The sequence below is a fragment of the Actinocrispum sp. NPDC049592 genome, assembly GCF_040675465.1.
Lineage (GTDB): Bacteria > Actinomycetota > Actinomycetes > Mycobacteriales > Pseudonocardiaceae > Kibdelosporangium.
The window spans coordinates 181285-237042 of sequence record NZ_JBFAPA010000018.1; the positions used below are offsets into that span (position 1 = coordinate 181285).

Here is a 55758-nt window from a genome sequence, read left to right on the forward strand (position 1 = left end):
GCCTGCCGTTGTACAGGTTCCACAGCTCCGGGCGCTGGCGGCGCGGCTCCCACTGGCCAAAGGCGTTGCGCAGGCTGAAGATCCGCTCCTTGGCGCGGGCCCGCTCCTCGTCCCGGCGGCCGCCGCCGAACACCGCGTCGAACTTGTGCTCGGTGATGGAGTCCAGCAACGGCACGGTCTGCAGCGGGTTGCGGGTGCCGTCCGGGCGCTCGGTCAGCCGGCCGTCGTCGATCCAGTCCTGCACGTTGGCCACGATCAGGCGCAGCCCGTACCGGTCGACGACCTTGTCCCGGAACTCGATGACCTCACGGAAGTTGTGCCCGGTGTCCACGTGCAGCAACGGGAACGGCACCGGCGCCGGCCAGAAGGCCTTGATCGCCAGGTGCAGCAGCAGGGTCGAGTCCTTGCCGCCGGAGAACAGGATCACCGGCCGGTCGAACTCGCCCGCCACCTCGCGGAAGATGTGGACGGCCTCGGACTCCAGCGCGCTGAGGTTGTCCGTACGCAGGGCTGTGGTCACTTCCTCCCCCTTAACCGTGGAGTCCGCACTCGATCTTGTTCTTGCCCGCCCAGCGCCCGCTGCGCGCGTCGGCGCCCGGGGCCACCTTCGCGGTGCAGGGCGCGCAGCCGATGGACAGGTATCCCTCGGCCACCAACAGGTTCTCCAGGATCCCGTTCTCGTCGATGTACCGGCGGAACTCCTCGTCGGTCCACGGCGCGATCGGGTTGACCTTGACCAGGTTGTTGCGCTCGTCCCACTGCACGATCGGGGTGTTCGCCCGGGTCGGCGCGTCCACGCGGCGCACACCGGTGACCCAGGCGTCGTAGTTCGCCAGGGTCCGGCGCAGCGGCACGACCTTGCGCATCGCGCAGCAGCGGTCCGGTTCACGCTCGTAGAGCCGCGGGCCGGATTCGGCGTCCTGCTCGGCGACGGTCTTGTCCGGTGCGGCGTTGATGATGTTGATGCCGGAGTAGGTGGCGGCCACCGCGTCCCGCAGGCCGATGGTCTCCGGGAAGTGGTAACCGGTCTCCAGGAACAACACGTCGAAGTCGGGCTTCGCTTTGACAGCGAGATCGATCAGGACCGCGTCCTGCATGTTGGACGCGAGGATCCAGTTGTCCCCGAACGTCCGCGCGGTCCACTCCAGCGCCTCGGCCGCGGTGGCGTTGGCGAGCTGTCCGGATGCGGCCTCAGCCAAGTCCTTCAGCTGGGTTGCGGTGGTCATTTCTGTACCTGCCCCACTGAGATCCCCACGAACTTCACGGTGAACACCCGTCGGCAGCCGGTGCACAGCCAGGCGGCGTGCGGCTCCTCCTCCGGCCGGAGGTCCTCGTCGCCGCAATACGGGCAATAGAAGGGAGTAGCGCGCTCGCTCACTTGAGGTCGTCCTCCCCGGCCCGCGCGACCCACTGAGCGAACCGCTCGCCCTCGTCGCGGTCCTTGACGTAGTTGCGCACCACGCGTTCGACGTAGTCGGACAGCTCCGTCGCGGTCACCTTGTGGCCACGCAGTTTCCGGCCGAACCCGGCGTCCAGGCCAAGGCCGCCACCGAGGTGAACCTGGAAGCCCTCGACCTGGTTGCCGTCCGCGTCGGTCACGATCTGGCCCTTGAGCCCGATGTCCGCGGTCTGGATGCGGGCACACGAGTTGGGGCAGCCGTTGATGTGCACGGTGACCGGGTTCTCGATGCCGTCCTGGACGTCGGCCAGGCGCTCCTCCAGCGCCGCGACCAGCTCGGCCGCGCGGGCCTTGGTCTCGACGATCGCGAGCTTGCAGAACTCGATGCCGGTGCACGCCATCACCCCGCGCCGCCACGGCGACGGGTCGACCTGCAGGCCCAGCTTGGCCAGCTCCGCCTTGAGCGCGGGCACTTCCGGCTCGGGCACGTCCAGCACGACCAGCTTCTGCTGGGGCGTGAACCGGATCCGCTGCGAACCGGCCCGTTCGGCCGCCTTGGCGACCTCCACGAGCGTGGACCCCGAGACCCGCCCGGCGATCGGGGCGCCGCCGACGTAGAACTTGCCGTCTTTCTGCGGGTACACGCCGACGTGGTCGACGGGGTTCGCCGGCACCTCGGGCGCCGGGCCGTCGATCAGCTTGCGGCCGAGGTACTTCTCCTCCATGACCTCGCGGAACTTCTCGGCTCCCCAGTCGGCGACCAGGAACTTGATCCGCGCGCGGTGCCGCAGCCGCCGGTAGCCGTAGTCACGGAACACGCTGATCACGGCGGCCCACACGTCCGGCACCTCGTCCAGCGGCACCCACGCCCCCAGCCGCTGGCCGATCATCGGGTTGGTGGACAGCCCGCCGCCGACCCACACGTCGAACCCGGGCCCGTGCTCGGGGTGGACCACCCCGACGAACGCCACGTCGTGGATCTCGTGCGCGACGTCCGGCAGCCCCGAGATGGCGGTCTTGAACTTCCGCGGCAGGTTCGAGAAGGCCTTGTCGCCGATGTAGGTCTCTTTGATCTTGTCGATCGCCGGGGTGCCGTCGATGACCTCGTCCAGGGCGATCCCGGCCACCGGCGAGCCGAGGATGACGCGCGGGCTGTCACCGCACGCCTCCATCGTGGTCATCCCCGCGTTCTCCAGCTTCTCCCAGATGACCGGCATGTCCTCGATGCGGATCCAGTGGTACTGGATGTTCTGCCGGTCGGTGATGTCCGCGGTGTCGCGCGCGTAGGTCTGCGAGATCTCCCCGATCACCGCCAGCTGCTCGGTCGTGACCGCGCCGCCGTCGATGCGGACGCGGAGCATGAAGTACTCGTCGTCGAGCTCCTCGGGCTCGAGGGTGGCCGTGCGGCCGCCGTCGATCCCGGGCTTGCGCTGGGTGTACAGGCCGTACCAGCGGAACCGGCCACGCAGGTCGGCCGGGTCGATCGAGTCGAACCCGCCGTGCGCGTAGATCGTCTCGATCCGCGCACGGACGTTCAGCGGGTTGTCGTCCTTCTTGCTGCGCTCGTTGGGGTTGAGCGGTTCGCGGTAGCCGAGTGCCCACTGTCCCTCGCCCCGGCGCTGCTTGGTCCGCTTAGGGGTGGTGGTTGGCGGTGCCATCAGATGGCGTCCTTCGGGATCTGGGCAGTCGCGCGCGCCAGCCCCTCAGGGCGAGAAAAAGCCGGCGCACCCGACGCCGGCGGAAGAAACAAGTGTCCGGCGTAAGGTCAACGCCGGCACAAGTCGCTGTTGACGCGCAGGAAGTCCACGTGGCGGCGGGCCACGAGGAGCAGCTCCACGACAGCAGACATGGCTTCAGCGTGCCACGCGTCCATCCAGTGGTCCACACCCATCCGAATGCTGGGACGGACGTCACGGGACTTGACGCCGCCAGTTGTGCCAGGTCCGGCGGGCGGCGGCTGCTGGGATGTCAGACTTGACGTGTGCCTTCCACGCTTCCCCCTGGTGATCCCGCGCCCGCCGACGGCTCGCTGCCGCCGGAGGCGCTGACCGGGCTGGGCAGCCGTCCGTTCGGTGTCTACGTCCACGTGCCGTTCTGCGCCACACGCTGCGGCTACTGCGACTTCAACACCTACACCGCGGGCGAGCTCGGCACGTCGGCGTCGCCCGAGTCCTGGCTCGAAGGGCTGCGCCGCGAGCTGGACCTGGCCGCCCACGTTCTGGGCAGCCCGCCGGTGGCGGACACCGTCTTCGTCGGCGGGGGCACCCCGTCACTGCTTGGTGCCGAAGGTCTCACCGCGGTCCTCGACGCGGTCCGCGGGTCGTTCGGGCTCTCGTCGGCCGCGGAGGTGACCACCGAGGCCAACCCGGAGTCGACCTCACCGGAGTTCTTCGCGGGCATCCTCCGGGCGGGGTACAACCGCGTCTCACTCGGCGCGCAGTCGGTGGCGCCGCATGTGCTGTCGATCCTGGACCGCAAGCACACCCCGGGCCGTCCGGTCGCCGCCGCCACCGAGGCGCGGGCGGCCGGGTTCGAGCATCTGAACCTCGACCTGATCTACGGCACGCCGGGGGAGCGGCCGGAGGACCTGCAGGCGTCGCTGGACGCGGTGCTGGACGCCGGGGTCGACCACGTGTCGGCCTACGCGCTGATCGTCGAGGAGGGCACCGCCCTGGCCCGCCGGATCCGCCGCGGCGAGCTGCCCGCGCCGGACGACGACGTGCTGGCCGAACGGTACGAGCAGGTCGACTCGGTGCTCTCGACGAGCGGGTTCCGCTGGTACGAGGTGTCCAACTGGGCGGCGTCGGCGGCCGCCCGCTGCCGGCACAACCTCGGCTACTGGCGCGGCGACGACTGGTGGGGTGCCGGACCGGGCGCACATAGTCACGTCGGTGGTGTGCGCTGGTGGAACATCAAACATCCCGCTAAGTACACGGCCGTTCTGGCCGACGGAAAATCACCGGCAGTCGCCCGCGAGATCCTGTCCGAAGAAGACATCAGGGTGGAACGGGTCCTGCTGGAGCTGCGCCTGGCCGAAGGCGTTCCGCTCGACATTCTCGACGAACCCGGTGTGGCGGAAGCGAAAGCGGCGGTGGGCGACGGCCTGCTGAGCCAGTACGCCTTCGACGCGGGCCGGGCGGTACTTACTGACGAAGGCCGCCTGTTGGCGGATGGGATCGTCCGGCGGCTCCTGCCATAATCCAGCACAAGCGCTGAATCCGGCAATTCCCGTAGCACCACAGACGATTAGACCGTGCATAGTGTTCATACTGTTCACGGCAGAAAAAAAGTCGCCCCCAAAGGGAAAAAATCGTGGGTATGCCGTGGTCAACGGGTAGATCAGTCAGTAGCATCGGCAGCCACAAATCGGGAACGGACACGGGCAGGTGATCCTTGCCGCCAAACACCCACCGTGCCCATGGACTTTCCGTGGCCGGCCGGGTGTCTGGGCACCGGCAATCGTCACGGGGGATTTTCGCTACCCAAATCAGGACAGTCGACAGGCGGTAGTTCATGGACTGGCTTCACCGTGGAGGTCGGATTCTTCGTCCTCTTGTGGCGCTGCTGGCAGTACTTCTGGCGGTCGCGTGTTCGTCCGGCCCGGACGGTGCCGCGCCCGCCCGCACACCCGAGAAGCCGCACCTCAAGCTGGGGATCCTGCCGGTGCTCGGCGCCGCTCCCGCGTTCCTCGCGCAGGAGTCGAACTTCTTCCGCGACGCGGGCCTGCAGGTCGAGTTCGTCACCATCCAGGGCGCGGGCGCGGCGATGGACTCGCTCGCCAAGGGCGACCTGGACATGGTCTTCGGCAACTACGTCTCGTTCTTCACCACGCAGGCCAAGGGCACCACGTCGATCAAGTTCGTCGCCGACGGTTACTTCGCCCAGCCGCGCACCTGGATGGTCCTGGTGCCCAAGGACTCCAAGCTGCACAAGCCGGCCGACCTGTCCGGCAAGCGGGTCGCCGTGACCACGACGAGCAGCCTCGCGGACCTCACCATCAAAGCCGTGCTCAGCACCACCGGCAGCCAGATCCAGCCGCTGAGCTTCTCCGAGATGTCCTACACGGACATGGGTACCGCGCTGACCAACCACACGGTGGACGCGGCGCTGCTGTCCGAGCCGTACATCACCGACGTGGCCAAGAAGACCGGCGCGATCCCGCTGTTCGACGCGGCCTCCGGGCCGACCGCGGACATGCCGATCTCCGGCTACTCCACGACCGAGAAGTTCGCCTCGGCCAACCCCAACACGATCGCGGCGTTCCAGCAGGCCTTGAGCCGTGGCGCGGAGATCGCGGGCACCGACCGAGGCCGGGTCGAGCAGGTCATCCACAAGTTCGCCGGCGTGGACGAGCAGACCGCGGCGCTGTGCACGCTCGTGGGCTACCCGACCCGGATGGACCCCCGGCGGTTGCAGCGGGTGCCCGACCTGATGTCGGCATACGGGCTGCTCAAGACCAGGATCGACGCCCAGTCGATGATCCTGCCGAGCGCCATGGGCGACCAGGTCAGCGCAGGCTGACCCGGTCGGAGGATGTCCACAGGCGCCATTATCGGGTGTCGCCTGTGGACATCCCGCTACGCGGGCTGGTCGGTGGGGATGCTCGCGATGTCGACGCAGTCGACCACGCCGAGCGAGCCGGTGTAGCTCAGCTTCATCTGTGCCTTGACGTCCGACCGGTTGTAGTCAGGCGGGACGTCGAAGGCGAGCCCGGCGGGCATGTTGCTCGCGTGGAACCCGCGCAGACCGGGCATGGTGGTCACCACCGTGCGGTAGCCGTCGATCATCTGCTGTTTGGTCCGCAGCGTCAGGTGCACGACCCGGGGATCGATCCGGAGCGACTCGGCGGCCGCCCGCATACCGTCGTCGTCACGGAAGTACATGAACAACGCGTTCGGGCACGAAGCCTCCGGCTCCTTGGGCTTCTGATCGTCGAACGCGACCAAGACCCCCACGAACGCGACAACAACGACACCCAGCCCAGCGAGCGTCCACCGTGTTCTCACGCGCACACAGTGACACACTCGTGCAGCGAGTAAGCGACGAGATCACCAAGTCAGCCCAAGAAGGCCGGCCATCGCCGCAAGACCCTGCACACTCAGGAACGTCGTGTGGAGGTCGGTCCCGTATCGCGGGTACGGGTGCAGCACGGCGCGGCCGCTCGGCAGGATGTAGGCGTCCGCCCAGTCTTCATCCTGATACCGCATTGATTCCTGACTCACGACGTGACTCAGGGGCGTGGTGGAGCCTTCGGGCAAATGCCAGGCGGGCTGCGGTTTTCCACGCACCAGGTCGTCGCGGCGCGTGAACAAGCCTCGGCGTACCAACGGAACCAGGTCGAGCGGTGGCGTCATGCCCGCGGCGGAAGCCCGTCGGACGAACCAAGAGCCCAGCCGCGGGGTATGCCAAGGTGGATCGCCATCATGGCCGTTGGGCCACAACTCCGGGCAAACCGCCACCAGAATCTCCTGGAGATACCGGCGGTGGCCGTCTGCATAACTGTCCACGGAGGACGCTCGCCCCCACGGGTTGTGCTGCCTCGGCTGTCTCGGGGGCGAATGGAACCGGGCCGCGCACAGCAGTCGCTCGACCGGATCGGCGACCGCTCGCACCCGCGCCAGTTCCGCCTCCCGCTGGGCGGTTTCCTCGGCGATCTGCCGTTGTTTCTCTTGCTCTGCCGCGACCTGCGCGGCTTCGGCGCACGCGAGGCAGATACGGCGTTCACCGCCTGTGGAGTGGTCGCCGCATACGAATATTCGGCACGACATACATATACCTACGGCAAATGTCCCACACGCGCAGATCCCCCTGTGTTCCTTACCGTCGCCCGCGTGATACCGCTGCCCGCACATGATCGTGCGGCCGACCATTTGCCCAGTCGCCGGATCGGGGAACATTTCGGTGCGCCATCCCAGGCATTCGTGGAAACCGGGTGCGATGACCTTGTGCGCGACGCTGCCGCAGTGCGGACAGACCATCCGGGCACCTCCTAGTCTCGACACCCGGCTATCGCGCATGCCTCGTAGTCCGCTACCGCGACTTCATCGTTATCTGTAACCGGATCGCGCCGACGCACGACCAGAGTGGAGACACTCTCCGCGGAAGAGGATGGTCGCGATGGTCCAGCCCGATCCACACGGTTTCCCGGACAAACCGGATGACCTGCTGGTGCATCTGGTGGAGAACCAGCTCGGCAGTGCCTTGCTCGCGTTCCTCATCGCCGGTGTGTTGTTCGTGATGGCGTGGATCGGATTTCTGCACACCGCACTGCGTCTCGCCACCCGCGCGGTGCGGCGCGCGGACGTCGAACTGCGTGCGAGGCCACGACTGGAGCGCGTTCTGCTGGTGAGTTCGACGATTGCCCTAGCCGTAATCGAGGTCGCGTGGGTGTACGTCGCGTTCCTGATCGGCAACCTCTTGTCGTTCGGCTTCGGAGTGCGGGACACGCCGATCATCCCGTTGCGGGCAGCCGGGGTTGCGGCACCGGTCGGACCGGTGGCGTTCGACACCGTTTCCCTGATTTACGTCCTGTTCGCGATCGGCATGCTGGTCCTCGCTGGAGGTGGCGAGACCAAGCTGGACGACCGGGTGGTGTTCTTCGGGGCGACGATCATCAGCGCCCCCACGCTTTTGTGGGGGATCCCTACCGCTGCGGTGGTTCTGTTCGACACGGCGTCCATGCTGTGGAAGGACGGCAAGCAGTTCCTGCCGCCGGACATCTACGAACCGGCCACCATCGCGGTTTTCTGCCTTGCCTACTACATCACGTGCTGCATCGCGGTGTTCGGTGTTGTCTTACTTGTGCGGCTGTGGCACCGGCAGCCGCAGCCGGGTTCCCGGATGAAGCTGTAATCCACAATGGACTCATTGGCCGGGGGCTGAACATGGCCGGAAGCCGTGCGCGGGGAGGCACGCACGGCTTCCGGGGTTTGTTACCCGAGCGATCAGGCCGAGATCTCGATGCGGCGCGGCTTGGCCGCCTCCAGCTTCGGCGCGCGCACGGTCAGCACGCCATCGACCAGCTTGGCCTCGACCTTCTCGCCATCGACCTTGCGCGGCAGCGTCACCCGGTAGGCGAACTTGCCGGTGCGGCGGGTGCTGCGGTGCAGCTTGCCCTCGCGCTCCCGGTCCTTGACCTCACCGGTGACGGCCAGGTCGGCCCCGTTCAGATCGATGCTGATGTCCTCGCGCTGCACGCCCGGGACCTCGAGCTCGAACACGTACTCCGCGTCGGTCTCGGTGACGTCCGCGAGCGGCGCCCACACGGTCGAGCGGTTGATCTGGGTGAACAGGTCGTCGAACTCCCGGAACGGGTCCCACCGGCCCAGCGAGTTCAGCGAACGAACGGCAAGCGCCATGTTTCTCAACCTCCTGAGACTCTCGGCCCCTGCTGGCCGATCTGCCCAGTCCAACGGGGTTGAGCCGAGCTTTGTTCCCAAAGTTGAGCGCAGTCGACTCAATGAACTAGCTCACACTCGGCTGAGGATCCGGTCGAGTGCTTGAGCGAGGTCGCCGTGTCCCTGAGTCCGCCAGGCGATGACGAAGTCGGGACGCACGAGCACCGCGCCCTCCGGAGTGATGCCGTACACCTTGGTCACGTCCTCGCCGACGAGGTGCGCGGTCAGACCCAGTGCCGAGGCCTCGTCGATCCACCGCTGGGATCCGGTGAGCACCACGAAGCCGCGGCCGAACAGCTCGATGGTCGACCCGGTCTCCAGCGGAACGTGCGGGGCTCGTGAACCCGGCCGGCCGGTGGGCTCCTCGGGGTTCTCCAGCAGCTCCCGCCGATCGCCGGGTTCCAGCAGGACGGCGTCGCTGAGGTTGCGGTACCCGAAGAACAGCTTGGACACCGGGTCGACCGGCGGCGCGAGGGTGTCATCGGCGAGGTCTGGGCGCATCCGGTGGATGAACTCCCGGTACTGCTGGTCGGCGATGAAGTCGGAGAACGGCCGCCGTTCGGCGTCGTGACTGTCCAGCAGGCCCGGGCCTGCCTCGCCGCGCACGACCATCGCCAGTTTCCAGGCCAGGTGGAAGCCGTCCATGATCGCGGAGTTCCCGCCGAACGCCCCGGTCGGCGGCATCACCCGCGCGGCGTCGCCGACCAGGTGCACACGGCCTTCGCTGAACCGGTCGGCGACAAGGTGTTTGGTGTCCGACCGGTCGCCGGTGTGCACGATCCGCACGTCGAGATCCGGGTTCCCCGCGGCGATCCGCGCTGTCTCGACCCAGTCGTGGTCACCATCGGCGGTGGCCACTGCGTACCGGCCGGGCTCGTCGGTGCTCACCAGCACGCCGCTGCCGCCGGGCAGGTCCGGGTTTTGCAGGTACACCAACGCATTGCGGGGCAGCAGGTCGCCGAGGTCGGCTTCGAAGATCGCGCTGACGCCGGCGCCCAGCACGCCGCGGCCGTGCTGCGTGATGCCCAGGGCGGTCCGGATCGGGCTGCGATGACCGTCCGCGGCGACCAGGTAGGGCGTGCGGAAGGTGCTCTCCTCGCCGGTGGCCAGGTCCCGGAGCACCGCGGTGACCCCGTCGTCGTCCTGCTCTAAACGCACCAGCTCGGTCGAGAACCGGATCTCCGCGCCGAGCTCCCGGGCCCGCCCGGCCAGGATCGGCTCGGCCCGCTCCTGGCTGCAGTTGGCCCACCCGGCCGAGGAGACCGCGGACAGATCCGGCCCCTGCGCGTCCACCATCACCTCGTGCAGCACCGGCCCGGCGGCCGACCTCGCGACGATGATCTTGAAGCTCGGGTCCGGCGGTGACGCGTCGACCATCTTCCGGTCGACCCCGGCCAGCCGCAACGCCTCCATGGTGTGCGGGAACTGCCCACGCGCCTTGGGGTGCATCGACATCCCCGCGTGCCGCTCGACCACCACCGTCTTCACCCCGTGCAGCCCCAAGAACATCGCGGTGGACAACCCGGCCAAGCCGGCGCCGACGACCAACATGACAACCTCCCAGTGGAACGAACACCATTCGCCGATACGAACACTGTTCTATTTACGAACGCTGTTCGTGTCAAGTACAGTGTTCCCCGTGCAGCCGCTTCCCGACCCGCCCTGGCGTTCCGGCCAGCGCAAACCCGCGCGCCGGCCACTGAGCCGAGACCTGATCGTCGACACCGCCTTGCGGCTGCTGGAGAAAGAAGGCCTCGACGCCCTCTCCATGCGCCGGGTCGCCCAGGCGCTCGACACGGGCCCGGCGTCGCTGTACGCCCACGTCCGCAACCGCGACGAGCTGCTGGAGCTGATGTTCGACCGCGTCCTGGGCACCCTGGAGATCCCCGAACCGGACCCGGAGCGCTGGCGCGAACAGCTGAAAGCCCTTTGCCTGGCCCAGATCCAGGCGATGCTGGCCTACCCTGGCCTCGCCCAGGCGGTGATCAACGCGATGATCCCCATCGGCCCCAACGCGATGCGGCAGGGCGAGGGGATGCTGGCCGTGCTACGCGCGGGCGGACTGTCCGAACGGGACGCTGCCTTCGCATTCGACGCGCTTGGCTTGTACTGCAAGGCCTACGCGGCCGAGGCGAGCATCTGGCGGTCACCCGACCTGGACCACGCCGCCATGGCCGAACGGGCCAGGCAAATGACCGACTACATGAACTCCTTGCCGCCCAACGCATTCCCCAACATGCTCGCCGTCGGCCCGTTGTTCTCAGCCGAAACCGCCACCGACCGCCTGCACTTCGCTCTCACGACCTTCATCGCGGGCCTCGCGCGCGGCTAGTGCGCGGGCGGGATTGTGGGGATATTGCAGGGATCGGAGATCATCGCCTTGGGGTAGGCCTGCTTGAGGTCGGTCTTCAACCGGTCACGGTCGATGCCCGCGGCGGGCTTGACCCGGACGATGGCCGGGTAGGTGTCCGGGTCGGCGACGCGCAGGACGTCCGGGGCGTCGGCGAACTTCTTGCGGAACCGTTCGTAGCTCTGCTGCTTGGTCTCGCCGATGGGGTCCACCACGTGCGGATCCGACTTCAGCTGCTCGGCGCCCGCGGTCATCTCGGCGTCGGTGGGGAAGCCCACCTCGATCTCCGAGCAGCGCTCGGCGACCGGTTCGGACGGCTGTGACATGAGCACAACCGTGACCACGGCCGCGAGCATGACCGCGACCGTGGCGACCCATAACAGGCTTCGCTGCACTCCCCGACGATGACACACCACGGCCGGCCGGAACGAATCCGGCCGGCCGCGAACTCACTTCGTGGGGATCATCACGGTCAGGATCTCGGCCTGGAGCAGCGAGATGACACCGACGACCGCGGTGAGCACAATGCTCCAGAGGAATGTCTGGCGCAGCAGCGTCGACTCCTCGCCGGTCTTGTTGATCGCCGTCGCGCCGATGGACAGGTTCTGCGGCGAGATCATCTTGCCCATCACGCCACCGGAGGTGTTGGTCGCGCCCGCCAGCGTCGGGTCGACGCCGAGCTGGTGCGCGGAGATGACCTGCATCGGGCCGAACAAGCTGTTCGTCGAGGCGTCCGAGCCGGTGAGGAACACGCCCAGCCAGCCGATGTACGCGGAGAACAACGGGAACAGCACGCCGGTGGTGGCCAGCGCGAGGCCGAGGGTCTGGGTCGCGCCGGAGTAGTTCATCACGAACGCGATGCCGAGGATCATCATGATCGTCGCCAGCGCCCACCGCATCTGCACGATGGTCTGCACGTAGATCCGGGCCAGTTTGCGGATGCCCGCGCCCATGGTCAGCCCGGCGATCACCGCGGAGATCAACGCCATGCTGCCGGCCGAGTACAGCCAGTCCACCGTGAACGAGGCCGCGTACGGGGTGTTCTTCGCGGTGATCGGCGGTGTCTGGATGACCTGGTTGTGCAGGCCCGGCCAGGTGAACACGATGCTCGGCTTCTGCAGCAGCTTGGTCAGATCCAGCCAGGCGGGCAGGTTCTTGAAGATGGTGCCGATCCGGGACAGCAGGATCACCAGAATCAAAATCACGTACGGCGCCCACCCGTACAGCGCGCCGCGCGGACGTGCTGTCGTACCAACGCCTTCCGCCTTCGCCTCGGCCGGCTGCTCACCTTCGAAGCCCCACACCGACCGCGGCTGCCAGACCCGCGACAGCAGCCACAGCGCCAGCATCGCGCCCAACGCGGCGAGCACGTCCACCAGGCTCGGGCTGACGTAGTTCGACACCAGGAACTGGATCACCGCGAACGACAGGCCCGCGGTCAGCACGGCGGGCCAGACCTCGGTCATCCTGCGCCAGCCGGCCAGCACCACGACCAGGAACGCCGGGATGATCAGCGACAGCAACGGAAGCTGGCGGCCGACCATCGCCGAGTACAGCGCGGTGGCGTCGTCCGGCTTGATGTTCAGGATCGGGCCGGTCAGCCGGCCCAGGATGATCAGCGGGTTGCCCAGCCCGCCGAACGCGACCGGCGCGGTGTTCGCCAGCAGTGCCAGCACGACCGCCTTCACCGGCGGGAACCCAAGCGCGGCAAGCATCGCGCCGGTGATCGCGACCGGCGCGCCGCCGCCCGCGATGCCCTCCAGCAGCGCGCCGAACGCGAACGCGATCAGCAGCGCCTGCAGCCTGCGGTCCGGGCTGAACCCGGCCAGCACCGACTTGACCGTCTCGAACCGTCCGGTCGCGACAGTCACGTTGTGGAAGTACACGGCGTGGAAGGCGATCCAGATGACGTTCCAGATGCCGAACGCGATCCCCATCGCGGCCGAGTCGAACGCCAGCCCGGCCGGCATCCGGTAGACCACGAGCGCCACCACGAGGGCGACCACCAACGCCAACGCCGCGGACAGGTGCGCCGAGCGGCGCAGCACTCCGAGCGTCACGAGCAGCACGATCACCGGCAGTGCGGCGATGATCGCCGAGAGCCATAACGGACCGGCGGGCTGATAATCCTGGATCACGGCAAAGCCCCTTCGTCAGTGAAGGTTGGTTCTCAGGCCGGTGATCCCCGGCCCGGCGGCGTCGCTGGCGGCGGCTTGTCGAGGGAAGGGTTGATCTCTGGGTGGTTACGGCAGGTGGCCCAGCCGGCGGGACAGCGTCGTGGCGGCGTCGGCCACCATCGGTCCCAGTTCGTCCATCCGCAGCAGCACCCGCCCGGCCGGGCCGGCGATGCTCATCGCGGCGACCGGCTGCCCGGTGCGGTCCCGGATCGGCGCGGCCACGCAGCCCACGTCGGGCTCGTTCTCGATGTTGTCGATCGCCCAGCCGCGCTTGGCCGTGCGCTCGAGCTCGTCCAGCAGCAGCGGCCGGTCGACGATCGTGTTGGGGGTCAAGCGGTCCAGCCGCATCCGGGACACCCGGTCGGCGCGTTCGGCCGCGGTCAGCGCGGACAGCCACGCCTTGCCGAGCGAGGACGCGTGCTGCGGGCGGCGGGTGCCGAGCTGGCAGTGCAGTGTCACCGCGTTCGCGCCGCGGTCCTTGGCCACGTAGACCATCGCGTCGCCGTCCGGCACGGCGAGGAAGATCGTCTCGCCGCTGCGGGTGGCCAGCCCGGACAGGAACTGCGGCGCGGCCTTGTGCAGGTCGGTCGACGCCATCGCCTGCACGCCGAGCTCGACCAGCCGCGCGCCCAGCCGGACGCGGCCGGTCACGTGGTCGGCCTCCAGGTACTCCAGTTCCTTGAGGGTGTGCACGATCCGGTACACCGCGCTGCGGGACAGGCCCAGCTGGGTCGCGATGGCGTTGGTGGAGATCTCCTGGCGCATCCCCACGTGCTCCAGCACTGCCAGGCCGCGTTCCAGCGTCCCGGTCTGATGCGCCTTCTTGCCGTTGGTCTCCACGTGTCCCTCCTTCACGGCCGAAGGCATCGATGTTCCGTTGACCGGGAAACTGTCCCGGTAGTCAGCGAGCGAGCCAGCCACCATCCACCGCCAAAACATGTCCGGTTACGTAGTCAGAGGCCGAACTGGCCAGGAACACCGCGGCGCCGGCGAGATCGTCCGGAGATCCCCACCGGCCCGAAGGAATGCGACCCAGTATCTCTTGGCTGCGTCGCGCGTCGTCGCGCAGCGCCGCGGTGTTGTCGGTCGCGAAATAGCCCGGGGCTATCGCGTTGACCTGAACGTTCGACGCCGCCCATTCGTTGGCCAGCGTCTTGGTCAGCCCCGCCACCGCGTGCTTGCTCGCGGTGTACGCGGCCACCCTGATCCCGCCCTGGAAGCTCAGCAGGGACGCGATCGTGATGATCTTGCCGGAGCCGCGGCGCACCATCGATGCGCCGACCGTCCGGGTGAGCTCGAAGACCGAGTCGAGGTTGACCGACAGGACCGCCCGCCAGTCCTCGAGGGAGTGGTCCACCGCGTCCGCCCGGCGGATGATCCCGGCGTTGTTGACCAGCACGTCGATCTGGTGCCCGGCCAGGATCTCCGCCGCTTTCCCGGCGACCTGCCCCGGCTCGGCGAGGTCGATCTCGGCGACGTACGCGCTGCGGCCATGCGCCTGTACCTCCTCGGTGACCTGGGAGAAGTCCCCGCCGTGGCCGACCAGCACGACGTCTGCCCCGGCGCCGGCCAGCGCGGCGGCGACCGCCCGGCCCAGGCCGGTGCGCGCGCCGGTGACCAGGGCCGTGCGGCCCTCCAGGGAGAACAGCTTCGCCAGGTAGGTCATCGCAGGTCCGCCATGGCGATGTGGTCCATGTCGTCGAACCGGTAGTTCTCCCCGGCCATGAACCAGAGGAACGAGTAGCTGCCGGTGGCCGCGCCGGAGTGGACCGACCAGCTCGGCGAGATCACCGCCTGCTCGTTGCGCACGATCAGGTGCCGGGTCTCGCCCGGCTCGCCGAGCAGGTGCACCAGCCGGGCGTCCTCGTCGAGGTCGAAGTAGAAGTAGCACTCGGTGCGGCGCACGTGGGTGTGCGCGGGCATGGTGTTCCAGACGCTGCCCGGCGCCAGCTCGGTCCAGCCCATCATCAGCTGGCAGCTCTGCACGAGGGTGCCGTCGATGTACCGGCGCAGCACGCGTTCGTTGGCCGACTCGGGCGCCCCCAGCGCGATCGGCTGCACGTCCTCACCCCGCACGAGGACGGTCGGCAGGTCGCGGTGGGCGGGCGCGGAGGCCAGGTAGAAGCGGGCCGGGTCGCGGTCGTCCTCGCTGGTGAACACCACGTCACGGGCGCCGCGGCCGACGTAGACGAGGTCTCCCCTGGAGAGCTTGAAACCGGTACCGTCGACGGTCACCGCTCCGCGTCCGCCGACGCAGAAAGCCGCCAGCTCGCGACGCTCGCAGAAGTGGTCCGTGCGCAGGGCGTCGTCCGGCTCCAGGCGTAACGGCTCGGCGCCCGGCATGGCGCCACCCAGCACGACCCGGTCCTCGTGGCTGTAGGTCAGGCGGAGCTCTCCGCTGACGAACACGTCCTCGACCAGGTAGTGCCGGCGCAGCTGCGCGGTGTCGTACCCGCGTGCCTCCGCCGGGTTGGTCGAGTACCGAACGTCCACGACGACCTCCGTGTACCGGTGATTGGAACACTGGACCAGTAGTTGGGAAGACGCTAACAGCTCTCGTCACACAGCGGAAGGTCCAGACCACTACGGCGTGACAATTGCGAAAGCAAAGATCGGTTGGCATGTAAGGATCCCCAGCCCCCGGAACATTTCCGCTGACGGCACCCGGACGGAGCGGGGGCTGGTGACGGCCCGCAACGTGCTGGCCAACCAGTCCCGGCGGCATGGCCGGGAGGTGCTCACCGACGAGATCGACCAGCTCAGCGGGCACGCCGCGGATGCCGAAGTCGTGGAGCGCCTGACGTTGCTGTCGGCACTGGCGGAATTGACCGGCAAAGAGCGCGAGGCCCTGATGCTGACCGTCTGGACGGCCTGAGTGCGCGTGACGCGGCGAAAGTCGCCGGGTGTACGGCGATCGCGTTCTCGGTGCGTCCGCATCGGGCCCGGAACAGATTCGCGGCGGCGGCCGAAGCCCGGGAGCGACAGGCCCAGCCGGACGCGGTGGCCCTCGGCCGGGGAAATGGGGAGCGATGAAGCGGAAAGTGACCGAAGCGGTCGACCGGCTGGCCCGGATCGACTTTCCCACCGGGCGATCTCACCACCGCGCAATGGTTCACCAAAGCCGACGACTGGCGCGGGATCCTCGGCCACCCGAAGGCCGTCTCGGCGTATCTGCGGGCGCTGTCCGCGAAACCCGGGATCGAGGTCGAGGGAATGACCAGCGACCGGCAGACCGGCCCGCGATCGCCCCGCGACCTACTCCTCCACGATCTGGCTGAACACGGCCTACGTCCCGGACACGCGGACCCGTCCGTCCTGATAGGCCCGCAGCACCGCCTGCACCGCGTCCTGCTGCTGCACGCCGAGATCCTGGGCGACCCGGACGAACTCGGCCGCCGCCTCCGCCAACGCGGTGGCGGCGCCGGGGTCGGGCCGGGGGACCGCCGCGACCACGGTCCCGTTGCGGCGCGCGGTGTGCAGCAGCCCAGCGGTCTCCAGTTCGCGGTAGACCCTTGCCACGGTGCCATTCGACAGGCCGAGGTCGTTCGCGAGCTGCCGGATCGACGGCAGCTGCGCCCCGACCGGCAGCTCACCGGTGCGGATCAGGTGCACGAGCTGGTCCCGTACCTGCCGCCAGGGCGCGACCCCGCTGCCGGGGTCGACGAGGATCCGGGTCACGTGGTGGCCTGGACATAGGGCATCCGCCGGGATGGCTGCGCGGTCCAGATCCAGGCCGCGACCGCACCGAGCAGCGCGGGAAGGCCGATGAAATCGGCCGCGACGGTGGCGTCGAGCCAGCCAGGCCGCGTAGGTGCGTCCGCCGGGAGGTGGATGCTGCGCAGGAAACTCAGCCGGTTCCCGGCCAACAGCACGAGCGTTGCCATCCAAACCATGCCGAGCCCGACGGCGCCTCGGGCATTCCGTGTCCGCAGCACGGCATCCACCTGTACATCGGCCACCGACGCACGCCGCACCGTCAGCCACACGACGGCGAGCACGGCGACCATGGCGACCAGCGCGCCGCCTATGACCGCCCAGGCCACCGGCGAGGCGACCTGCCGGCGGAAGTCCTCCGAAACGGTGATCACCGTCCCGTCGGCCGACCGCCAGGTCCCGGTCGCCGGCACCTCGGCGACCGCCCGGTTCGCCCAGGGCCGGACCAGCAACGCGGTCACGGCCAGTAGCACGGCGAGAGTAGCCAGGCTGGCGAGAACCGCTATCGACCACCTGGGCACCAGGTCGTACCAGTGCCTGCGCGTCAGCGTGGCGGTCCGTGGCCCGCGAACGGGCCGGATCGCGGTCATGAGCTCCGCCGCCAGCAGCGCGATCGCCAGCGGCACGATGAACCGCGCGAAACCCGTGTCATAGAACGACACCACCGGCCCCAGGGCCAACAGCGGCACGGCGAGCAGCCGCTGATCGCGCAGATGGTGGGCGGCCTGGCGGCTTTGCTGTTCGGTGGGCCCGCGCACACCCCACCGCTCCAGCAGCCGTTTCCCCGTATCGGTGGTCGGCCACAGCACGAAGACCAGGGCGACCCCGATCAGGCCATAAACCAGGCTGTACGCAAGCAGCTGCGGCATGGCGGACCCCCTTGTATCAAGTGCTTGGTACAAAGAGTCCCAGATGAAATGCGCTGTTGCCAAGTGGCGGAGCCAACCGGCCGGGCGGCTCCGTAAACTTGAGGGCAAGTGCCGATACTTTGTGGCCGGGGAGGGAGCCGTGGTGAGTGCCGACGAGCGTCGGTTCGAAGTGCTGCGCGCGATCGTCGCCGACTACGTGTCCAATCACGAGCCGGTGGCGTCCAAGGCGATCGTCGAGCGGCACAACCTCGGCGTGTCCAGCGCGACCGTGCGCAACGACATGGCGTCGCTGGAGGAGGACGGCTACATCACGCAGCCGCACACCAGCGCGGGCCGGATCCCCACCGACAAGGGCTACCGGCTGTTCGTGGACCGGCTGCACGAGGTCAAGCCGCTGTCCGGGGCGGAGCGCCGGGCGATCGGCAAGTTCCTGGACGGCGCCATCGACCTGGACGACGTGCTGCGCCGCAGCGTCCGCCTGCTGGCTCAGCTGACCAGGCAGGTCGCCGTGGTGCAGTACCCGACGCTGACCCGCTCCACGGTCAAGCACATCGAGCTGGTGCTGATCACGCCCGCGCGGATGATGCTGGTGATGATCACCGACACCGGCCGGGTCGACCAGCGCATGGTCGACCTGGGTGACGTATGCACCGAGGAGGCGCTGTCCCGGCTGCGCACGATGATCAACTCCGGGTTGTCGGGGCGCAGGCTGGTGGATGCCGCGGCGAGCGTCGCCGAGCTGGTCGAACAGGCCCCGGCCGACCTGCGGGACACAGCGATCCGGGTGGGTTCGGTGCTGGTCGAGTCGCTGGTCGAGCACCCCGAGGAGCGGCTGGTCCTCGGCGGCACGGCCAACCTGACCCGCAACGTCGCGGACTTCCCTGGCTCGCTGCGCACCGTGCTGGAGGCGTTGGAGGAGCAGGTCGTCATCCTGCGGCTGCTGGCCGGCGCGCGGGACGCCGGGACGGTCACGGTCCACATCGGCGGTGAGAACGAGGCTGAGGAAATGCGCAGTACCTCAGTGGTATCGATCGGGTATGGCGGTGGCTCGGAGCTTCTGGGCGGGATGGGTGTGGTGGGTCCCACCCGGATGGACTACCCGGGAACCATCGCGGCCGTCCGCGCGGTTGCCAACTATGTGGGGGAGATCCTGACCGCGCGATGAAGCTCAGGCACGACAGCAGGACAACCAACGGGGCAGAGCCGGGTGCGGTCGCGGACCGCGGACCGCACTGCGGCAGGAGGACATGACGAAGGTGGCCAGGGACTACTACGGGATCCTCGGTGTGCGCCGGGACGCCGACGCGGCCGAGATCAAGCGCGCCTACCGCAAGCTCGCCCGCGAGCTGCATCCGGATGTCAACCCGGACGAGGCGGCGCAGCACAAGTTCAAAGAGGTGACGGCCGCCTACGAGGTGCTGTCGGACCCGCAGAAGCGCAAGATCGTCGACATGGGCGGCGACCCGCTGGAGAACGCGGCCGCCGGTGGTGGCATGCGCGACCCGTTCGCGGGCTTCGGGCTGGGCGACATCATGGACGCGTTCTTCGGCGCCGCAGCCGGTGGTGGCACGCGCGGTCCCCGCAGCCGGGTGCAGCCCGGTTCGGACGCGCTGATCCGGTTGCGGCTGACGCTGGAGGAGTGCCTGTCCGGGGTCAGCCGTGAGCTGACCGTCGACACGGCGATCCTGTGTGAGCTGTGCCGTGGCTCCGGGTGTGCCGACGGCACGTCGCCGGAGGTCTGCGAGACCTGTGGCGGGCGCGGCGAGATCCAGGCCGTGCAGCGGTCGTTCCTGGGTCAGGTCGTGACCGCGCGGCCGTGCCCGGTGTGCCGCGGCCTCGGCGAGGTCATTCCCGACCCGTGCCGCCAGTGCGCCGGTGACGGCCGGGTGCGTTCGCGCCGGACGATCGTGGCGAAGGTCCCGCCGGGTGTGGCCGACGGGATGCGGGTGCGGCTGTCCGGCCAGGGCGAGGTCGGCCCCGGCGGCGGGCCCGCTGGTGACCTCTACGTCGAGGTCGAGGAGCTGCCGCACAGCACGTTCGAGCGGGCGGGTGCGGACCTGCACTGCACGTTGCGGGTCCCGATGACGACCGCCGCGCTGGGCGCGGTGCTGCCGTTGGAGACCCTCGACGGCGTTGAGGAACTGGAGCTGGAGCCGGGCACCCAGCACGGCACCGAGCTGGTGATGGGCGGCCGCGGGATGCCGAAGCTGCGCCAGTCCGGCCGTGTGGACGGCCGGGGTGACCTGCATGTCCACGTCGACGTGGAGGTCCCGACCCGGCTGGACGCCCGGCAGACCGAGCTGCTCAGGGAGCTGGCGAACCTGCGGGGGGAAGACGAGGGCGGCCTGGCCGTCACCAACGGTAAGGGCGGCGGCCTGTTCTCCAGGCTGCGCTCGCACCGCGGCCGGTGAGCACGCCGCCCCTGTTCCTCGTCGAGAGCCTGCCGCCGGGACCGAGCATGGTCCTGGACGGCCCGGAAGGCCGGCACGCGGCGACCGTGCGCCGGCTCCGGCCGGGGGAAGAGCTGACCGTGTCCGACGGCGAGGGCAACGTGGCCTCGTGCGTCGTCGACGCGCCTGAAGGCAAGGACGCCCTGCGCCTCACGGTCGTCTCGCGCACGTTCGTGCCCGCGCCCCGGCCGCGCGTGATCGTGGCGCAGGCTCTGGTGAAGGGTGACCGCGGCGAGCTGGCGGTGGAGCTGGCGACCGAGGCCGGGGCGGACGTGATCGTGCCGTGGAAGGCCGCGCGCTGCGTGGTGAAGTGGGAGGACGGGCCGCGCGGGGAGAAGGCGTTGGCCCGCTGGCGCAACACGGTCCGGGAGGCGGCCAAACAAGCCCGCCGCCCATGGGTGCCGACGGTGCTGGAACCGGTGACTACCAAGGGCCTCGCGGCCCTGATGGATTCGTCGCTGGGTCTGCTGCTGGAGGGTTCGGCGGGGCGGCGGCTGGCCGAGGTGTCGTTGCCTGCCGACGGGGACATTGTCCTGGTCGTCGGCCCCGAGGGCGGGATCAGCGGTGAAGAGATCACCGCGCTGTCGGCGGCGGGCGCGCAGGCCGTCCGGCTAGGGCCAAGTGTCCTGCGTGCCTCCACCGCTGCAGCTGTGGCCCTCGGGGCCATCGGCGCTCTCTCCCCCCGGTGGTAGCCATAGAGACGAGCGCGGACGACCCCCACGACGCCCGCGTTCCAGCGCCCACCGTTGGCAGAAGAACCCCTCAGCCCAAGACGCTAACGGGACAAGTGAAAGTGGCTGCCGGTCATTCGACCCACAAACCAGACACGGAGAACCGAAACCAAACCCAACCCACGACCAACCAGCCGCCACCATAACCCGCAACCCCCACGCCCCACACCCAAAACCCCCAACAAAGCCACTGCAACGCCAAAAACCGGACCCCCGCTCCCCACCCCAAGGAACAAGCAAAAGCAACAGCCAATCCCCACCCGCGCAGCGCAAAGCGCAGCGACAACCCAGCTGGAAAGCAAGGCCGCCGAAGGCGGCACGTGGGGGGTATGGGGGGCTCGGCCCCCCAAAATAATCCAGCGGAGCGTGAACGGGAGGCGTGCCCGCCGAACAAGGTTAGGACGCTCCGCTGCGGCGTGAGCCGCAGCGGAGCTCCGCCGGACCGAGGGGGGAGGTGTCCGGCGGCTCTTGTGGCGCCCGTCGCGGTGTGTCGCGCGGGGCGCCATGACCTCGGTCTTCGAGGCAGAGCGTAGACCGTCCATCGTCAGGTGCGCCACCAGGTCGGGAAAATTGATCTTTCCCGATGGCCGGTAACGACCTCTAGTCTACCGGCGTCGGACGTTGTTGATGTTCGTCTCGATTCCTACTGATGTGAAGGATTTTCTTGTGGTTCGTTTTCGTGGGGGACGTGTCGCGGTCGCGGCACTGACGGCCGTTGTGTCGTTGTGTTCTGGGGCTGGGGTGGCCGGTGCGGGTTCTGGGGCGGCTGTGCCGCGGCTGAGCTGGTCTGATTGTCAGGATGGGTTTCAGTGTTCGTCGGCCGAGGTGCCGTTGGACTATGACCGGCCGGCCGGGAAGAAGATCAGCCTCGCGTTGATCAAGCTTCCCGCTACTGACCAGGCCAAACGGATCGGGACTTTGTTCGTGAACTTCGGCGGGCCGGGGGCTTCGGGCCTGCAGCGGCTGCGGGAGCGCGGGAAGTGGTCGTGGTTGTTCTCCGAGCAGCTTCGGGCCCGGTTCGATGTGGTGTCGTGGGATCCGCGGGGGATCGCCAACAGCACTGCGGTGCGGTGCTTCGATTCGGTCGAGGAGCAGCAGGCGTTCTTCGGGTCGTTCCCGGAGATGCCGACCGATCCAAGTGGTATGCCCGCTTTCTTCGAGAAGTCGAAGGAGCTGGCTTACCAGTGTGAGACCAAGGCCGGGGACATCCTCGAGCACGTGTCCACCGCGAACACCGCCCGGGATCTGGATCTGCTGCGGCGGGCGGTCGGCGACGCCAAGCTGACCTATCACGGCATCTCGTATGGCACGCATCTCGGCGCTACTTACGCCAACCTGTTCCCGGACAAGATCCGGGCGATGGCGTTCGACGGGACCATGGACTTCGTGGGCAACGCCACCGGTCACGGTGACGACGGTCGCAAGGTGCCGTTGGACACCCGCCAGGATGTGGCCACCGGTATCGCGCAGACCTTCGAGCAGTTCCTGCGGCTGTGCACCGAGGCCGGGCCGAAGTGCGCGTTCTCGTCGGGTGACCCGAAGGCGAAGTGGGCCGCGATCACCGCGCGCGCCAAGCAGGGGCCTATCACGGTCGATGGTCAGGCGTGGACCTATTCGGCCATCGTGAACACCGCTGCGGACCTGTCGGACTCCCGTGGCTGGCCGGACATCGCCGTGCTGCTGCAGAGCCTGTACGACGCCAGGAACACCGTCGCGCGCGTTGCCGCCAAGCAGGGTGAGCAGTACACCAGCAACCGCACCGAGGCGTTCAACGCCATCCAGTGCAGTGACAGCGACGTGCCGACCGACCCGGAGGTCTATGCCCGCTATGCCGAGTCGGAGGACGCCCGCGTGCCCGACTTCGGCCGGATCGCCGTGCTGGACATGATGAGCTGCGCGTTCTGGCGGGCGAAGGACGACGACCGGTACACCGGCCCGTGGAACCGGTGGACCTCCGCGCCGATCCTGGTGCTGAACAACCGCTACGACCCGTCCACCCCGTTGCACGGCGCGCAGGACGGCGCCGCGGAACTGGCCCGGGCCAGGGTGTTCGTCACCGAGGGCTATGGCCACTCGTCGATGTACGTGCCCAGCACGTGCACCGAGCAGGTCAAGCGCGAGTACTTGATCTCGGGCACGCTGCCGGCGCCGGGCAAGACCTGCGGAATCGACGCGAGCCCGTTCAGCTGACAGTGGGATGATCCTGGCGTGGTCGAAGCCGAGCTTCTCCGGGTGGCCCGTCGGCTAGCGGGTCTGCTGCGGTCGACGGTGCTGGTCGGGGTGACGCTGATCGCGCTGGTGCGGGCGGCGCCGGGGCAGGTTCCGGCGCTGCTCGCGATCCTGGCGGCGGTGCTGGTGTGGAGCGCGGTCTTCGTGTGGGGCAAGGGCACCTGGATCGTGCTGGTGGACACCGCGCTGGTGGTCGGGCTTTGCCTGGCGCAGCAGTGGATCGTGCTGGGCCCGGACCTGGACAACAGCGCGAACTGGGTGCTGGCGGCGGTGTCGAGCGCCGCTGTCGCGCACCAGTGGTACACGAGCGCGAAGGTCGCCTTCAGCACGACGACGGCGATGGTGATCGCGTACGTCGCGGGCGTGTCCTTCGCCATGCCGGAGTGGGTCGACGCCGTGCCGATCGCGCTGTGGACCTATGCCGAGACCGGGATGTCCCGGGGCCTGTTCGTGCTGATCAGGGCGGCCGCTCGGTCCTCGGACCGGAGTACCGCCCAGCACGAGCGGGCCCAACGAGAGGTCGCGGTCGCCGCGGCGAGACGCGCGGACGAACGCGAGTACCTGGCCGCCCTGCACGACACCGCCGCGTCCACGATGCTCGCCGTGGGCCTGGGCATGGTGGACGGCAGCGAGACCTGGCTCGCCGAACAGGCCAGGCGGGACGTGCGGGTGCTGTCCGAGCAACAACGCGGCGGGCAGCTGGATCTGGCGAAGGTGCTCGCGGACGTGGTCGAACGCAGTCAGCTCGAGGTGGAGCTGACCGGTCCGGCGGCGGCCAGCCTGCCCGCGGAGGTCGCGATGGCGATCAGCCAGTCCGTGCAGGAGGCGCTGGCGAACGTGGCCCGGCACGCGGGGGTCGCCGCGGCCGCGCTGCGGTTGGACTCGGAGGCCGAGGCGGTCCGCGTCCGGATCACCGACCACGGCCAGGGTTTCGATCCCGCGCTGGTCTCCCCGCACCGCAGGGGCATCACGATGTCCATTGTGGAACGCATGGACCGGGTGGGCGGCCTGGCGACGATCGAGTCGCGGCCCGGCACCGGGACCACCGTCCAGCTGGCGTGGCCTCGTGGCTGAACCCGGAAGCGCTGTCGAGAACAGCACCGTCGCACGCCTCGAGTACGGGCTGCGCGTAGCCATCCTGTTCATCGTCGTCATCACCTTGTTCGGGCTCGCCCTGCCGACACTGCTGGCCAACAGCGAGGTCTACCGGTACTACGGCCAGGAAGTCGCGGCCTTCGTCATGCTCGTCGCGGTCACCGCGTTGTCCGCGTTCGACATCCGGCGACGGCGGATCTTCGAGTGGCTGCGGTGGCTACTTCTGGCCACGATCGTCGCGGCCGCCGTCCTCGCGGTCACCGGCGTCCGTCCCGAGGACCTGTCCGTGGGCGAGGCCGAGTGGTCGCTGGGGGTCACCGGCTGGATGGTGCTGCTCCTGCTGATCGACCGCAGCTGGGCCGCGTCGCTGGTGTTCCTGGTGGTGCTCAACGGGATCAACGTCGGCCAGATGGTCGCCACCGGCCAGGACGTGCTGCGGTTCGGCATCGGCGCGTTGCTGGTGCTGGCCTTCCAGGTGCCGGTGATCGCCACCGCGATCGTGCTGCGCCGGTTCGCGGCGAACGCGGCCGAACTGGCCCGGCGCGAAGCCGTGCTGCGCACCGCGGAGGACGTGGCCGCGCACATCCAGGAGGACCGCAAGGCCCGGTACGCCGCCCTCGCCGGGACGACGGTGCCGCTGCTGTCCGGGTTGGCCGACGGTTCCGCGGACCTCGGCGATGATCAGGTCCGCACCAGATATGCGGTCGAGGCCGCCCGGATGAGGAGGCTTTTCGCGGAGAGCGACGACGTGCCCGACCCGCTGCTGCACGAGCTGCAGGCGTGCCTGGATCTGGCTGAGCGCAAGGGAATCACGGTCCAGCTGGACACGTGGGGCGAGCGGCCGGTGCCGCCGCTGGCCGTCCGCCGGGCGCTGACCGAGCCCGTGGTACAGACCTTGGCCGGGGCGCGGTCCATGGCGCGGGTCACCTTGATCGGTGAGCCGGGACTGGTCACCGTTAGTGTCGTGTCCGACTCGCCTGGAACAACTACGACCGGAGACTCGTCTGTGACAGTGACCAACCTGTCAGAAGGGGACCGGGTGTGGGTGGAGGCGACGTGGCGGACCTGATCACGGTGGCCGTGATCGACGACCACCCGGCGATCGCCGCGGGTATCGAGATGTGGTGTTCCCAGGCGACCGACCCGCGGGTGCGGGTGATCGAGTCCGGTGTCACCCCGGCGGTCGCGTGGACCGGTGACGGCGCGGACGCCGACGTGATCGTGTTCGACCTGCAGCTGTCCGGCCAGATCCCGGCCTACCGCGAGCTGCGCCAGCTGGTCGAGGCCGGCCGCCAGGTCGTGGTCTACACCATGCGGGACGACCGGGACGCGGTGCTGACCTGCCTGGACATCGGCGCGTTCGCCTACCTGAGCAAGACCGAGGGCCCGGCCCACCTGGTGCCCGCCATCCAGGCCGCCGGCCGCCACCTGCCGTACACCCCGCCGGTGATGGCCCGCGCCTTCGGCACCGACACCCGCGCGGACCGCCCCAAGCTCACCCCGCGCGAGGTGGACGTGCTGGTGAACTGGTTCGCCTGTGAGTCCAAGGAGATGGTCAGCCGCAAGCTGGGCCTGTCGGTGCGGACCGTGAACAGCTACATCGACCGCGCCCGGATCCGCTACGCCAACGCCGGCCGCCCCGCCCCCACCAAGGCTTCGCTGGTGGCCCGTGCCATCCAGGACGGCCTGATCGGCCTCGAAGACCTCTGATTAGGGTTTGTGCATGACCCAGAGCGACTGCCTGTTCTGCAAGATCATCGCGGGCGAGATCCCGTCGACTGTCGTGCACGAGACGGACACCACGTTCGCTTTCCGCGATCTGCACCCACAGGCCGCGACCCACGTGCTGATCGTGCCCAGAGCGCACTACACCGACGCCGTGGACCTCGCCAAGAACGCACCGGCGCTGCTCGACGACATCACGCTGGCCGCTGGTGAGATCGCCGGGCAGGAGGGCATCGCCGAGTCGGGCTACCGCCTGGTGTTCAACACCGGCGCGGACGCGGGCCAGACCGTCTTCCACACCCACCTGCACCTGCTCGGTGGTGAACAGTTGGGTCACTTCGGGCGTCCCTAGCCGGGTATTCGCTGCGAGCTGCCGGCGGATCCGGCTAGCATCGATGGGCAAAGACAGATCTTCGTGACCGAGCGCACCAGCGCAGAAAGCAGGCCAGAGGCCTCGTGGCCGGTACCGCACCAGGTGGCGCAGCCCACCCATCCGAGACTCCCCTCACCGGGAAGAACGGCTCGTCTCAGGTGGAACCCTCGGAGTCCACCGCTCAGTCCAGGTTCTCCGTACCGGACGCGGCCCTGCTGACGTTGCTGGGCTCGCGGGACGAAAACCTCCGCGTGGTCGAGGAGCTCCTCGCCGCGGACGTGCACGTCCGCGGGAACGAGATCACCCTCTCCGGCAACCCGGCCGACGTGGCGTTCGGCGAACGGGTCTTCGCCGAGCTGGCCACCCTGGCCGGCCGCGGCCAGCAGCTGGGGGCCGACGCGGTGCGCCGGACGGTGGCGATGCTGTCCGCGGGCACGGCGGAGTCGCCCGCCGAGGTGCTCAGCCTGGACATCCTCTCCCGCCGGGGCCGTACGATCCGGCCGAAGACGCTGAACCAGAAGCACTACGTCGACGCGATCGACAAGCACACCGTGGTGTTCGGCATCGGCCCGGCCGGTACCGGCAAGACCTACCTGGCGATGGCCAAGGCCGTGCAGGCGTTGCAGGCCAAGCAGGTCAACCGGATCATCCTGACCCGGCCGGCGGTGGAGGCGGGGGAGCGGCTGGGCTACCTGCCCGGCACGCTGTACGAGAAGATCGACCCCTACCTGCGCCCGCTGTACGACGCGCTGCACGACATGGTCGACCCGGAGTCGATCCCGCGGCTGACCCAGGCGGGCACGATCGAGGTCGCCCCGCTGGCCTACATGCGCGGCCGGACGCTCAACGACGCGTTCATCATCCTGGACGAGGCGCAGAACACCACGCCCGAGCAGATGAAGATGTTCCTGACCCGGCTGGGGTTCTCGTCCAAGATCGTGGTCACCGGTGACATCACCCAGGTCGACCTGCCCGGCGGGCAGCGCAGCGGCCTGAAGGTGGTGCGGGAGATCCTCGACGGCGTCGATGACGTGCACTTCTCCACGCTCACCAGCGCGGATGTGGTGCGGCACAAGCTGGTCGCGGACATCGTGGACGCCTACGAGAAGTGGCAGGCGACCGAGGACGCGGGTGACCAGCGGGACGTCCGCAGGCAGCGCACCGGCAGCGACCGCCGGGGCCGGTAGACCACAGTGAGCATCGAGATAGCCAACGAGTCCGGTGTGGCCGTCGACGAGTCGTCGATCGTCGCGGCCGCCCGGTTCGCCCTGGACCGCATGCAGGTCAGCAAGCTCGCCGAGCTGTCGGTGCTGCTGGTCGAGCTGGACGTGATGGCCGACCTGCACGAGCACTGGATGGACCTGCCCGGCCCGACCGACGTGATGGCGTTCCCGATGGACGAGCTCGACTCGGCCCGCCGCCCGGACGCCTCCGAGGCGGGCCCGGCGCTGCTCGGCGACATCGTGCTGTGCCCCGCGTTCGCCAAGGACCAGGCCCGCAAGGCCGGGCACAGCCTGCTGGACGAGCTGCACCTGCTGACCGTGCACGGGGTGCTGCACCTGCTCGGCTACGACCACGCCGAGCCGGCCGAGGAACGCGAGATGTTCACGCTGCAGAACCGGATCCTCGCGGACTTCCGGACCGCGCGGGCCGAGGCCAAGCGGCCGGCCGCGCAGCGCAGCGCGGACGACAAGGTGCTCGGCGCGGTGGGCCTGGACGACACGCCCCCGCGGGAGAAACGCCCCCAGGACTGAGTGGGAGCAGCGGTGACGGACTCCGCGACATTGCTTGTGGTGGCGGTGCTGCTGGTGCTCATCGCCGGTCTGTTCGCCGCCGCGGACGCCGCGTTGAGCGCGGTGTCCCGGGCCCGGGTCGAAGGCCTGGCGCGGGCGGGGCGGGCCGGCGCGCGCCAGCTGCTCGCGGTGGTGATCGACCGGCCGCGGCACGTGAACCTGTTGCTGCTGCTGCGGTTGACCTGCGAGCTGGTGGCGACAGTGCTGTTCACTGTGGCCTGCCTGAACCTGATCCAGCCGGACGGGCTGGCCGTGCTGATCGCGGGTGTGGGCATGGTCGTCGTGTCCTACGTGCTGGTCGGTGTCGGGCCGAGGACCCTGGGCCGTCAGCACCCGTACAGCGTTGGACTCGCCGCTGCGGGACCGGTGCGCGTCCTCGGGTATGTACTCGGGCCGTTGAGCCGGCTGCTGATCGTCATCGGTAACGCGATCACGCCCGGCCGCGGCTTCCGGGAAGGCCCGTTCTCGTCCGAAGTGGAGCTTCGCGAGCTCGTCGACCTGGCGCAGGAACGCGGTGTGGTGGACGAGGACGAGCGGGAGATGATCCACTCGGTGTTCGAGCTGCGCGCGACCATCGCCCGCGAGGTGATGGTGCCGCGCACCGAGATCATCTGGATCGAGCTGGCCAAGTCGGTGCGCCAGGCGCTCGCGCTGTCGCTGCGCACGGGGTTCACCCGGCTGCCGGTGATCGGCGAGAGCGTGGACGACATCGTCGGCGTGGTGAACCTCAAGGACCTGGTGGCCGCCTCGCTGGAGGAGGGCGGGTCGGCGCGCCGGATGGACGAGCTGATGCGGCCCGCCGAGTTCGTGCCGGACACCAAGCGGCTGGACGACCTGCTCAAGGAGATGCAGCTGTCCCGCAACCACATGGCCATCGCGGTGGACGAGTACGGCGGCACCGCGGGCCTGCTGACCATCGAGGACATCATCGAGGAGATCGTCGGCGAGATCACCGACGAGTCGGACACCGACGACCGGCCGCCGGTCGAGCACCTGGACGACGGCTCGGTGCGGGTCAGCTCCCGGCTGCCGGTCGAGGACCTGGGCGAGCTGTTCGGCACCGACTTCGACGACACGGACGTGGAGACCGTCGGCGGCCTGATGGCGCAGCGCCTCGGCCGGGTCCCGCTGCCCGGCGCCGAGGCCACCATCGGCGATCTGCTGCTGCGTGCGGAGGGCGGCAAGGACAGCCGCGGCCGGATGCGGATCACCACGGTCGTCGTGTGCAACGCGGCTGCCGTCAAGGAAAGGAGTGCCGAGCGTGGCTGAGCTCGACCCGGAGGACAGCAAGATCATCACGTTGGCTCGTGCGGCCAGGGCGCGGGTCGGCGCCGCCGAGGGGGCGGCCGTGCGCGACACCATCGGCCGCACGTACTCGGCCTGCACAGTCGCGTTGCCCTCGCTGAAGCTCACCGCCCTGCAGGCCGCCGTGGCCGCCGCGGTGGCGAGTGGCGCCGACGGGCTGGAGGCGGCTGCCGTGGTCACCGAGGCGGGTGAGGTGGACCAGGACTCGCTGGCGGCCGTTCGCGACCTCGGCCCGCAGGCGCAGGTGTTCCGGGCGAACCCGGCGGGAGAAGTGGCCTGAACGGAGTAAAGTGGCTACAATGAGAACCTGAAAAGTGGCGACAAGGAGGTGGGCTGGTGGAGATAGGGATCCGTGAGTTACGCAACGGCCTCAGCCGTCATCTCGCCGAAGTGCGCCAGGGGAGGACAGTGACCGTCACCGAGCACGGCCGGGTGATCGCGCGGATCGTGCCCGCCGATCAGCCCACCCGGCTGGAGCAGCTGATCGCCGAGGGGCGGGTGCGCCCGGCCGCGCGCCGCAAGAAGCGCTCCCGTGAACCGGTCGCCGGCGACGGTGAGGTCAGCGACCTGATCGCCGACCAGCGTCGATGATCGGTTATTTCGACACGTCCGCCCTGGTCCCCCTGGTCGTCGCCGAACCGACCACCGACGCGTGCCGTGAGTTCTGGGACGCCGCCGACACCGTCGTGGCCTCCCGGCTGGCCTACGTCGAGGCGTATGCCGCCCTGGCGCAGGCCCACCGGATGCGCAGGCTCACCGACCCGCAGCTCGCCGCCGCCCGCGCGCTGTTCGAGGAGCTGTGGCAGGAGGTGTCGGTGGTCGAGGTGGACGAGCCGGTCGTGCGCACCGCCGCGGACTACGCCGGCCGCTTCGAGCTGCGCGGCTACGACGCCGTGCACTGCGCCGCCGCCGACCAGATCGAGGACGTCGACACCGTGGCCGCCACCGGCGACAAGAAGCTGCTGCACGCCTGGCGGATGCTCGGCCTGGCCACCTACGACACCAACCAGCCGGTCAGGTCGGGATAGCCGGGCAGCTGCTGCCCGCCGGCGGGGCGACTGCCGTCACCAGGTACTGCTCGATGTTCCGGACCACGCACGGCGAGGACAGGAAGGCGATGTGCGCGTCGCCTTCGTAGGTGAGCACGACGCTGCGCCGGATCTGCGCTGCCGTCGCGAGCAGTCCTTCGTAAGGCGCCCAAGGGTTTCCACGGGCGCCGACGATCAGGATCGGGGGAGCGTCCGGCGCGGGGGACGGCTTGGGCGGGTTCGTCCCGGCCGCGGGCCAGCCAATGCACCCCGTCATCATGTCCCACGCCTGCGACGCGCCGCGGGTGTGCGGGGCGAGCGCGGCCACGAGCCGCTCGCGGGCCTTGAGGTCCGCGAAGTCCTTGACCTGCGCGGGAAAGTCCTGGCAGCCGCCCGCCCGTATCGGGTTCCACAGGTCGCGGTACCCCCACGAGTACCGGTACACCGAGGCGAACGTCGGGCTGACGCCCTGCGCTGCCTGTGAGATCGCGATGGACAGGTTCGACCAGCCCAGCCCGTACGGCGCGGGCATGTCGCCGATCTCCAGCAGCTGCTCGGTGAGGAACGCCAAGTCGTTGCCGCGCACCAGGACCGTCTCGGCCGGACCGGGCCGCCCCGGCTCCGGCGGCAGGTCCAGCCGCACCGGCCGCGTGTCGCCCTGGCGTAGGACCGAGTCGTACACCGCGCCCACGTCCTGGCCGTGCAGCTGGCACCCGGGGAACGCCGGATTCGTTGGCTGCCAAGGCGAACGGTCACACCACTCGGCGAACTTGGTGAACTCACGCTCCACAGTGAGCGCATAGCCGGCCACCCGGGCCGCGCTGGGAACGGTGTGATCGGGCGGGCTGTCCACCGCGATCGCGCGGATCCGTTGCGGGAAAAGGCTTGCGTACGTCTGCGTGAGCGGGCCGCCGTAGCCGTACAGGAACATGCTCACTGTGGACTCGCCGAGTGCCGCCCGCACCGCGTCCAGGTCACGCGCGATGTTCGTCGTGTCCATGTGGTCCAGCAACGGGTTCGCGCAGCTCGCCGCGTAGGCGCGGTTGTGCCGCACCAGCTCCGCGTACTCGGTCTCGTTGCGCGGGAACGAGTTCACCGCGGGATCGTGCACCCGCTCGGTGCACTCGATCGAGTCCGACCGGAACGGCGCGGGCAGCCTGCCGTTGAAGGGGTGCAGGCCGCCGCCTCTCGGGTCGACCCCGACGATGTCGAAGTCCCGCAGCACTTCCGGCATCTGCGCGAGCAGGCCCTGCCGGATCCCGGCGATCACCATGTCGAACCCGACGCCCGGCGCCAGGAACAGCACTCCCTTACGCGTGGCCGGATCGGTCTTGTGCCGGTCCACCGCCAGGGTGATCTTCGCCCCGGACGGCCGATCCCACTCGAGCGGGACGCTGACCTTCGCGCACTGTGCGTCGACGCCGCAGTTCACCCAGTCCGGTTCGGTCGCCCGGGGTGCTGCCGTCGCGGGAGTCGTCAGCGCGGTCGCGAGAACGGCCGTGACCAGGCCAATCGTTAGCCCCTGCATTATTCCCCCATCGAAGAAGTTTGGATACTAAGAATCTTATCAGCGTGCGCACCCCGGTGTCATGGCGCTGGCCTGTCAGAATGTCCCGGTGAACATCCCCGACGACCACAAGTCCGGCTTCGCGTGTTTCGTGGGGCGCCCCAACGCGGGCAAGTCCACCCTGACCAACGCGCTGGTCGGCACCAAGGTCGCCATCACCTCGAGCAAGCCGCAGACCACGCGGCACGCGATCCGCGGCATCGTGCACCGCGAGGACGCCCAGCTGGTCATCGTGGACACCCCCGGCCTGCACCGCCCGCGCACCCTGCTCGGCCAGCGGCTCAACGACCTGGTGATGTCGACCTGGTCCGAAGTGGACGTCATCGGCTTCTGCGTGCCCGCCGACCAGCGCGTCGGCCCCGGCGACAAGTTCATCGCCCAGCAGCTGGGCAAGGTCTCCAAACGCACGCCGGTGCTCGGGATCGTCACCAAGACCGACCTGGCGACCCAGGCGCGGGTGGCCGAGCAGCTGGTCGCGATGCAGTCGCTGATGGACTTCGCCGACATCGTCCCGGTGTCCGCTGTGGACGGCTTCCAGGTCGCCACCTTGAGCGACCTGCTGGTCGCCCAGCTGCCGCCCGGCCCGCCGCTCTACCCGGAGGGTGAGCTCACCGACGAGCCCGAGGTCACCCTGGTCGCCGAGCTGGTGCGGGAGGCCGCGCTGGAGGGTGTCCGGGACGAGCTGCCGCACTCGATCGCGGTCGTGGTCGAGGAGATGGCCTTCCGCGAGGGCCGCGACGACCTGATCGACGTGTACGCCGAGCTGTTCGTGGAACGCCCCAGCCAGAAGGGGATCATCCTGGGGCACAAGGGCGAGCGGCTCAAGAAGGTCGGCTCGGCGGCCCGCACCCAGATCGAGGCGCTGCTGGGTGCCAAGGTGTACCTGGACCTGCACGTGAAGGTGGCCAAGGACTGGCAGCGCGACCCCAAGCAGCTGCGCCGGCTCGGCTTCTGATGACCGGCCTGCACCGTCCCGACCTGGAGTTCGCCCAGGTCGGGGACCGCCCCGGGGTTCTGCTCGCCACCATGGGCGGCCGGTTGGGCGCCCGGCTGATCGACCTGCTGATCGTGTTCGTGCCCAGCTACTTCCCGATCCGGGTGTTCGTCGAGGGCACGCTCACCCACGCGCTGATCCTGCTTGTCACGATCGCGCTCTACGAAGCGATAACGACCGCGAGGACCGGCACGTCACCGGGCAAGCGGCTGGTGCGGATCAAGATCGTCCGCATCCGGACCGGCGCTCCGCCCGGCTGGGGAATGGCCCTGCTCAGAGCGGTGATCATGGCCCTGTCCGGCTGGGTCATCAGCGCGGTGGTGGCGTTCTTCGACGAGAGGCGGCACCGCGGGCTGCATGACCGCGTCTCAGGGACGGTTGTCATCGCCGGTTGAAGGGGGAATGACGCATGACCGACCCGTACCGCCCGCAGGACCCGATCCCGGGCCAGCAGCAGCCGTACCCGTATCCCTACCCGCCCGCGCCCGGGTACTACGCCTACTTCCCGCCGCCCCCGCCGCCCGGCATGCTCCGCCCGTCGAACTACCTCGGCTGGGCGATCGGCTCGATCTTCCTGTTCTGGCCGATCGCCATCGCCGCGATCATCACGTCGAACAAGGTGGACCGGCTCTGGTCGGAAGGCCGCTATGGCGAGTCGCAGCAGGCGTCGGCCACCACCAGGACCCTGTGCCTGGTCGCCACCGTCATCGGCGCGGTGCTGTTCGTGCTGATGATCATCCTGTGGATCGCGGTGTTCAACACGGTGACGAGGTACGCGCCTCCTCCGATCAGGTGAGCGAACGTGGGAGAATGTCGCGGTGACCCTGTACCGCGACACCGGTGTTGTGCTGCGCGTGCAGAAGCTCGGTGAGGCCGACCGGATCATCACCCTGATCACCCGGCGCAACGGCAAGCTTCGCGCGGTGGCCAAGGGCGTGCGGCGCACGTCCTCCCGCTTCGGTGCGCGGCTCGAACCGTTCTGCCACGTCGACGTGCAGTGCTACACCGGCCGCACGCTCGACGTGATCACCCAGGTCGAGACGATCGACGCGTTCGCCCCCCGGCTGGTCGACGACTACCAGCGCTACACCGCCGGGTGCGCGGTGCTGGAGACCGCGGAACGGCTGTCCGCCGAAGAGGGCGAGCCGGTGATGCGGCTGTACATGCTCGTGGCGGGGGCGTTGCGGGCACTATCGGCCGGAGAACGCGACCCGTCGCTGCTGCTGGACGCGTTCCTGATGCGTGCCATGGCGTTCGCCGGATGGGCGCCCGCTGTGTTCGAGTGCGCGCGCTGTGGCAAGCCGGGGCCGCACAACGCGTTTAACGTGCCTGCCGGTGGTGCTGTGTGCGAAGGCTGCCGCCCGCCAGGTTCGGCCACCCCATCGCGGGAAACCTTCGCCCTCATGGACGCCTTGATGCACGGCGTCTGGGAACGGGCGGACGTGTCCTCGCCGGGCGCCCGCCGTGAGGCCAGCGGACTGGTCGCGGCGCACCTGCAATGGCACCTGGAACGCCAGCTCCGCTCGCTGCCATTGGTCGAGCGGCGTTCGCAGTGACTTCGCGCTGATGATGTAGTGCGCAGCCAGCAGCCTCAGTGGTAGAGCTGGCCGGGGTGCTTCGGGCAGCGGGTGGGCCGAAGCCGGGGTCGGCGTCGTCATTTCGGACGGTATTACCGGGCGCGGAAGCAGTGCGGACCGGCCGCCAGGACCGGATGACCACGCCTGGATCATCTTCACGTCCGGCTCGACCGGCACGCCGACGGGCGTCGCCATCACCCACCGGTCCGCGGCGGCCTTCGTCGACGGCGAGGCCAAACTGTTCTCGCTCGGACCTGCGGATCGCGTGCTGGCGGCGTTGTCTGTGGCGTTCGATGCGTCCTGCGAGGAGATGTGGCTGGCCTGGCGGCATGGTGCCTGTCTGGTCGCCGCGCCCTGGTCGCGTGTCCGGTCCGGCGCGGACTTCGGCGAGTAGATCGTCTCGCACGGCATCACCGTCGTGTCCACAGCACCGACGCTGGCGGCTATGTGGCCGTTCGCCGGAAGGCGTACGGCTGCTGATCCTCGGTCAACCGTGGATGTGTGTCGACCGGTTGATGCGGCTGGGCTCGGTGCGGGTGGGCCGCGGCGCCACGCTCGAGCCGCACACCATCGCTTTGCCGGGTTCGGCTGTGGGTGCGTTGACCACCGTGGGGCCTGTGTCGTTGGTCATGCGCGGAGAGCGGTTGCCGGGGCGGTCGCGGCGGCTGGGCAACCCGGTGCGTTCTTGGGCTCCGGCCGACTGAGTACTTTGTGGGGTGCCAGTCCCTCAGCTTTGGTAGAAGGAGTTGCGTTGCTTCGCCGACGCCGCGATCGCGAGCGACCCGAGTTCCGCCCGCCGGACCCGCACCCGTCCGGCGCCCGGCCGCCCGTGCTCGACCAGGTGCCCACCCACGTCGCCATCGTCATGGACGGCAACGGCCGCTGGGCCAACCAGCGCGGCCTGCCGCGCACCGAGGGCCACAAGCGCGGCGAGGAGGTCGTGCTGGACGTGGTCAAAGGCTGTATCGAGATCGGCGTGAAGTGGCTGTCGGTCTACGCGTTCTCGACCGAGAACTGGAAGCGCAGCCCCGACGAGGTGAAGTTCCTGATGAACTTCAACCGGGACGTCATCCACCGGCGCGTGCACGAGCTGGACGCCCTTGGCGTGCACGTGCGGTGGGCCGGCCGGCTGCCGAAGCTGTGGCGCAGCGTCGTCAACGAGCTCAAGATCGCCGACGAGCGCACCAAGGACAACGACGTGCTGAACCTGACCATGTGCGTGAACTACGGCGGCCGGGCCGAGGTGGCCGACGCCACCAAGGAGATCGCCAAGCTGGTCGCGGCCGGGAAGCTCAACCCGGACCGGATCGACGAGCGGACCATCGCCAAGTACCTGTACCAGCCGGAGATGCCGGACGTGGACCTGTTCATCCGGCCGTCCGGGGAGCAGCGGACCTCGAACTTCATGCTCTGGCAGGCCGCCTACGCGGAGATGGTGTTCCAGGACATCCTGTGGCCCGACTTCGACCGCCGGGACCTGTGGCGGGCGTGCGAGCAGTTCGCCAACCGCGACCGCCGCTTCGGCGGCGCGATCGACGCGGCGGCGACCCCAACCCCCGCGACGGAGGGCACCTGATGAACAGCGAAGCGGCCCGCACCGGTGCCCTGCTGACCAGGGCCAGGGAGGCGCTGGAGCTGTACCACGAGGTGTTCGTGGACGACGACGGCGCTCTGACGTTCCGGCACGCCGACGTCCCGTGCGCGGTGCAGGCGATGGAGCTGGCCGAGGGCCTCAACGTGCTGAGCCTGACCTGCGTGGTGGCCTGGGACCTGCCCGACGAGCCCATCGTCGTGGCCTCGGCCGCCGAGCGGGGCGGCCAGGCCCTGTTCGGCACCATCGGCATCGTCCACACCGACCAGGGCCTGGACGTCACCCTCCGCTACACCTTCCCCGCCGAAGGCCTCGACCCCTCCGCCCTCGGCACCCTCCTCATGCTCGTCGTCTCCGGCGCCTCCCAACTCCGCGCCGACCTCCTCCCCAACACCCACCCATGACACCCCCGCCGCCGACGCGGCCCGATGCGTCGGCGGCGCACATGTCCCTAGCCAACCGAGCAGCGGTGGGAGCTGTGCTGGCTGGGGGTCTGGCCCCGCCGAGAAACGCACCGACAGCGGCACAGTGCCCGAGGGCCACATGGGCTGCCTCTACCGTGCTCCGCACTGCTTGCCGCAGTCCCCGATCCCACACCCGCCGTGGGGGGTCTGTGCTCGGGAGCCCCGCTGCAGTGGCCTCCCGTGCCTAGCGCGCCAACCTGCGTCCGCGCAGCACTTGCTGTGAGTCCTATAGCGCCTCGCGAGCCGCATCGGCGGTGCCACTATCGCGCCCCGGAGTTGCGCCAGCAATGGGCCCGTGCCTGGTAGGCATCCTTACCAATCAACCCGCGCCCCACTCGTTGTGGGCTCTGGCCACGGCCCGGAGTCGCATCCCCAGGAGTCCGTCTGCGCCCGGCCGGCGGTCTCCGTGCAGGCGGCGCTGCGTCCGGTCATGTCGTGCCCTCGTCGCTACGGCACTTTTGTGTCAGTGGGGTGGGAGTTATCCACAGGCAGCACTTTCGCCGCTGGCGTTCGGCTTCCGTGATGGTGATGCTTGGTGTGGATCAGGTCCATGGGAAGGTGTCCGCGTGGTGGTCGAGTTCGGTGCTGACAGGTCGGCGGTGATGGGGTGACGGCGGCTGTCGAGGAGAAGGCGGGCGATCAGCGCCCGCGGCGGGGGATCGGGATCACGTCGCTGGAGATCCTGTGTGTCCTGCTGGTGCTCGCGGTGGTGTTCCAGGACTCGTTGGCGAGCATTTTGGACATTCCGAAGCTGCGCACCGCGTCCACTGTGTTCGTGGCGGTGTGCGTGCAGGCGTTGCCGTTCCTGGTGCTGGGCGTGGTGATCAGCGGCGCGATCGCGGCGTTCGTGCCGGCCAGTGTGTTGCGGAAGGCGTTGCCGCGCAAGGAAGTCCTGGCCGTGCCGGTGGCCGGCGTCGCGGGGGTGGCGCTGCCGGGGTGTGAGTGCGCCTCGGTTCCGGTGTCGCGGCGGCTGATCCAGCAGGGCGTTCCGTCGTCCGTGGCGTTGGCGTTCCTGCTCGCGGCACCGGCTGTGAACCCGATCGTCCTGGTCGCCACGGCGGTGGCGTTCCCCGGCAAGCCCGAGCTCGTGCTCGCGCGCTTCATCGGTTCCCTCGCCACCGCCATCGTCATGGGGTGGTTGTGGGCGCGGTTCGGCAAGCTGGAGTGGATCGCCGCCCGCGCCCTCGAGCGCCTTCCCGAGCACACTGGCGGCTCGCGCTGGAAGACCTTCGTCGAGGCGATCCGGCATGACCTGGTCGAGTCGGGTGGGTTCCTCGTGATCGGTGGCGTGACCGCGGCGGCGTTGAACGTCTACGCCAAGCCCGAGTGGCTGGACGCGATCGGGGGCAACATCGCGCTGGGCGTCATCGTGATGGCGTTCCTCGCCGTGATCCTGGCGATCTGCAGTGAGGCCGACGCTTTCGTGGCGGCGTCGCTGTCGATGCTTCCGTTGTTGCCGCGCCTGGTCTTCCTCGTAGTCGGGCCGGTCGTTGACGTGAAGCTGATCGCGTTGCAGGTCGGCACGTTCGGCAAGTCGTTCGCGTTCAGGTTCGCCCCAATCACCTTCGTCGTAGCCATCGCCTGCGCTGTGGTCACTGGCCTGCTTGTCTTCGGAGGCGTGGGATGAGGCGCGAAACGCAGAACATCCTGCTGGTGCTGCTGGGCGGGGCGCTGCTGAAGATCTCCTTGAACGGCACCTACCTGCGCTACGTGAAGCCCGCGCAGTTGCCGTGGTTGATCGCCGCGGGGGTGATCATGGTCGTGGTGGCGTTCGTGTCGATCGGTCGCGACATCATCGCCGCGCGCCGCCCACTCGAAACCGACGAACACGGACCTGGCCACGGGCACCACCACGGCTCGTACAGCACGTGGCTGCTGCTCCTGCCGGTGCTCGCCGTCTTCCTGATCGCCCCACCCGCGCTCGGCGAGGACTCGGTCAACCGCGCCGACAACCGGACCCCACCACCCACCTCGAGCGAGGAGTTCGGCTTCCCAGCGCTTCCCGCCGGCGACGTCATCGACCAGAGCATGCGCGACTTCGTCGAACGCGCGGCCTGGGACAAGTCCGGCTCGCTGAACAACCGCCCCGTCCGCCTCACCGGTTTCGTAGTCCACAAAGACGCGGACACCTACCTCGCCCGTCTCACCATCGGCTGCTGTGCCGCGGACGCCTACCCGGTGAAAGTCAAACTGGACGGCCCCACGGTCGAAACCCTCCCGAGCGACTCCTGGGTCCAAGCCACAGTGACCTACCAACCCGGCACCTCCACAAAGGAATCCCGCTACACCCCCACAGTGACGGTGAAAGACCTCAAACCCACCGCCGAACCCGAAGACCCCTACGAGTACTGACCCACCCTCAACCACCAACCCTCAACTCGCGAGGTTGCGAAACGCCGCAGGGTCTGGTGGCGGCCAAGGCATCCCAACTCCGTCCCGTCCTCGGTCTGGTGCTCTTGGCGACGCTCCACGCCGCCAGTCGACCGGCACTGACCGCCGATCTCGGCCATCGCTCGCTCCGGGTCGTCGTGCTCGTGGGTGGCCGCATCGGATTCGGCTTTGGACCGGGCTCGGCGTTGGATGGGCCGCTTTTGGATGAGACTCGGCCTTAGATCGGGCTCGGCCTTAGATCGGGCTCGGCGTTGGATGGGCTCCGCTTTTGGATGGGCTCGGCGTTGGAGGGGGCTTGGCGTTAGACGGGGCTCGGCGTTAGACCGGCTTGGCGTTGGATCGGGCTTGGCTTTGGGTGGGCTCCGCTTTTGGATGGGCTCGGCGTTAGACGGGCTCGGCGTTGGATCGGGCTTGGCGTTAGACGGGGCTTGGCTTTGGATCCGGCACGGCTTTGGATCCGGCTCGGGTGGTGGCGACCGCGGTCCGTTGCTGCCGTGCGCTGCGACAGCAACCGGCCCCGGGTAGCCGAAGCCGTCCGGGACCGGTGTGTGCAGGTGTGCAGGTGTGTGGGTTGTTCAGGGTTTGGTGCAGGCGGCGCAGGTGCCGAAGATCTCGACCGTGTGGCTGATCTCGGAGAAGCCGTTCTCCTCGGCGACGCGGTCGGCCCACTTCTCGACGGCTGGGCCTTCGACTTCGACGGTGCGGCCGCAGACGCGGCACACGAGGTGATGGTGGTGGTGCTGGGAGCAGCGGCGGTAGATCGCCTCGCCGGTGTCGGTGCGCAGGACGTCCACCTCGCCGGCGTCCGCCAGGGACTGCAATGTGCGGTAGACGGTGGTCAGTCCGATGCCCTCGCCGCGTTTGCGCAGCTCCTCGTGGAGGTCCTGGGCCGAGCGGAACTCGTCGAGATCGTCCAGCAGTCCGGCCACGGCGGCACGCTGCTTGGTCGACCGACGGGCGGTGGTGGCCTGGGTGCGATTCGGGATGGACATCAGCCCCGAGCCTCCTCCACATGCGCCACCGCGTCCACCACGATATGCGACAAGTGCTCATCGACCAGGCGGTACACGACTTCGCGGCCGTGCCGCTCGCCCTCGACCACGCCAGCCGACTTCAGCACGCGCAGGTGCTGGCTGATCAGCGGCTGGGCCACACCCAGCACGTCGACCAGTTCGTGGACGCACCGGTCCGACTCGCGCAGCTGCAGCACGATCGAGATCCGCACCGGCGCGGCCAGCGCCCTGAGCAGATCGCCGGCCGCGGTCAGTGTCGATGGCGCCCGGACCGGCACCGGCTCGACGGACGGCCGCTCCGGTGAGTGCTCCTGTTGCGCAGCCTCTGTGCTCACACTGCTGTTCGCTGCCGCCCTGTCCAGCATTGGCCGCCGCCTTACTCCTCGATGCGCCCCTGTTCACCCAAGTCTAGTCGCTAATGATTTCCGTAGTCGTGTTCAACGCAGCTGAAGGATCGCGATCGCCACCAGCAGGACGAAGACACCGATGCGCATCACCCGATCGGTGGGGCCGAGCGCCTTCCAGGTCACCGCGAGCAGCACACCCACCCCGAGCGCCAGCACGCCCAGCATCAGCGCGCCGAGCGGCCCGCTGATGCCAACCCCGGCCGCGAACAGCCCGATGACCACGATGAACACCAGGATGGGCCGCACCCTGGCCAGCGGGCCGTCGCCCGGGAGCAGCTTCACCCGCATGTTCCTTCTGCCTGGCACGGTGGGCCTCCTCGGCTCGGCGATACCGTGACGCCGATCCTAGGAAAGGGGCGCGACGCCGTGCTTTTGGTCTGCAGTTTCACGGTGCCCGGCACCGACACGCCCGAGTTCACGACGCTCGCCAACCGGGCGATCGCCCTGCTGACCGCCCAGCCCGGCTGCCGGCACGCCATCCTCGGCCACTCCGCCGACGAGCCCACCCGCTGGACCCTGACCGTCCAGTTCGCCTCCGTGGTCGCCTACCGCCGCGCCATGTCGCCCTTCGACGTGCGCGAACACGTCATCCCGTTCCTGTCCCGCGGCGACGCCTCCGCTTACGAGATCGTCACCGAGTCGGCCGACGGCCACCTCACCCACCACACCAGCCTCGTCGCCGAGGACGCCGCCACAGTCCGGCCCGGTGAGGCCAGCGGCCCCGCCACACCCCGGCCGTAACCTCCGGCCCCCGGATCGCCTGAGGCTGCCGCAGGGTTCGGCCAGACTCAGACGGGCTCAAGTGAGATCAAGCCGGTCCTGCCCAGCCGAATCTGCCGCTGGGTCGGGTGAGGCTTAGCCGAACCCGCGGTCCTCGCCGAGTCAGGCCCTGGGCGGGTGAGGTCAAGCCGAGCGGCCCCCATCGCGTCAGGCGCGCGTCGGGTGGGGGCACATCGGATCACTCCGCCCAAGTTTGACGTTGGGGCGTGAGGTCACATCGGATCAGTCCGGCCGGGTGTGGCGCTGGGTCGGGTGAGGTCAAGCACGATCAGCGCAGCCGAGTTTGGCGCGAGCCGGAGCAGGCGAGTCGGACAGCGTGCTCGCACCTCAACCGATAGCACGCTGGCACCTCAACCGGCAGCCGTGGCCGCAGCTGAGCCTGGCAACCTGTCACGAGAGAGTTCAGGCGCGTGAGTCAGGCAGCGTGCTCGCGGGTGACTCACGCCGCGTGGTTGCAGGTGGGGCAGGTGCAGTCGCCGCAGGTGCAGTTCGCGCACGAGTCCGCGCACGACGCACACGAGCAGGCAGCGTGGTTGCAGGTCGGGCATGCGCAGTCCACGCAGGAGCACACCGCGCACGAGTCGGAGCAGTGCGGGCAGACACAGCTGTCGCACTCGTCGTAGTGCACTCCGGCCTCGGTGACGTGCTCGCGGTGGACGTGACCGTCGTGCAGGTAGTCGACGTGATCGGCGTGTACGACGGCGTCGTGCCCGCAGCTTGGCCCGTGGGTGTGCCGGTGGGTCTCGGCCTGCCGGTGCGCGACTGTCGTCATGTTGTGGTCCTTTCGGCGGTATCCTTCCTGCTGAATGGTCGAATGCGAATCCGCGCATCACAACTCGGATCCGTGACGATCAAGCCAATGGGGTGATAGGGGAATCCCCTCGTGGTGGCCGGTGACAGGCGGCTACGCTGACAACTCCCCGAGCTGTTCCCCGTGTAGATGTATGGAGTGTTCGTGCCCGCCGATCGGATCGATACCGTAGTCAGCCTTTGCAAGCGCCGTGGCTTCGTCTACCCGTCGGGTGAGATCTACGGCGGAACACGTTCGGCTTGGGACTACGGGCCGCTCGGTGTGGAGCTGAAGGACAACATCAAGCGCCAGTGGTGGAAGTCCGTCGTCCAGGGCCGAGACGACGTCGTCGGGCTCGACTCGTCGGTCATCCTCCCGCGCGAGGTCTGGGTCGCCTCCGGCCACGAGAAGGTCTTCACCGACCCGCTCGTGGAGTGCCTGAGCTGCCACAAGCGCTTCCGCGCCGACCAGCTCGCCGAGGAGTACCAGGAGCGGTCCGGCAAGCCCACGGACGAGAACGACCTGTCCGACGTGCCATGCCCGAACTGCGGCACCCGCGGCCAGTACACCGAGCCGCGCGCGTTCAACATGATGCTCAAGACCTACCTCGGCCCGGTCGAGAGCGCCGAAGGCATGCACTACCTGCGGCCCGAGACCGCGCAGGGCATCTTCATCAACTACCTGAACGTGCAGACCACCTCCCGTCGCAAGCCGCCGTTCGGCATCGGCCAGATCGGCAAGTCGTTCCGCAACGAGATCACCCCTGGCAACTTCATCTTCCGGACCCGTGAGTTCGAGCAGATGGAGATGGAGTTCTTCGTCGAGCCCGGCACCGACGAGGAGTGGCACCAGAAGTGGATCGACGAGCGGCTGAGCTGGTACACCGATCTGGGCATCAACCCGGACAACCTCCGTCTGTTCGAGCACCCGCAGGAGAAGCTGTCGCACTACTCCAAGCGGACCGTGGACATCGAGTACCGCTACGGCCTGGCCAGCGGTGAGTGGGGCGAGCTGGAAGGCATCGCCAACCGCACCGACTTCGACCTGACCACCCACTCCAACCACTCGGGCGTGGACCTCTCGTACTTCGACCAGACCACGGACTCCCGGTACCGCCCCTATGTCATCGAGCCGGCTGCCGGCGTGGGCCGGTCGATGATGGCGTTCATGCTCGACGCCTACCACGAGGACGAGGCGCCGAACGCCAAGGGCGGTGTGGACAAGCGGGTGGTGCTGCGCCTGGACCGCAGGCTCGCACCGATCAAGATCGCTGTGCTTCCCCTTTCGCGGAACGCGGAGCTGTCTCCGAAGGCGCGCGATGTCGCCGCGAAGCTGCGCCGCAACTGGAACACGGACTTCGACGACGCGGGGGCCATCGGCCGCCGCTACCGCCGGCAGGACGAGATCGGTACTCCTTTCTGTGTGACCGTCGACTTCGACTCGCTCAGCGACCAGGCGGTCACCGTGCGCGAGCGGGACACGATGACCCAGGAGCGGATCTCCATCGACAAGCTCGAGGCCTACCTCGCCGGGCAGCTGCCCGGCTGCTGAAACCCGCCGAAGGGCGTCCGGCACCGAGATCGTGCGTCGCGATCGCCTGAACAGTGCCGGGAGCCCGAGGCGGCCCAAGGGCATCCTGTGATCGACATTCGCCGGGTCGGCATGAATCCGGCGAGTGTCGAACACGAACGCGGCTGGCACGGGCACGTCTGGTGTTGTCAGCAACCCGACGTGGATGTCGACCGACCGCATGGGACATCCGGGTGGACGACCGGCTGCCGCGGCAGGTCGGACACGGTCCGAATCACGTTCTCGGCGACGTGGGCCGGAGCCTGAGGCAGGTGCCTCAGCGCAAGGCCAAAGGACAAACATTCTGTCGGTGCCGCTGGAACGATGCCCACTCGGCCAAGGTGGGTTTCACCGACAAACACCCCCTAGGCATGGGAAACGCATTCGGCAGGCCGCGAATGCGCGTGGGCGGCACGCAGTTCGGCGATGACGGCATCGGGCTTCGTCCGGATGAACGTGGCGGGTGTGTGCAGGACGACTACTCCGTTGGCGGCCAGGCGGGATCCTCTTTTCAGTGCGATCGGATAACTGGCGGGCGCGGGATCGAAGTCGAAGGCGTGCACGTCCCACGCCAGGCCGACGTCGTCCCAGGTACCGGTGACGTTGCCGAGGGGATTGCCGTTGGCATCGTCAACAGGGACATTCCATCGCGGCGGTGGCAGTCCCGCTCGATGGACCAGTGAGCGCGCGGATGCCGCAAGTTCGTTGCGGATCCGCGTGCCGAGGTCGTGCAGCGCTCGTCTGACCGGCGTGACTCCCCGGAAGCCGCCGACGATCAGCTGCGTGTTGAGCTCGTCGAGCCGGACGCCGTGCTTGAACACCACCTCCGAGAACATCGCGAGCATCTCATCCTCCGTCCGCATGTGCCGGGCCGCGTCCACCGCGGCTCTGGCCAGTGGCGCTATGAGCAAACGGTTGCGCAGAACGGGTTTCGGTGGCGTGGACGTCCGCTCCACGCGCAACTTTCCCCGTCCGCGCACGAATCTGGCCTCCGGCACAAGCAGATGGATCTGCCCGTCCGGGGAGACTGTCTGGATTCCGTGCAGCGCGAGGGCGTCGTGTCCCGTCACGATCGCTCCCCGCGCGTAACACAGTGCTCCTTGCAGGAGTTGCGTGCGTGTCGGCGGTTGGCTGGACAGCAGGACGACTCCGGGGAAGAGCCGTTGCCACGGGCCGTTCGCCGAGCATCTTCGTTGCACGGTAAGGGCGGGCATGCCTAGAGCGACCAGGTCGCCCGCGTTGGCGACGCGATGCGGGAACAAAGTGGACAGTGCTTCGAGGTCGATCAGGCTGCGGTTCGTCATGTGTCCACTTTCCATCGCGGGCTGTGCGGAGGCGAGGGGTGCCGTCGGCGCCTGTGGATAACTGCCACTTGTGGACAACTCGGCGTTGTCGATCTTGATTCGGCCGATGCGGCCGGATGGTCGTGTATAAGGCCACGACAGATGTCATGGGTACAGTCGTGACTTGCGGCCTGAGTGCCGAATGCCCAGGTCAAGCACAGTATGAGACGTGAAGCAACTGGGAGCCGCGGTCAGCATCGCGGGACTGCGCAAGCACTATGGGGACGTCCGGGCGGTCGACGGGATCGATTTGCTGATCGCACCGGGCGAGGTCGTCGCGCTGCTCGGCCCGAACGGCGCGGGCAAGTCCACGACGGTCGACATGATCATCGGGTTGACCAGGCCCGACGCCGGTGAGGTCACCGTGTTCGGCAAGCAGCCCGCGGACGCCGTCGCCGAGGGGTCGATCGGCGCGATGCTGCAGAACGGCACCTTGCTGGACGACGCGACAGTGGGGGAGACCGTCGCGATGATCGCGTCCTTGCACCGCAGGCCGATGCCGGTCGCCGAGGCGCTGCGCCGTGCGGGCATCGAGGACCTGGTGAACCGCCGGTGCACCAAGCTGTCCGGCGGGCAGAAACAGCGCGTCCGGTTCGCCGTAGCGCTGGTGTCCAATCCGGACCTGCTGGTGCTCGACGAGCCGACCGCGGCGATGGATGTCGGTACCCGGCGGGAGTTCTGGGCCTCGATGCGTGAATTCACCGATGCGGGCCGGACGGTCCTGTTCGCCACGCACTACCTCGACGAGGCCGAGGAGTTCGCCGACCGGGTGGTCCTCATGCGGTCCGGTCGGATCGTCGCCGACGGCAGTGTCGCGAAGGTCCGGGAGATGGCCTCGGGCCGGACGATCAACGCCGTGCTTCCGTACGTCGCCGCCGACGAGCTGGTCCGGCTGCCTGGTGTGCTGGATGCGACCCGTCGCGCCGAACGCGTCCAGCTGGACTGCACCGACTCGGACACCGCCTTGCGCGCCCTGTTGAACACCTATCCCGACGTGCACGACATCGAGATCAGCGCCGCCGGCCTGGAAGAGGCCTTCCTCGCGCTGACCGCGAAGGAGAACGCCTGATGAGCACCGGATACCTGGTCCTCGAGATCAAACGCGCGCTGCGGGCCGGGCGGTTCCTGGTCTTCACCGTCGCGCTTCCGATCCTGATGTTCGTCTTCCTGGCCAATGTCCATGGGAGCGATCCGGATGCCCGGACCGTGCTGATGATCAACATGTCCACTTGGGGCGCCTTCGCGGCGGCGCTGTTCGCGGGCGCCCGGGTGGCGATCGAGCGGGACGCCGGCTGGCAACGGCAGCTGCGCCTGACGCCACTCACCGGTGGCGGCTACCTCGCTGGGAAGGGCGTCGTCGGCATGGTCGTCGCCTTGCCTGCGGTCGTTTTGGTGCCCTTGGTCGGCGTGGTGGTCGAAGGCGTCCGGCTCGACCCCGGTCAATGGCTGCAGGTCACCCTCGGCGTGTGGCTCGCGGCGATTCCGTTCGCACTGCTGGGTTTGCTCCTCGGCCAGTACGGCACGGCGGACAGCATGCAGTCGATCACCGGTGTGCTGATGATGGTCTTAGCCATGTTCGGCGGGCTTTGGCTGCCGCTCGACGTGCTGCCGGGTTTCTTCAGCGGCCTGGCCAAGGTGCTGCCGACCTACTGGATGAACAAGGTGGGCGTTTCGGCGGTGGACACCCGGCAGGACCTGCTTCCGGCGGTGCTCGTGCTCGCTGCCTGGACCGCCGTGCTGGGAGTCCTGACGGCCCGTCGCTACCGGCTTGACAGCGCGAGGAAATGACCGGGACGTACGGTAGGGCTGTGAACGCGGCTTGTACCTGGCCAGAGCCCCTGGGACGGCGCCCGCCGTTCGCGGCGACGCTGTTTCCCGCGATCTTCCTGTTCTACCTGGTCGAGGCGATCATCAAGGGCTTCGAACCACAACGGCCGGCATGGGTCGGCATTGCGGTTCTGCTGCTCGCGGTGGCCTATGGGGCGGCCTACACGTTCGCCTTGTGGCGTGGTCTCGGGCTGTCCCACCAGGCTCGGATCTGGCTGGTGGTGGCGTGCACGCTGCCGCCGGTCGCGTTCGCGCTGATGATGGACTCGAATGACCTGACCTACCTCACGTATGCGGTCGTCGCGGCCATGATGTTGCTGCCGTCTGCGGTCGGCCTCGCCTATGGGGTCACGGCTACCTCGGCCGTGCTGGCGGTGACCGGGATCCAGCACGGTTCACCGAACTTCCAGGGCGGGGTCATCCTGGCGATTCTCACTGGCCTGATGTTCACCGTCCGCGGGTTCGCGCGGAAGTCCGGTGAGCTGCAGCTGGCGAGAGACGAGATCAGGACACTCGCGGTGGCTGAGGAACGGGCCAGAGTCGCCCGCGACCTGCACGACGTGCTGGGCCACAGCCTGACCACGATCACCCTGAAGGCCGGTCTGGCCAGGCGGATCCTGGAGAGCTCGGCGGATGTCGACCGGGCGCTGACCGAGGTGCACGACGTGGAAAGGCTGTCCCGGCAGGCGCTCACCGAGATCAGGGCGACCGTGTCGGGCTATCGCCAGGTGTCATTGCCGGCCGAGATCGCGGGTGCCAAGGCCGCGTTGCTGGCTGCGGGCATCGACGCGGACCTGCCACAGGCGGTGGACGATGTGCCCGGCGAGCTGCAGGAGCCGTTCGGATACGTTCTACGCGAAGGCGTGACCAACGTGATCCGCCACAGTGGTGCCAGCCGGTGTCAGATCCGGCTGGGACAGTCGTGGATCGAGGTCGAGGACAACGGTTCCGGTATGTCTACTGTGGACAGCAACGGCGGCAACGGGCTGGCAGGGTTGCGGGAACGGCTGGCCAAGGTCGACGGACGGCTCACGGCCGCGCCCCGAGACGAAGGTGGGTTCCTGTTGCGGGCGGATGTGTAGACATGATCAGGATTCTGCTGGCCGACGACCAGACGCTGGTCCGTGGCGCGCTGGCGGCGATGCTGGGCCTCGAGTCCGACATGGAGGTGGTCGCCGAGGTCGGTACCGGCGATGACGTCCTGGCGGCGGCCCAGCAGACCAGCCCCGACGTGGCCCTGCTCGACGTGCAGATGCCCGGCAAGGATGGGCTGACCGCTGCGGCGGAGCTGCGGGCAGCGATGCCTGCTTGCAAGGTCGTGATGTGCACGACCTTCGGCCGTCCGGGGTACCTCAGCAGGGCGCTGGCCGCTGGCGCCGCGGGGTTCGTGGTGAAGGACGCGCCACCCGAGCAGCTCGTGGACGCGGTCCGGCGAGTACACGCCGGGCTGCGCGTGGTCGACCCGTCGCTGGCAGCGGAATCGCTCGCGACCGGGCACAGCCCGCTGACCTTGCGGGAGCGTGAGGTGCTGGCCGAGTCCAGCGACGGCGGGACGATCGCCGACATCGCGCGTTCGCTGCATCTTTCCGAGGGCACCGTCCGCAACCACCTGTCCTCCGCGATCGGCAAGACCGGGGCACGGACCAGGGCCGAGGCGGCCCGGCTGGCGGAGGACCGCGGCTGGCTCTGACCCCGGCCGTCCAAAACTGTCGGTGCGGTCTGCCATGATGCGATCGTGACCAACCCAACCAGGGCCATCGTGGCCAAACGCTGGATCAGAAGGGGCCTGATCGGCCTCGTGCTGATGCTCGCGCTGGTCGTGGGCGGCACAGGGTTCCGGGTGTGGCAGGAGGCCAGGCAGGACGATCGGACCAGGGCGGACGCGGTGGTCGTGCTGGGCGCCGCGCAGTACGCGGGCAAGCCGTCGCCGATCCTGGAGAACCGCCTGCAGCATGCGAAGAACCTGTTCGACGCCGGGGTCGCCGGTTACATCGTGACCGGGGGCGGCCGGCGCGCGGGTGACCGGTACACCGAGGCCGACGCCGGCGTGAGATGGCTGACCTCGCACGGCGTGCCGCGCGACCGGGTGGTCGCCGTCGGCGAGGGCAACGACACATTGGGCACCATCCAGGCGGTGGCCAGAATGGCGGGGCAGCGCGGCTGGTCGTCGGCGGTGATCGTCAGCGACCCGTGGCATTCCTTACGTGCCAGGACGATGGCCCGGGACGCGGGGTTGTCCGCATGGACGTCACCGACCCACACGGGGCCGGTCGTGCAGACGCGCGAGATCCAGGCGAAGTACATCCTCCGGGAGACCGCGGCGCTGCTGTACTACCGCGTGTTCAACGCCCCGGCGGATGACATCGGTGTGGACCTCGAGTGACGTACACACCGCACGACACCGCCCGGCTGTTCGACGAGCCGGCGAAAGGCGGCGTGCTGCCAGGGGCCTCAGCGCAGCGGCGCAGCCCGTTCTCGCGGGACCGGGCGCGGGTGCTGCACTCGGCGGCGTTGCGGCGGCTGGCGGGCAAGACCCAGGTCGTGGGTCCTGGCGAGGGCACCGAGGTGTACGGGGTGCCGCGGACGCGGCTCACCCACTCGCTGGAGGTCGCGCAGATCGGCCGGGAGATCGCCGAGGAGCTGGGCTGCGACCCGGACGTGGTGGACACGGCCGGCCTCGCGCACGACATCGGCCACCCGCCGTTCGGGCACAACGGTGAGACCGCGCTCGACATGGCGGCCAGGGACCATGGCGGGTTCGAGGGCAACGCGCAGACCTTGCGGATCCTGACGAGGCTGGAACCCAAGGAGCCGTCGGCCGGGCTGAACCTGACCAGGGCGGTGCTCGACGCGACGGTCAAGTACCCGTGGCCGCGCATCGAGGGCAAGCGGAAGTTCGGCGTGTACGAGGACGACCGCGCGGTCTTCGACTGGATCAGGCAGGGAGCGCCGGAGCGGCGGTGCTGCCTGGAGGCTCAGGTGATGGACTGGTCCGACGACGTGGCCTACTCGGTGCACGACGTGGAGGACGGGGTGCGGGCCGGCCGGATCGCGCTGGGTGTGCTGGCGGACGCCGAGGAGCGGTCGGCGATCGCCGAGCTGGCCGCACGGCACTTCTCGGCGGAGCCGTTGCCGGAGCTGGAGGCCGCGGCGGCGCACTTACTGGACCTGTCGGCGGTCGCGGCGGCGGTCGGCTACGACGGGTCGCTCGGCGCGCAGGTCGCGTTGAAGCGGCTGACCAGTGAGCTGGTCGGCCGGTTCGCGTCAGCCGCCGTGGGCGAGACGCGGCGGGTGTACGGCGACGGCGACCTGACCCGGTATGACGCGGATCTGGTGATCCCGCGGCAGGCCGCGGTCGAAGTGGCTTTGCTGAAGTCGTTGGCGCTCAAGTACGTCATGAGCGACCCGACCCGGCTGGCCCTGCAGGAACAGCAGCGCGAGCTGCTGACGGAACTACTGAAGGCATTGGAGGACTACGCACCTGACGCTCTGGAACCGGCGTTCCAGTCCGCGTGGCACGATGCGCACAACGATGGCGAACGCCATCGGGTGCTGATCGACCAGGTCGCTTCGCTGACCGACGCGCAGGCCGTCGCCTGGCATGAGGCTTTCGTCCGCGCCCGCTGACACCCCGCCAGTTCCGTACAACTGAACAAACCCGCACGGCCAGTGGGACAGGCAAGCGACTGTTGGTCGAAGGGTTGCTGGTTCGAGTCCAGGTGGGCGAGTCCGTGGGCACGGCGTGTACGAGGTGCGCCCGTGGTCCGGGCGACCAGCCGCAAGGGCTGGGATGGCTTCCAGCTGGTTGTTGGGGCGACGAGTGACCGAATTCCGGGATGACTCACGCGGTTGTCGATCAGGTGGATCCGGAATGGCTTCGGCAACTGGCCTGACTTGTTGATCGGGGACGGATCTGCAGGACCGGCGGCAGGGCAGCCGAGGATGGCGATCTCTATGCCGCGGATCTTGAAAGGTTCGCGCCTTCGCGGACTCCAGCCCGCTCGATGCATCCCTCTGCACCACGACTTGCTGCCCTGCAGGTGGAAGGAAGCGTTGGCGCGGACTGGATCCTGACCGGCATCGCGTACGCACCGGTACCCGCGGATGATCCCGGCCTGCTCCAGCCGCCTGACCCGCTCGGTCACCGCACTGGGCGACATCGACACGGCCTTGGTCAGTCCGGCGTACGTATTGCGGGCTGGGGACCATCGATGTGCGGCGAGGGTCAGCGTGGCCTTCCGTTGCTGTACTCGGGCTCCTGGGCAGGCATGTGCGGACCGCGGTACAGGTCGCCTCCCGCGCGGTCGCCCGAGCCGGGCTGAGCGGGGCCGGGTTCGGACGGTCATGAGTGATCTCGCCGGTGGTGCCTGGTGGCGCGGGTGGTGCCTCGTGGCGCCCGATGGCGTGGATGGCGTTGTCGATCATGCTCGTCGGACCTGGTCGGGCCGGGGGTGCTTCGGCTGAAGCCCATCTTGGGACTACCGACGAACAGTTCGTCGCACTGCTCGACGATCTGCACGCCGACGCGTCTTGGTGGCGCGCGGTGGTGGTTGGGGTTGTGGAACCCGGTGCGGGGATGGGGGAGTTCGCTGCGGGTGAACTGCTCGATGGCGTGACCGGTGGCACACTCGGGGTATGGCCAATCCGATTTCGCGCTTGCTCCGGAAGCTGTTCCGCCGCCGTGTGCCCGCAGGTGTGGGTCGGGGTGGCCGTCCTGGTGAGGCGGGTGGTTCGGCGGGGGTGCGGGAGCCGCGCCGTCCCAAGCCGACCGGGCCGCAGTCGATGGGTGCCAAGCCCATTCCGAGTGATGCCCAGACCGTGGCGTTGCGGGACCCTCGCCAGTGACGGACCGGGCGCACCTGGAGTTCACTGTCGCGGTGCAGGACGCGTTGCCGGGCAACGTTGTCTGGTCGCCGTTCTCGGTCGCCAGCGCGTTGGCGCTGGTAGCGCGCGGTGCTGAGGGCGCGACCAGGGACGAGCTGGTCGCGTTGCTCACCGGCGACAAGGCGGGCCAGGTCGAGCAGCTGATCCGGCTGCTTGGCGAGGCCGAGGACGTCGTGGTGCCGCACAGTGACGACGAGCGGCCGGAGATCGCGGTGTCCAACACCCTGTGGGCCGACGAGCGGGTGCGAATCAACTCCGGCTTCGCCGACGCGCTGACCAGCATGCCCAGCGGGTCGGTGCGGACCGCGCCGTTCGGCAAGGACCCCGATCGCGCGCGGACCGAGATCAACGAGGACGTGGCCCGGACGACCCATGACCTGATCCAGGACCTGCTGCCGGACGGCGTGATCAAGCACGACACGGTTGCCGCACTGGTCAACGCGCTGTACCTGAAGGTCGGTTGGCGGCACGCGTTCACCGAGTCGGCGACCACGCCTCGGCCGTTCCACACGCCCGGGGGACGCGTGCAGGTGCCGATGATGTTCGTCAGCGAGACCTTGGGGTACGCAAGGACTTCCGGGTGGCAGGTCGTGCAGCTGCCAACCGTCGGTCAGGTGGAGGCCGTGGTTCTGCTGCCCGACGGTGACCTGCCCGAAGTGGACGCGGGCTCGCTGGAGACACTGCTCGCCGCGCCGAAGCGGCAGGCGGTGAGCTTGCGGCTGCCCAAGCTGAGCCTGAAGCTGCAGGCCGAGCTGACCCCCGTGCTGAACACCCTGGGTGTGCGGACGGTGTTCACCGACGACGCCAACCTGTCCGGGATCAGTGCGGATCCGCTTGCGGTACAGGCTGTTCTGCATGAGACAGTGCTCAAACTGGACGAGCAGGGCCTGGAGGGCGCGGCGGCGACGGCCGTGATGATGCGTGTGCTGTCGTTCAACCCGCAGCAGCCGGTGGAGGTCGTCGTGGACCGGCCGTTCCTGTTGCTGGTGCGGCACACCAGGACCGGGGCGGTGTACTTCTCGGCGAGAGTGACCGACCCGTCCTAGGCTGACCGTATGCCAACCGTACGAGTCGACCGTGATGGTCCAGTGTGGACAGTTGTGCTGTCGCGGCCGGAAGCGCGCAACGCCGTGGACGGCCCGACCGCGCAAGCACTTGCCGACGCCTTCCGTGAGTTCGACGCGGACGACGAGGCGAAGGTCGCGGTGCTGTGGGGCGACGGCGGCACGTTCTGTGCGGGCGCGGACCTCAAGGCGATCGGCACCGAGCGCGGGAACCAGGTGACCACCGACGGCGACGGCCCGATGGGACCGACCCGGATGCGCCTGGGCAAACCGGTGATCGCCGCCGTGTCCGGCTATGCGGTGGCAGGTGGCCTCGAGCTGGCCATCTGGTGTGACCTGCGAGTGGCCGCCGAGGACGCGGTCTTCGGGGTGTTCTGCCGCCGATGGGGCGTGCCGTTGATCGACGGCGGGACCATCCGGCTGCCCCGGCTGATCGGCCAGAGCCGCGCGATGGACATGATCCTCACCGGCCGTGCGGTCGACGCCCAGGAGGCACTGGCCATCGGGCTCGCCAATCGCGTTGTGCCACAAGGACAGGAGCGTGCGGCCGCCGAAGCCCTCGCCCGCGACCTCGCCCAGCTCCCACAGATTTGCATGCGCCAGGATCGCTTGTCCGCCCTCGAACAGTGGAGTCTCGACGAGCAGACCGCCCTGGCCGGCGAACTCCAGCACGGCTTGACGTCCCTTGCTGATGGTGCGCTGGAAGGTGCGGCACGGTTCACGGCCGGAGCAGGACGACACGGCACCACCGCCACTCCGGGCACACCGAACTAAGCGCCGAACGTCCGGCAGTCACGCGAGCAGGCTTGTGGTGGATCAAACAAAGCAGGGGTGAGGCATAGCCCTGGGGACCCCGGACGCTGGCGACGGCATGAGTAGGGCTGGGGAGGGCCAAAACAGAGCGGCAGTCCTGAGGAGTGCCAAAACAGGGGCGGTAGCGCTGGGGAGGGCCAAGCAGGGAGGTAGCGCTTGGCCAAAACAGGGCGGCAGCGCTGGGGCATGGGTTTTGGGAACCGGGCGCTCGACAGCGGCGCGAGGTTCTGGTGTCACGTTTGGCGGAGGTCTCTCGTCTGGATGAGGACGGGTTGGGCGAGAGGAGATTTCCGATGACACGGGTTGTGGGTGTGTCGGCTGGGCGCGCCGGTGTGGTGGGGCGGTTGGTGTATCGGTTCGCTGCCAAGCGGTTCGGGGTTGTTCCCGAGCCGCTGGCCGTGATGATGCATCACCGCGGCTTGGCGGTGACTGGTGGCGTTCACGAACTGATGGCCGAACGGGCCAGCAAGACCTTGCCGAAGTCGGTTCGTGAGCTGGCTGTTTACCGGACCGCCGTGCGGCTCGGTTGCGAGTGGTGCATTGATTTCGGCACCATGCTTCAGCGGTTGAGCGGGCTGGATGTCGACCGGTTGCGTGAGATCGACGACTATGCGACGTCGCCGAAGTACACCGATAAGGAGCGGCTGGCGATCGCGTACGCCGATGCGATGACCGCCACACCCGTTCAGGTGACCGACGAGCAGGTCGCCGAGCTGGTGGCCGTGTTCGGGGAGCGGGGCATGGTCGAGCTCACCTACCAGATCGCGCTGGAGAACATGCGCGCCCGCACCAACAGTGCCCTGGGCATCGCCGAGCAGGGGTTCTCCTCCGGTGACGCCTGCCGGGTGCCGCTCACTCCGGGACGCGAGTGAGCTTGTCCGGATTCACGACGTCGTACACCCCGGCGATCTTGCCGTCCCGCACGGCGAACCCGTCCACCCGGCGGGCGATCTCCGGGTGGGCCTCGTCCGCCGGGGTGTACGGCAGGTAGAGGCCGAGGTCGCCGTTCACCAGCACCGGTTCGCCGGGCACCCGGCCCAGCTTGTACTTGGCCATCAGGCCGATCAGGAAGCGGGCCACCTTCTCACGCCCGGTGATGACGTTGACCGTGGTGCGGGCCTTGCCGTTGGAGTCGCCGACCAGCGCCACGTCAGGGTGCAGCAGTTCGACGACGGACCGCAGGTCACCGCTCGACACGGCGGCCACGAAACGTTCCACAAGGGAGCGCTGCTCCTCCATCGAGGCTCGTGGCGGCGGATCGGCGTCCGCGACGGCTTTGCGCCCGCGGGAGGCGTACTGCCGGGCCGTCGCGGTGGCGCAGCCCAGGGTCTCCGCGATCTCCTCGAACGGCACACTGAACGCGTCGTGCAGCACGAACGCCACCCGCTGCTCGGGGGACAGCTTGTCCAGCACGACCAGCGCGGCCATCCGCATACCGTCGTCGCGAACGACGACCTCCAGCGGGTCCTCGGTCGGCTGCGGGGTCAGCGGCGTCACCACCGGCTCCGGCAGCCAGGACCCGACGTAGCGCTCCCGCTGCACGGCGGCCGACCGCAGCCGGTCCAGGCAGAGCCGGCCGGTCACGGTGGTCAGCCAGGCGCGCAGGTCCCTGATCCCATTGCGGTCCACAGTGGACAGTCGAAGCCAGGCCTCCTGCACCGCGTCCTCGGCGTCGGAGAGCGTCCCGGTCAGCCGGTAGGCGACCCCGAGCAGATGCGCCCGGTGCTCGCGGAACTCCTCGGCGAGGGTGTCCTGGCTGACGGTCACAGAACTCATGTTAGGCGTAGGCATAAGCTTGGCGGCGTGGCAGGACGGATCCGGGACAGCGATATCGCCCTCGTGCGTGAGCGCAACCAGATCGACGAGGTGATCGGCGAGTACGTCGCGTTGCGCCGGGTCGGTGGGGGAGCGGTCAAGGGCCTGTGCCCGTTCCACGACGAGAAGACCCCGTCGTTCAACGTGCGCCCCACGCACGGGACGTTCCACTGCTTCGGCTGTGGTGAGGGCGGCGACGTCATCGCCTTCCTGTGCAAGATCGACCATCTGAGC

At 68.8% G+C, this 55758-nt stretch carries 63 protein-coding genes and 2 pseudogenes (2 of these 65 cut by a window edge); 43 read left to right on the forward strand and 22 right to left on the reverse strand.

Going from position 1 to position 55758, the window contains the following annotated elements; all coding sequences use genetic code 11:
* The 4 genes in view from cysD to AB0J95_RS37320 are tightly spaced (at most 10 nt apart) and all read right to left on the reverse strand, a layout consistent with a single transcriptional unit that may run on beyond the window.
* Positions 1-520: the 5' portion of a sulfate adenylyltransferase subunit CysD gene (gene cysD, locus AB0J95_RS37305; protein WP_364769064.1), read on the reverse strand. Its footprint begins 386 nt before the window's first position; the window shows 520 of its 906 coding nt (coding positions 1-520); its start codon is at positions 518-520; the stop codon falls past the left edge of the window.
* Between the two features lie 10 nt (positions 521-530).
* Positions 531-1226, reverse strand: a complete 696-nt coding sequence (locus AB0J95_RS37310) for a phosphoadenylyl-sulfate reductase (RefSeq protein ID WP_364769067.1) — start codon at positions 1224-1226, stop codon at positions 531-533.
* Positions 1223-1378, reverse strand: coding sequence for an Insertion element protein (locus AB0J95_RS37315; RefSeq protein ID WP_364769070.1), 156 nt, complete (start codon positions 1376-1378; stop codon positions 1223-1225). The genes AB0J95_RS37310 and AB0J95_RS37315 overlap by 4 nt, the downstream gene beginning before the upstream one ends.
* Complete coding sequence (locus AB0J95_RS37320; protein ID WP_364769073.1) at positions 1375-3057, reverse strand: nitrite/sulfite reductase; 1683 nt, start codon at positions 3055-3057, stop codon at positions 1375-1377. The genes AB0J95_RS37315 and AB0J95_RS37320 overlap by 4 nt, the downstream gene beginning before the upstream one ends.
* Before the next feature lie 323 nt (positions 3058-3380).
* Here AB0J95_RS37320 and hemW point away from each other — a divergent pair, with 323 nt between their 5' ends.
* Together hemW and AB0J95_RS37330 are read left to right on the forward strand one after the other, a co-directional pair.
* Complete coding sequence (gene hemW, locus AB0J95_RS37325) at positions 3381-4598, forward strand: radical SAM family heme chaperone HemW (protein ID WP_364769076.1); 1218 nt, start codon at positions 3381-3383, stop codon at positions 4596-4598.
* A gap of 356 nt (positions 4599-4954) precedes the next feature.
* Positions 4955-5920, forward strand: coding sequence for an ABC transporter substrate-binding protein (locus AB0J95_RS37330; RefSeq protein WP_364769079.1), 966 nt, complete (start codon positions 4955-4957; stop codon positions 5918-5920).
* Positions 5921-5976: 56 nt separating this feature from the next.
* On the opposite strand, the gene AB0J95_RS37335 is transcribed toward AB0J95_RS37330, so the two are convergent.
* Both AB0J95_RS37335 and AB0J95_RS37340 read right to left on the reverse strand, forming a co-directional pair.
* On the reverse strand, positions 5977-6405 hold the full coding sequence (locus tag AB0J95_RS37335) for a hypothetical protein (protein WP_364769082.1): 429 nt from the start codon (positions 6403-6405) through the stop codon (positions 5977-5979).
* 42 nt (positions 6406-6447) lie between these two features.
* Positions 6448-7377 carry a hypothetical protein gene (locus AB0J95_RS37340; protein ID WP_364769085.1) on the reverse strand — a complete coding sequence of 310 codons (930 nt, stop codon included), beginning with the start codon at positions 7375-7377 and terminating at the stop codon, positions 6448-6450.
* A gap of 139 nt (positions 7378-7516) precedes the next feature.
* Between AB0J95_RS37340 and AB0J95_RS37345 the strand changes: the two genes are divergently transcribed.
* The gene (locus AB0J95_RS37345) at positions 7517-8251 is read left to right on the forward strand and encodes a hypothetical protein (protein WP_364769088.1); all 735 of its coding nucleotides are present in this window, start codon (positions 7517-7519) and stop codon (positions 8249-8251) included.
* Between the two features lie 92 nt (positions 8252-8343).
* Here AB0J95_RS37345 and AB0J95_RS37350 read toward each other — a convergent pair whose 3' ends face one another.
* Positions 8344-8757 (reverse strand): Hsp20/alpha crystallin family protein, encoded by a 414-nt coding sequence (locus tag AB0J95_RS37350; protein ID WP_364769091.1) that lies wholly within the window; start codon positions 8755-8757, stop codon positions 8344-8346.
* 111 nt (positions 8758-8868) lie between these two features.
* Positions 8869-10347: an FAD-dependent monooxygenase gene (locus AB0J95_RS37355; protein WP_364769094.1), complete on the reverse strand. Its 1479-nt coding sequence runs from the start codon at positions 10345-10347 to the stop codon at positions 8869-8871.
* Positions 10348-10435: 88 nt separating this feature from the next.
* Here AB0J95_RS37355 and AB0J95_RS37360 point away from each other — a divergent pair, with 88 nt between their 5' ends.
* Positions 10436-11128 (forward strand): TetR/AcrR family transcriptional regulator, encoded by a 693-nt coding sequence (locus tag AB0J95_RS37360; RefSeq protein ID WP_364769097.1) that lies wholly within the window; start codon positions 10436-10438, stop codon positions 11126-11128.
* Here AB0J95_RS37360 and AB0J95_RS37365 read toward each other — a convergent pair.
* From AB0J95_RS37365 to kduI, 5 genes are all read right to left on the reverse strand, one after another.
* Complete coding sequence (locus AB0J95_RS37365) at positions 11125-11541, reverse strand: permease-like cell division protein FtsX (protein ID WP_364769100.1); 417 nt, start codon at positions 11539-11541, stop codon at positions 11125-11127. The genes AB0J95_RS37360 and AB0J95_RS37365 overlap by 4 nt on opposite strands.
* Positions 11542-11595: 54 nt before the next feature.
* On the reverse strand, positions 11596-13284 hold the full coding sequence (locus AB0J95_RS37370; protein ID WP_364769102.1) for an L-lactate permease: 1689 nt from the start codon (positions 13282-13284) through the stop codon (positions 11596-11598).
* 105 nt (positions 13285-13389) lie between these two features.
* The gene (locus AB0J95_RS37375) at positions 13390-14190 is read right to left on the reverse strand and encodes an IclR family transcriptional regulator (protein WP_364769105.1); all 801 of its coding nucleotides are present in this window, start codon (positions 14188-14190) and stop codon (positions 13390-13392) included.
* A gap of 34 nt (positions 14191-14224) precedes the next feature.
* The gene (gene kduD / locus AB0J95_RS37380; protein WP_364769108.1) at positions 14225-14989 is read right to left on the reverse strand and encodes a 2-dehydro-3-deoxy-D-gluconate 5-dehydrogenase KduD; all 765 of its coding nucleotides are present in this window, start codon (positions 14987-14989) and stop codon (positions 14225-14227) included.
* Entirely contained in the window at positions 14986-15816 is an 831-nt protein-coding gene (kduI, locus tag AB0J95_RS37385; RefSeq protein ID WP_364769111.1) for a 5-dehydro-4-deoxy-D-glucuronate isomerase, read from the reverse strand. The genes kduD and kduI overlap by 4 nt, the downstream gene beginning before the upstream one ends.
* Positions 15817-16006: 190 nt before the next feature.
* Between kduI and AB0J95_RS37390 the strand changes: the two genes are divergently transcribed.
* A complete protein-coding gene (locus AB0J95_RS37390) occupies positions 16007-16198 on the forward strand; it encodes a hypothetical protein (protein WP_364769114.1) in 192 nt (63 codons plus the stop codon).
* A gap of 410 nt (positions 16199-16608) precedes the next feature.
* Here the strand turns inward: AB0J95_RS37390 and AB0J95_RS37395 are convergent, their stop codons facing one another.
* Entirely contained in the window at positions 16609-17001 is a 393-nt protein-coding gene (locus tag AB0J95_RS37395; protein ID WP_364769117.1) for a GntR family transcriptional regulator, read from the reverse strand.
* Positions 16998-17906, reverse strand: a complete 909-nt coding sequence (locus tag AB0J95_RS37400) for a hypothetical protein (protein ID WP_364769120.1) — start codon at positions 17904-17906, stop codon at positions 16998-17000. The genes AB0J95_RS37395 and AB0J95_RS37400 overlap by 4 nt, the downstream gene beginning before the upstream one ends.
* A 139-nt stretch (positions 17907-18045) precedes the next feature.
* On the opposite strand from AB0J95_RS37400, the gene hrcA reads away from it, so the two are divergent.
* The 14 genes from hrcA (at position 18046) to AB0J95_RS37470 (ending at position 30635) form a co-directional block, all read left to right on the forward strand.
* On the forward strand, positions 18046-19071 hold the full coding sequence (gene hrcA, locus AB0J95_RS37405) for a heat-inducible transcriptional repressor HrcA (RefSeq protein ID WP_364769123.1): 1026 nt from the start codon (positions 18046-18048) through the stop codon (positions 19069-19071).
* 91 nt (positions 19072-19162) lie between these two features.
* Positions 19163-20317, forward strand: a complete 1155-nt coding sequence (dnaJ, locus tag AB0J95_RS37410; protein ID WP_364769307.1) for a molecular chaperone DnaJ — start codon at positions 19163-19165, stop codon at positions 20315-20317.
* Positions 20314-21048 (forward strand): 16S rRNA (uracil(1498)-N(3))-methyltransferase, encoded by a 735-nt coding sequence (locus AB0J95_RS37415; RefSeq protein WP_364769126.1) that lies wholly within the window; start codon positions 20314-20316, stop codon positions 21046-21048. The genes dnaJ and AB0J95_RS37415 overlap by 4 nt, the downstream gene beginning before the upstream one ends.
* Before the next feature lie 864 nt (positions 21049-21912).
* The gene (locus AB0J95_RS37420; protein ID WP_364769129.1) at positions 21913-23277 is read left to right on the forward strand and encodes an alpha/beta hydrolase; all 1365 of its coding nucleotides are present in this window, start codon (positions 21913-21915) and stop codon (positions 23275-23277) included.
* A gap of 18 nt (positions 23278-23295) precedes the next feature.
* Positions 23296-24390, forward strand: coding sequence for an ATP-binding protein (locus AB0J95_RS37425; RefSeq protein WP_364769132.1), 1095 nt, complete (start codon positions 23296-23298; stop codon positions 24388-24390).
* Complete coding sequence (locus AB0J95_RS37430; protein ID WP_364769135.1) at positions 24383-25480, forward strand: hypothetical protein; 1098 nt, start codon at positions 24383-24385, stop codon at positions 25478-25480. Before AB0J95_RS37425 ends, AB0J95_RS37430 begins: the two co-directional genes overlap by 8 nt.
* Entirely contained in the window at positions 25468-26121 is a 654-nt protein-coding gene (locus AB0J95_RS37435; protein ID WP_364769138.1) for a response regulator transcription factor, read from the forward strand. Before AB0J95_RS37430 ends, AB0J95_RS37435 begins: the two co-directional genes overlap by 13 nt.
* 13 nt (positions 26122-26134) lie before the next feature.
* Entirely contained in the window at positions 26135-26488 is a 354-nt protein-coding gene (locus tag AB0J95_RS37440; protein ID WP_364769141.1) for a histidine triad nucleotide-binding protein, read from the forward strand.
* Positions 26489-26667: 179 nt separating this feature from the next.
* Positions 26668-27696 (forward strand): PhoH family protein, encoded by a 1029-nt coding sequence (locus AB0J95_RS37445; RefSeq protein ID WP_364769144.1) that lies wholly within the window; start codon positions 26668-26670, stop codon positions 27694-27696.
* Positions 27697-27702: 6 nt separating this feature from the next.
* The gene (gene ybeY, locus AB0J95_RS37450) at positions 27703-28263 is read left to right on the forward strand and encodes an rRNA maturation RNase YbeY (RefSeq protein WP_364769147.1); all 561 of its coding nucleotides are present in this window, start codon (positions 27703-27705) and stop codon (positions 28261-28263) included.
* Positions 28264-28275: 12 nt separating this feature from the next.
* A complete protein-coding gene (locus tag AB0J95_RS37455; RefSeq protein WP_364769149.1) occupies positions 28276-29571 on the forward strand; it encodes a hemolysin family protein in 1296 nt (431 codons plus the stop codon).
* Entirely contained in the window at positions 29564-29887 is a 324-nt protein-coding gene (locus AB0J95_RS37460; RefSeq protein ID WP_364769151.1) for a cytidine deaminase, read from the forward strand. The genes AB0J95_RS37455 and AB0J95_RS37460 overlap by 8 nt, the downstream gene beginning before the upstream one ends.
* Before the next feature lie 56 nt (positions 29888-29943).
* The gene (locus AB0J95_RS37465) at positions 29944-30198 is read left to right on the forward strand and encodes a type II toxin-antitoxin system prevent-host-death family antitoxin (protein ID WP_364769153.1); all 255 of its coding nucleotides are present in this window, start codon (positions 29944-29946) and stop codon (positions 30196-30198) included.
* Entirely contained in the window at positions 30195-30635 is a 441-nt protein-coding gene (locus AB0J95_RS37470) for a type II toxin-antitoxin system VapC family toxin (RefSeq protein ID WP_364769155.1), read from the forward strand. Before AB0J95_RS37465 ends, AB0J95_RS37470 begins: the two co-directional genes overlap by 4 nt.
* Here AB0J95_RS37470 and AB0J95_RS37475 read toward each other — a convergent pair.
* The gene (locus AB0J95_RS37475; protein WP_364769157.1) at positions 30622-32163 is read right to left on the reverse strand and encodes an alpha/beta hydrolase; all 1542 of its coding nucleotides are present in this window, start codon (positions 32161-32163) and stop codon (positions 30622-30624) included. The genes AB0J95_RS37470 and AB0J95_RS37475 overlap by 14 nt on opposite strands.
* Positions 32164-32257: 94 nt before the next feature.
* Between AB0J95_RS37475 and era the strand changes: the two genes are divergently transcribed.
* From era to AB0J95_RS37525, 10 genes and pseudogenes are all read left to right on the forward strand, one after another.
* The gene (gene era, locus AB0J95_RS37480; protein ID WP_364769309.1) at positions 32258-33157 is read left to right on the forward strand and encodes a GTPase Era; all 900 of its coding nucleotides are present in this window, start codon (positions 32258-32260) and stop codon (positions 33155-33157) included.
* Positions 33157-33591 (forward strand): RDD family protein, encoded by a 435-nt coding sequence (locus tag AB0J95_RS37485; RefSeq protein ID WP_364769159.1) that lies wholly within the window; start codon positions 33157-33159, stop codon positions 33589-33591. Before era ends, AB0J95_RS37485 begins: the two co-directional genes overlap by 1 nt.
* 14 nt (positions 33592-33605) lie before the next feature.
* On the forward strand, positions 33606-33992 hold the full coding sequence (locus AB0J95_RS37490; RefSeq protein WP_364769161.1) for a CD225/dispanin family protein: 387 nt from the start codon (positions 33606-33608) through the stop codon (positions 33990-33992).
* Positions 33993-34014: 22 nt separating this feature from the next.
* Positions 34015-34752 carry a DNA repair protein RecO gene (recO, locus tag AB0J95_RS37495; RefSeq protein WP_364769163.1) on the forward strand — a complete coding sequence of 246 codons (738 nt, stop codon included), beginning with the start codon at positions 34015-34017 and terminating at the stop codon, positions 34750-34752.
* A 145-nt stretch (positions 34753-34897) separates the two neighbouring features.
* Positions 34898-35227 (forward strand): annotated as a pseudogene (locus AB0J95_RS37500) (AMP-binding protein); the annotation flags it as partial.
* Between the two features lie 43 nt (positions 35228-35270).
* A complete protein-coding gene (locus tag AB0J95_RS37505; protein ID WP_364769165.1) occupies positions 35271-35477 on the forward strand; it encodes a hypothetical protein in 207 nt (68 codons plus the stop codon).
* Between the two features lie 47 nt (positions 35478-35524).
* Positions 35525-36349: an isoprenyl transferase gene (locus AB0J95_RS37510; protein WP_364769167.1), complete on the forward strand. Its 825-nt coding sequence runs from the start codon at positions 35525-35527 to the stop codon at positions 36347-36349.
* Positions 36349-36768: a hypothetical protein gene (locus tag AB0J95_RS37515; RefSeq protein ID WP_364769169.1), complete on the forward strand. Its 420-nt coding sequence runs from the start codon at positions 36349-36351 to the stop codon at positions 36766-36768. Before AB0J95_RS37510 ends, AB0J95_RS37515 begins: the two co-directional genes overlap by 1 nt.
* Before the next feature lie 667 nt (positions 36769-37435).
* Complete coding sequence (locus AB0J95_RS37520) at positions 37436-38455, forward strand: permease (RefSeq protein WP_364769171.1); 1020 nt, start codon at positions 37436-37438, stop codon at positions 38453-38455.
* Complete coding sequence (locus tag AB0J95_RS37525; protein ID WP_364769173.1) at positions 38452-39180, forward strand: TIGR03943 family protein; 729 nt, start codon at positions 38452-38454, stop codon at positions 39178-39180. Before AB0J95_RS37520 ends, AB0J95_RS37525 begins: the two co-directional genes overlap by 4 nt.
* Before the next feature lie 614 nt (positions 39181-39794).
* On the opposite strand, the gene AB0J95_RS37530 is transcribed toward AB0J95_RS37525, so the two are convergent.
* The 3 genes from AB0J95_RS37530 to AB0J95_RS37540 form a co-directional block, all read right to left on the reverse strand.
* A complete protein-coding gene (locus AB0J95_RS37530) occupies positions 39795-40211 on the reverse strand; it encodes a Fur family transcriptional regulator (RefSeq protein ID WP_364769175.1) in 417 nt (138 codons plus the stop codon).
* A complete protein-coding gene (locus AB0J95_RS37535; protein WP_364769177.1) occupies positions 40211-40597 on the reverse strand; it encodes a metalloregulator ArsR/SmtB family transcription factor in 387 nt (128 codons plus the stop codon). Before AB0J95_RS37535 ends, AB0J95_RS37530 begins: the two co-directional genes overlap by 1 nt.
* Before the next feature lie 72 nt (positions 40598-40669).
* On the reverse strand, positions 40670-40945 hold the full coding sequence (locus AB0J95_RS37540) for a hypothetical protein (RefSeq protein WP_364769179.1): 276 nt from the start codon (positions 40943-40945) through the stop codon (positions 40670-40672).
* Between the two features lie 60 nt (positions 40946-41005).
* On the opposite strand from AB0J95_RS37540, the gene AB0J95_RS37545 reads away from it, so the two are divergent.
* From AB0J95_RS37545 to AB0J95_RS37560, 4 genes are all read left to right on the forward strand, one after another.
* Positions 41006-41380 (forward strand): antibiotic biosynthesis monooxygenase, encoded by a 375-nt coding sequence (locus tag AB0J95_RS37545; protein WP_364769181.1) that lies wholly within the window; start codon positions 41006-41008, stop codon positions 41378-41380.
* A gap of 473 nt (positions 41381-41853) precedes the next feature.
* Complete coding sequence (locus tag AB0J95_RS37550; RefSeq protein ID WP_364769183.1) at positions 41854-42042, forward strand: hypothetical protein; 189 nt, start codon at positions 41854-41856, stop codon at positions 42040-42042.
* Between the two features lie 29 nt (positions 42043-42071).
* Positions 42072-42287 (forward strand): hypothetical protein, encoded by a 216-nt coding sequence (locus AB0J95_RS37555; RefSeq protein ID WP_364769185.1) that lies wholly within the window; start codon positions 42072-42074, stop codon positions 42285-42287.
* A gap of 87 nt (positions 42288-42374) precedes the next feature.
* A complete protein-coding gene (locus AB0J95_RS37560; protein ID WP_364769187.1) occupies positions 42375-43760 on the forward strand; it encodes a glycine--tRNA ligase in 1386 nt (461 codons plus the stop codon).
* A 383-nt stretch (positions 43761-44143) separates the two neighbouring features.
* On the opposite strand, the gene AB0J95_RS37565 is transcribed toward AB0J95_RS37560, so the two are convergent.
* Positions 44144-45082 carry a hypothetical protein gene (locus AB0J95_RS37565; protein WP_364769189.1) on the reverse strand — a complete coding sequence of 313 codons (939 nt, stop codon included), beginning with the start codon at positions 45080-45082 and terminating at the stop codon, positions 44144-44146.
* Positions 45083-45290: 208 nt separating this feature from the next.
* Here AB0J95_RS37565 and AB0J95_RS37570 point away from each other — a divergent pair, with 208 nt between their 5' ends.
* The 6 genes from AB0J95_RS37570 to AB0J95_RS37595 all read left to right on the forward strand — a co-directional run bounded on the left by AB0J95_RS37570 (position 45291) and on the right by AB0J95_RS37595 (position 50575).
* Positions 45291-46190: an ABC transporter ATP-binding protein gene (locus tag AB0J95_RS37570; RefSeq protein ID WP_364769191.1), complete on the forward strand. Its 900-nt coding sequence runs from the start codon at positions 45291-45293 to the stop codon at positions 46188-46190.
* Positions 46190-46909 carry an ABC transporter permease gene (locus tag AB0J95_RS37575; protein WP_364769193.1) on the forward strand — a complete coding sequence of 240 codons (720 nt, stop codon included), beginning with the start codon at positions 46190-46192 and terminating at the stop codon, positions 46907-46909. The genes AB0J95_RS37570 and AB0J95_RS37575 overlap by 1 nt, the downstream gene beginning before the upstream one ends.
* A gap of 20 nt (positions 46910-46929) precedes the next feature.
* A complete protein-coding gene (locus AB0J95_RS37580) occupies positions 46930-48030 on the forward strand; it encodes a histidine kinase (RefSeq protein ID WP_364769195.1) in 1101 nt (366 codons plus the stop codon).
* Between the two features lie 2 nt (positions 48031-48032).
* Positions 48033-48638 carry a response regulator transcription factor gene (locus AB0J95_RS37585; RefSeq protein WP_364769197.1) on the forward strand — a complete coding sequence of 202 codons (606 nt, stop codon included), beginning with the start codon at positions 48033-48035 and terminating at the stop codon, positions 48636-48638.
* A 114-nt stretch (positions 48639-48752) separates the two neighbouring features.
* Positions 48753-49331: a YdcF family protein gene (locus AB0J95_RS37590; RefSeq protein WP_364769311.1), complete on the forward strand. Its 579-nt coding sequence runs from the start codon at positions 48753-48755 to the stop codon at positions 49329-49331.
* Complete coding sequence (locus AB0J95_RS37595; RefSeq protein WP_364769199.1) at positions 49328-50575, forward strand: deoxyguanosinetriphosphate triphosphohydrolase; 1248 nt, start codon at positions 49328-49330, stop codon at positions 50573-50575. The genes AB0J95_RS37590 and AB0J95_RS37595 overlap by 4 nt, the downstream gene beginning before the upstream one ends.
* 467 nt (positions 50576-51042) lie before the next feature.
* Here the strand turns inward: AB0J95_RS37595 and AB0J95_RS37600 are convergent.
* Positions 51043-51177: pseudogene (locus AB0J95_RS37600) on the reverse strand (winged helix-turn-helix transcriptional regulator); the annotation flags it as partial.
* 612 nt (positions 51178-51789) lie between these two features.
* On the opposite strand from AB0J95_RS37600, the gene AB0J95_RS37605 reads away from it, so the two are divergent.
* From AB0J95_RS37605 to AB0J95_RS37615, 3 genes are all read left to right on the forward strand, one after another.
* Positions 51790-52878 (forward strand): serpin family protein, encoded by a 1089-nt coding sequence (locus AB0J95_RS37605; protein WP_364769201.1) that lies wholly within the window; start codon positions 51790-51792, stop codon positions 52876-52878.
* 9 nt (positions 52879-52887) lie between these two features.
* Positions 52888-53670 carry a crotonase/enoyl-CoA hydratase family protein gene (locus AB0J95_RS37610; RefSeq protein WP_364769203.1) on the forward strand — a complete coding sequence of 261 codons (783 nt, stop codon included), beginning with the start codon at positions 52888-52890 and terminating at the stop codon, positions 53668-53670.
* Between the two features lie 332 nt (positions 53671-54002).
* Positions 54003-54581: a carboxymuconolactone decarboxylase family protein gene (locus AB0J95_RS37615; RefSeq protein WP_364769205.1), complete on the forward strand. Its 579-nt coding sequence runs from the start codon at positions 54003-54005 to the stop codon at positions 54579-54581.
* On the opposite strand, the gene AB0J95_RS37620 is transcribed toward AB0J95_RS37615, so the two are convergent.
* Complete coding sequence (locus tag AB0J95_RS37620; protein WP_364769207.1) at positions 54562-55485, reverse strand: sigma-70 family RNA polymerase sigma factor; 924 nt, start codon at positions 55483-55485, stop codon at positions 54562-54564. The genes AB0J95_RS37615 and AB0J95_RS37620 overlap by 20 nt on opposite strands.
* Positions 55486-55512: 27 nt before the next feature.
* Between AB0J95_RS37620 and dnaG the strand changes: the two genes are divergently transcribed.
* Positions 55513-55758 carry the 5' portion of a DNA primase gene (dnaG, locus tag AB0J95_RS37625; protein WP_364769209.1) on the forward strand. It continues 1650 nt past the right edge of the window, so 246 of the gene's 1896 nt are visible here — the first part of the coding sequence; its start codon is at positions 55513-55515; the stop codon falls past the right edge of the window.

Excerpts from the sequence above, each read along its gene's own strand:
- AB0J95_RS37310 (WP_364769067.1), bottom strand. The coding sequence starts at position 1,226 with ATGACCACCGCAACCCAGCTGAAGGACTTGGCTGAGGCCGCATCCGGA.
- AB0J95_RS37320 (WP_364769073.1), bottom strand. The coding sequence starts at position 3,057 with ATGGCACCGCCAACCACCACCCCTAAGCGGACCAAGCAGCGCCGGGGC.
- AB0J95_RS37340 (WP_364769085.1), bottom strand. The coding sequence starts at position 7,377 with ATGGTCTGTCCGCACTGCGGCAGCGTCGCGCACAAGGTCATCGCACCC.
- AB0J95_RS37345 (WP_364769088.1), top strand. The coding sequence starts at position 7,517 with ATGGTCCAGCCCGATCCACACGGTTTCCCGGACAAACCGGATGACCTG.
- AB0J95_RS37350 (WP_364769091.1), bottom strand. The coding sequence starts at position 8,757 with ATGGCGCTTGCCGTTCGTTCGCTGAACTCGCTGGGCCGGTGGGACCCG.
- AB0J95_RS37355 (WP_364769094.1), bottom strand. The coding sequence starts at position 10,347 with ATGTTGGTCGTCGGCGCCGGCTTGGCCGGGTTGTCCACCGCGATGTTC.
- AB0J95_RS37375 (WP_364769105.1), bottom strand. The coding sequence starts at position 14,190 with ATGCCTTCGGCCGTGAAGGAGGGACACGTGGAGACCAACGGCAAGAAG.
- kduD (WP_364769108.1), bottom strand. The coding sequence starts at position 14,989 with ATGACCTACCTGGCGAAGCTGTTCTCCCTGGAGGGCCGCACGGCCCTG.
- AB0J95_RS37400 (WP_364769120.1), bottom strand. The coding sequence starts at position 17,906 with ATGCCGCAGCTGCTTGCGTACAGCCTGGTTTATGGCCTGATCGGGGTC.
- AB0J95_RS37440 (WP_364769141.1), top strand. The coding sequence starts at position 26,135 with ATGACCCAGAGCGACTGCCTGTTCTGCAAGATCATCGCGGGCGAGATC.
- AB0J95_RS37470 (WP_364769155.1), top strand. The coding sequence starts at position 30,195 with ATGATCGGTTATTTCGACACGTCCGCCCTGGTCCCCCTGGTCGTCGCC.
- AB0J95_RS37475 (WP_364769157.1), bottom strand. The coding sequence starts at position 32,163 with ATGCAGGGGCTAACGATTGGCCTGGTCACGGCCGTTCTCGCGACCGCG.
- AB0J95_RS37485 (WP_364769159.1), top strand. The coding sequence starts at position 33,157 with ATGACCGGCCTGCACCGTCCCGACCTGGAGTTCGCCCAGGTCGGGGAC.
- AB0J95_RS37490 (WP_364769161.1), top strand. The coding sequence starts at position 33,606 with ATGACCGACCCGTACCGCCCGCAGGACCCGATCCCGGGCCAGCAGCAG.
- AB0J95_RS37505 (WP_364769165.1), top strand. The coding sequence starts at position 35,271 with ATGTGTGTCGACCGGTTGATGCGGCTGGGCTCGGTGCGGGTGGGCCGC.
- AB0J95_RS37515 (WP_364769169.1), top strand. The coding sequence starts at position 36,349 with ATGAACAGCGAAGCGGCCCGCACCGGTGCCCTGCTGACCAGGGCCAGG.
- AB0J95_RS37525 (WP_364769173.1), top strand. The coding sequence starts at position 38,452 with ATGAGGCGCGAAACGCAGAACATCCTGCTGGTGCTGCTGGGCGGGGCG.
- AB0J95_RS37530 (WP_364769175.1), bottom strand. The coding sequence starts at position 40,211 with ATGTCCATCCCGAATCGCACCCAGGCCACCACCGCCCGTCGGTCGACC.
- AB0J95_RS37535 (WP_364769177.1), bottom strand. The coding sequence starts at position 40,597 with ATGCTGGACAGGGCGGCAGCGAACAGCAGTGTGAGCACAGAGGCTGCG.
- AB0J95_RS37565 (WP_364769189.1), bottom strand. The coding sequence starts at position 45,082 with ATGACGAACCGCAGCCTGATCGACCTCGAAGCACTGTCCACTTTGTTC.
- AB0J95_RS37575 (WP_364769193.1), top strand. The coding sequence starts at position 46,190 with ATGAGCACCGGATACCTGGTCCTCGAGATCAAACGCGCGCTGCGGGCC.
- AB0J95_RS37585 (WP_364769197.1), top strand. The coding sequence starts at position 48,033 with ATGATCAGGATTCTGCTGGCCGACGACCAGACGCTGGTCCGTGGCGCG.
- AB0J95_RS37590 (WP_364769311.1), top strand. The coding sequence starts at position 48,753 with ATGCTCGCGCTGGTCGTGGGCGGCACAGGGTTCCGGGTGTGGCAGGAG.
- AB0J95_RS37610 (WP_364769203.1), top strand. The coding sequence starts at position 52,888 with ATGCCAACCGTACGAGTCGACCGTGATGGTCCAGTGTGGACAGTTGTG.
- AB0J95_RS37615 (WP_364769205.1), top strand. The coding sequence starts at position 54,003 with ATGACACGGGTTGTGGGTGTGTCGGCTGGGCGCGCCGGTGTGGTGGGG.
- AB0J95_RS37620 (WP_364769207.1), bottom strand. The coding sequence starts at position 55,485 with ATGAGTTCTGTGACCGTCAGCCAGGACACCCTCGCCGAGGAGTTCCGC.